Consider the following 50081-nt stretch of genomic DNA (forward strand, 5'->3'; position numbering starts at 1 on the left):
AACTTTCTAGCTCCCTGCGGCGTCCGGTCCTCTCGGATCTCGAAGTCCATCGCACCCCTTGAGCTGGGGTGTTGCAACGACTCCTAGAACCCAAGCAGGCGGGGCGGCCCGTCAGCCGGAGCAGGGTGACGGTGACCGCCCACGCCACGACCAGCGCGACCCCGGCCAGCGGCAGTCCGCGCAGGGCGAGCATCCCGCCGCCCGCCACGAACCAGGCGGCCTGGAACGCGTGCTTGCCGGCCGACGGCAGCGGCACGCGGGCCTTCGGCGAGCCGAGGACACCCCAGAGCGCGGCGAGCAGCAGCGGCACGGCGACGGCGGCGGCCAACCGGACGGGCGGCGCCGCGTCCAGGGTCCAGCCCCACCAGGCGCCGACGGCCAGCACGGCCAACTCCAGCAGGAAGAGCAGCAGCAGGCCCAGGGCCTTCACGGGCGTTCCCCCCGGGGCCAGGACCGGAACGCGCCGTCCAGCGCGGCGACCAGGCTGTCGAAGGAGGCGTCGACGGCGCGGGGCAGGCCGAACCCGCCGGCCGCCTCCAGCGAGACGAACCCGTGCAGGGTGCTGCGCAGCATCCGGGTCGCGTCGAGGGCGTCGTCGCCGTCGAGCCCGTAGCCCCGCAGGGTGGCCCGGATCGCCCCGACGGCCCGTTCCCCGGCGGCGACGTGCTCCGGGTCGGTTGGGTCGGGCACCCGCTGGCTGGCCGGGTAGCGGCCGGGGTGCCGGTGGGCGTACGCCCGGTAGGCGGCGGCGACGGCCCGCAGCGCCTCCCCGTCGGCCCGGCCCGCGACGGCGGCGGTCAGCTCGTCGGCGAGCTCGGCGGTGGCCAGCGCGGAGAGCTTCTGGGCGAGCGCGTCGGCCCCCCGGACGTGCTTGTAGAGGCTGGGCAGCGCGACGCCGAGCCGGCCGGCCAGCGCGGCGAGGGTGAGCCGGTCGGCGCCGACCTCGTCGGCGAGCCGGGCCGCCTCGCGCACCACGCTCCGCTGGTTGAGCCCGATCCTAGGCACCGGTGACCGCCAGGAACTCGGTGAGCTGGGCGGCGGTGCGGGCCGGCTGGTCGGCGTGGGGGTAGTGGCCGGAGTCGTCGATCATCCGCGCCTCGGCGGTGGCGAAGAGCCGGCGGGCCGCCCGCGCCCCGGCGCCCGGGTCGGGGAAGTCCGGGTCCTTCGTGCCCATCAGCACCAGCACCGGCTGCCGGACCTCGCGGGCGCGGGCGGTCCAGTGCGGCTCGGCCGGCGCGAGCACGCCGCGCATCGCCGCCATCCGGCCGGGCTCGCGCAGGTTGGCGACCATCGCCCTGCGGTACGCCGCGTCGTCGGCCGGCCGGTCGCACGGGAAGAGCGTGCGGTGGAACAGCCCGAAGATCCGAGGGCTGCGCAGCACGGCGGTCTGGACCACCCGCGTGACCGGGTTGAGCTTCGGCTCCTCGACGAACGGGGCGACCTGGACGATGCCGTTGACCAGGGCGGGGGCGTCGGCGGCGGCGAAGACCACGGCCGCCGCGCTGGACGAGCTGCCGACCAGGGTGGCCGGCCCGCCGCCCAGGTCGCGGACCACCGCGAGCAGGTCGGCGCCGACCTCCGCCGGGGTGTACGACGGCCAGCCGGCGCTGGACGCGCCGTGCCCCCGGACGTCCACCGACGCCACCCGGTGCCCGGCCGCGACGAGCAGCGGGACCAGGTGGCGGAAGGAGCCACGGTTCTCCCCCACACCGTGCGAGAGGACGACGAGCGGCCCCCGCCCGTGCGCCTCGTAGGCGATCCGTCCGCCGTCCCGCTCCACGTAGCTAACAGTCATAACCGTAAAGCTAAGAGAATTAGCTAACGCCGTCAAGGGCTTGACCTCACGCCGGCTTCAGGTCGCACGGTCCACTCATGCCGCTCGCCCCCGCCGCCGCCCCGCACCTGCGCATCGCCCGACCGAGCCGCGACCTGGCAGCCGCCGAACGCTTCTGGGTCGACGGGCTCGGCCTCGACCTGCTCCGGCGCTCCGCCGCCGAGGCGCCGGGCGAGCACGACCTTGCTCATGGTCGGCCGGCCGGGCGACCACTGGCACCTGGAACTCGTCGGCGGGGAGCAGCCCGCCGTGGGGCCGACCCCGACTCCTGCGGACCTGCTGGTGCTCTACCTCGACGGCCCGGTCGACGACCAGCTGGTCCGGGAACTGGAACGGGCCGGCGGGACGAGGGTCTCCGCCGGCCCGTACTGGGACCGCTGGGGGGTGACGGTGGCCGATCCGGACGGCTACCGCCTGGTGCTGAGCACCTGCGGCTGGTCGAACGGCTGACTCACTTCCTCGACATCACGGCCCGGCCGAGGAACACCAGGTTGGCGGGGCGCTCGGCGAGCCGGCGCATCAGGTAGCCGTACCAGTCCTCGCCGTAGGGCAGGTAGGTCCGCACGGTGTAGCCCTCGCCGGCCAGCCGGGCCTGCTCCTCCGGGCGGATGCCGTAGAGCATCTGGAACTCGAACCGCTCGGGGCCGCGGTCGAACCAGCGGGCCCGGTCCTCCCCGATCGCGATCAGGCGGGGATCGTGGGTGGCCAGCATCGGGTAGCCGTCACCGGACATCAGGATGTTCATGCAGCGTACGTAGGACTTGTCGACCTCGCGCGCGGACTGGTAGGCCACCGACTCCGGCTCCTTGTACGCGCCCTTGCACAGCCGCACCCGGGAACCGGCCGTGGCCAGCTCGCGGCAGTCCGACTCCGTCCGCCGCAGGTACGCCTGGAGCACGGCGCCGGTCGACGGGTGGTCCTTGCGCAGCTTGGCGAGGATGTCCAGGGTCGAGTCGGTGGTGGTGTGGTCCTCCATGTCCAGGGTGACCGTGGTGCCCGCCTCCTCGGCGGCGGCGCAGATCGCCCGCGCGTTGTCGTGGGCGAGCTGCTCGTCGAACATCTGGCCGAGCGCCGACAGCTTGACGCTCACCTCGGCGGCCGGGGTGAGCCCCGCGCCGGAGAGCAGCTTCAGCAGCCCGACGTACTCGTCGCGGGTGGCGGTGGCCTGCTCGGGGGTGACGGTGTCCTCGCCGAGGTTGTCGATGGTGACCGCAAGACCGTCGTCGACGAGTTCGCGGGTCGCGCGCAACGCGTCGTCGGTCTTGGCGCCGGCGACGAACCGGCGGACGAGGTCCCGGGTGAACGGGGCCGTCGCGACGAGCCGCTCGACCTGGGATGACCGGGACGCGGCGAGGATGACGGTACGGAGCATGGATCGAGCCTAACGCCCGCCGGTGGCCCCGCGCGGGGCAGCGGCGCAGCCTCGGTCGTCAGGTCCCAACCGCATCACAGGCACCACCCGCGGGCGGACGGCGGTGGCCCCCATCGGTTACAACCATGACGTGGAACAACGCCCCCGCCGCCGACTCCGGTCGGCCTCCGTGCAGCTCGGCGCGCTCACCGTCCTCGCGCTCACCCTCTCCGGCTGCAACATGTCCTCGGACGACGACGATGACGACTGCGCCCTCGGCCCGGTGGGCGGCGGCGAGACGGTGGCCCTGGCGCTACGCGCGCCCACGGTGACCGCCGGGCGCAGCGCGCCGGAGCCCGCCGCCACGGCGGTGCCCGACCGGGGCGGCTTCGGCACCCACCTCGCCTCCTGCGGCGGCTGAGGTGCGCCGGGAGTCGGTCACCCCCCGCCCGGACTGGGACGCCACCATCCGCTCCCAGGGCCTGGTGTACGTCGACACCGAACTGCCCGACGGCGGCATCATGTCGTACTGGGACGAGACCGCCGCGTACGCGTTCGAGCTGGACGAGGTGCTGCGGCTGGAGGAGGCGACCGAGGAGCTGCACCGGATGTCGGTCGCCGCCGCCGAACACGTCGTCGCGCGCCACCGCTACGCCGAGTTCGGCATCCCGGCCTGGGCGGCCGAGGCAGTGGCCCGGTCGCTGCGCGAGGCGCCGCCCACCCTCTACGGGCGCTTCGACCTCGCCTACGACGGCAGTTGGCCGCCGAAGCTGCTGGAGTACAACGCCGACACCCCGACCGCGCTGGTCGAGGCGAGCATCATCCAGTGGTACTGGCTGGAGCACACCCGGCCGGAGCTGGACCAGTGGAACAGCCTGCACGAGCGCCTGGTCGGCGCGTGGGCGAAGATCGGCGCGGGGCTGCACGACCGCCGGGTGCACGTGGTCTGGTCGAACGAGGAGGAGTCGGGCGAGGACCACATGACCGCCGGCTACCTCGCCGAGACCGCCCGCCAGGCCGGGCTGGAGGTCACGCTCCAGCCGATCCAGGAACTCGGCTGGGACGGCCGGCGCTTCGTCGACGCGGCCGACCAGCCGGTCACCACCTGCTTCAAGCTCTACCCCTGGGAGTGGATGCTCGCCGAGCCGTACGGGCCGCTGGCGCTGGAGCCGGGCACCCCGACGACCTGGATCGAACCGGCGTGGAAGCTGCTGCTGTCGAACAAGGCGCTGCTCGCCGTGCTCTGGGAGCTCCATCCCGGGCACGAACTGCTGCTGCCGGCGTACCTCGACTCGCCGCGCGGCATGACGGAGTACGTGGCCAAGCCGCTGCTCGGCCGGGAGGGCGGCTCGGTGCGGATCGTCACCGGCGACACCGAGATCACCAATCCGGGGATCTACGGCGACGAGGGCTGGTGCTACCAGGAGTTCCGGGCGCTGCCGGAGTTCGCCGGCAACCGGCTGGTGCTGGGCAGCTGGATCGTCGACGGTGAGTCGGCCGGGGTGGGGCTGCGGGAGAGCGCGAGCCTCATCACCGACGGCTACGCGCGGTTCCTGCCGCACTACATCGACGCGCCACGGGCCCCCTGAGTCGTCTACGGTTGTGGGCGTGAACTTCGACGCGTACGCCCGGACCGGCGTTGATCTCGTCAACGCCCGCCTGGACGACCTCGACGACCTGCGGGCCCTCTTCCCCGACGACAACGCGTGGATGCGCGACGAGGTGGCGGAACGGGACCTCGCGACCTTCCGGCGGGCGCAGAAGCGGCTGCGCGACGTCTTCGAGTACGGCACCTCCGGGCGGGACGCCCAGGCGGTGACCGAGCTCAACGCGCTGCTGGAGGCGTTCCCGGTGCAGCCCCGCATCTCCGGGCACGACTCCAGCGACTGGCACATGCACGTAACCAGCCGGGGCGCCTCGGTGAGCGCCGAATATCTGGCCGGCGCGGTCTGGGGGCTGTCGGTCTGGCTCTGCGAGTACGGCAGCGCCCGGTTCGGGGTGTGTGCCGACGAGCGCTGCGGCAACGTCTACCTGGACACCTCGTCCAACTGCTGCCGGCGGTTCTGCTCGGAGCGCTGCGCCACCCGCTCGCACGTGGCCGCCCACCGCGCCCGCAAGCGCGCGGCCATCGGCGAGCAGGCCGGCGTGAACACCAAGGAATCGCTCACCACGGTCGTCTGACGCCCGGCCCGGTCGACGCTCAGGCGTAGACCGGGGACGGCGCGGCGTCCAGGGCGTCGGCCGGGGACGGCGCGGCGCTCAGGCGTCGACCGGGGACGGGGTGCCGAGGTGCTGGCGGGCGAACTCCAACGCCTCCCGCAGGTCGGCCTCCCGCACGGCGCGGCTCTTCGCGCCGCGGGTGGTGACCTCCACGGCGACCGAGCCGGTGAACCCGCGCCCCGCCAGCGAGGAGAGCAGCTCGGCGCAGGGCTGGGTGCCGCGCCCCGGCACCAGGTGCTCGTCGCGGCCCTCGCCGGTGCCGTCGCCGAGGTGCACGTGGGCCAGGTTGGCGCCCATCCGGTCGGCCATCGCCATCGAGTCGGTGTGCGAGGCGGCGCAGTGCGACAGGTCGAGCGTGTAGGAGGCGTAGCCCGTCTCGGTCGGGTCCCAGCCCGGGACGTACGGCACGAACTGCCGCCCCGCCATCCGGACCGGATACATGTTCTCCACCGGGAAGCGCAGGTCCGGGTACTCGGCGGCGATCGCGGCGAGCCCGTCGGCGAAGTTGCGCGCGTAGTCGCGCTGCCAGGTGAACGGCGGGTGCACCACCACGATGGGCGCCCCGAGCGTCGCCGCCAGCTCGGCGGAGCGGCGCAGCCGCTCCCACGGGTCGGGGCTCCACACCCGCTGCGTGACCAGCAGGCAGGGCGCGTGGACCGAGAGCACCGGAACGCCGTAGTGCTCGGCGAGCCCGCGCAGCGCGCCGGCGTCCTGGCTGACGGCGTCGGTCCAGACCATCACCTCGACGCCGTCGTAGCCGAGCGCGGCGGCGAGCTGGAACGCCGCCGCGGTCCGCTCAGGGAAGACCGAGGACGTGGACAGGAGCACGGGGACGCGGGAAGTCACACCATCGAGGGTAGCCGGGGTCGATCGACAGCTCGTGACGAGAGACCGCAAACCGCGCGAATCACACGGGGCCGCCTCTTGTTCGCGACCGCGGGGCTCGCAAGCTCACTCCGCACGCTCACACCGGCCCGAGCTGGTCCAGCCGCCGCAGGATCACGCCCTCGCGCAGCGCCCAGGGGCAGATGTCCAGCGCCTCGACGTCCAGCCGGCGCAGCACGGCCTCGGCGACCACCGCCCCGGCGAGCAGCTGGTGGGCCCGGCCGGCGCTGACCCCCTCCAGCTCGACGAGCTGGGCCGGCGGGATGTGCCGGATGAACGCGAGCACCTGCCGCAGCCCGGCGCGGGTGAGCCGGCGGGGCGCCCACAGGCCCGCGCCGGAGGGCGCCGCACCGGCCAGCCGGGCCAGGGTCCGGAACGTCTTCGAGGTGGCCACCGGCCGTTCCCAGCCCACCGCGGTCATCTGCGCGACGACCGGTTCCAGCAGCCCGTCGACGTACGCCCGCAGCTCGTCGACCGCCTCGGCCGGCGGCGCCACCGCGCTGTCGGGGTCCACCCGGAGCCGGTCGCGGGTGAGCCGGCCGGCGCCGAGCGGCAGGGAGACCGCGACGGCCGGGTCCTCGTCGATGCCGGCCGCGATCTCCAGCGAGCCGCCACCGATGTCCAGCACCAGCAGCCGGCCCGCCGACCAGCCGAACCAGCGCCGCACCGCGAGGAAGGTCAGCCGCGCCTCGTCCGCACCCGGCAGCACCTCCAGGCGTACGTCGGTCTCGTCGCGCACCCGGGCCAGCACCTCGGCGGCGTTGGTGGCGTCGCGCACGGCGGAGGTGGCGAACGCGATCAGGTCCTCGGCGCCCAGCCCGACGGCTGCCGCCTTGGCCATGCCGACCGCCTTGACCAGGCCGTCCGCGCCGGCCTCGGTGAGCGCGCCGTCCGGGCCGATCTGCTCGGCCAGCCGCAGCACGACCTTCTCCGAGTGCGCCGGCCAGGGGTGCGCCCCGTGATGGGCGTCGACCACCAGCAGGTGCACCGTGTTGGAACCGACGTCGAGGACACCCAGTCGCATGCTGAAGACACTAGGGCCAACCGGTTTGCGCGGCTCGGCGGACCGGTGGGGGCACCGGGCGTACGCTGGGCCGGGTGACAGGCCAGATCGAACTCCGCGTGCTGGTGGACGACCCGGACGACCCGCGCAGCCGTGAGGTGCCCCTGGACTTTCCCCGGGAGTGGATCGAGTTCGCCGACCCGGCGGACGACAACCACCTCATCCGGGCCGACCTGACGTGGCTGCTCTCCCGTTGGACGTGCATCTTCGGCCGGGGCTGCCACGGCATCGTCGCCGGCCGGGCCGCCGACGGCTGCTGCTCGCACGGCGCGTTCTTCACCGACGCCGAGGACGAGCAGCGGGTCCGGGCCGCGGTGAAGCGGCTGACCCCGTCGACGTGGCAGCACTTCCGGCGCGGGTTCAAGAACTGGACCGAGAACGACACCATCGACGGCAAGAATTCCGCCCGCCGCACCGCCACCCAGGGCGCGGACGGGCCGTGCGTCTTCCTCAACGACGCCGACTTCCCGGCCGGCGCCGGCTGCGCCCTGCACGCCCAGGCGCTGCGCGACGGGGTGCACCCGCTGGAATACAAGCCGGACGTCTGCTGGCAGCTGCCGATCCGCCGCGACCAGGAGTGGGTCAAGCGGCCGGACAACACGAAGGTGCTGGTCTCCACGCTCGCCGAGTTCGACCGGCGCGGCTGGGGCGCGGGCGGGCACGACCTGGACTGGTGGTGCACCTCCTCCACCGACGCGCACGTCGGCACCGAGCCGATGTACGTCTCCTACGGCCCGGAGCTGACCGCGCTCATCGGCGCCCCCGCGTACGCGAAGTTGGCCGAGGTCTGCGGGGCGCGCGGGCGGCAGGGCCTGGTCGCCCCGCACCCCGCCAACGGCGCCTGACCGACCGACGACGACGGGGCCCACGCGCGGCGCGGGCCCCGTCGTGCGTACGCCGATCAGGGCTCGAACTTGTAGCCCAGACCCCGCACGGTGACGATGAAGCGCGGCGCGGACGGCTCCGGCTCGACCTTGGAGCGCAGCCGCTTGACGTGCACGTCGAGGGTCTTGGTGTCGCCGACGTAGTCGGCCCCCCAGACCCGGTCGATGAGCTGACCCCGGGTGAGCACCCGGCCGGCGTTGCGCAGCAGCAGCTCCAGCAGCTCGAACTCCTTGAGCGGAAGCTGGACGGGGGCGCCGTCGACGGTCACCACGTGCCGCTCGATGTCCATCCGGACCGGGCCGGCGGCCAGCGTCGGCCCGCCCGACTCGGCGGCCTCGGCGCTCTGCCGCCGCAGCACCGCCCGGATCCGGGCGACCAGCTCCCGGGGCGAGTACGGCTTGGTGACGTAGTCGTCGGCGCCGATCTCCAGGCCGACCACCTTGTCGATCTCACTGTCCCGGGCGGTGACCATGATGATCGGCACGTGCGAGCGCTGCCGCAGCTGCCGGCACACCTCGGTGCCGGACATCTCGGGCAGCATCAGGTCGAGCAGCACGATGTCGGCGCCGGTCCGGTCGAACTCGGTGAGGGCGGAGGTCCCCGTCGCGGCGACGGAAACCTCGAAACCCTCCTTGCGGAGCATGTACGACAAGGCGTCGGAGAACGACTCCTCGTCCTCGACCACCAGAACGCGGCTCAACGGAACTTCCTTTCCATGTGCTGTCAGACCTGCCGGAGCTCGGCCGGACCGGCCTCGATCCCAGCGGAGGGCGGTGTCGCCAGGACCTCGTCCGGGGGACGGGTGGGCAGCCGGAGGGTGAACGTCGACCCACCACCAAGAGTGCTCGACACCTCCACCCTTCCGCCATGGTTGCCGGCGATGTGTTTCACGATGGCCAGCCCCAGGCCGGTGCCGCCGGTCGATCGGGACCGGGCCTGGTCGGCCCGGTAGAACCGCTCGAAGATCCGGTCGACGTCGGTCGGGGCGATTCCGATGCCCTGGTCGGCGACGGACACCTCCACGTGTTCGTCGGTGGCGCGGGCGGTGATCCGGACGGTGGTGTCCTCGCCCGAGTAGTTGACGGCGTTCTCCACCAGGTTCGACACGGCCGTGGCGAGCTGGGTGTCGCTGCCGTGGACGGTCAGGCCCCGCTCGGCGTCGACGGTCACCTCGATCCGCCGGGCGGCGGCGGAGGTGCGGGTCCGGTCGATCACCTCGGCGATCACCCAGTCGATCGCGACCGGCTCCGGGGGCGGCTGCGGCTCGGCGCCCTGCAGCCGGGTCAGCTCCAGCAGTTCCTGCACCAGGCGGCCCAGCCGGGTCGACTCGTGCTGGATGCGCTCGGCGAACCGGCGGGCGGCGACCAGGTCCTCGGAGAGGTCGGGCGCGCCCGCCCCGGCCGGCTCGGTGGCGTCCAGCAACGCCTCGGCGAGGAGCTGGAGGGCCCCGATGGGGGTCTTGAGCTCATGGCTGACGTTGGCCACGAAGTCCCGGCGGACGCGGGCCAGCCGGTGCGACTCGGTCACGTCCGACGCCTCGACGGCGATGAAGCCCGCCCCGATCCCCATCGCCCTCAGGTGCACCCCGAGCGGGTTCACCCCGGCGTTGTCGCGGCCCCGCGGCAGGTCCAGCTCGATCTCGCGCCGCACGCCGGTGCGGCGCACCTGCCCGGCGAGCGTACGGATCAGCGGGTGGGCGGCGATCGAGCCCTGGGTGGGGCCGGTGCGGAGCAGCCCCATCGCGCGGGCGGCGGGGTTGACCAGGACGGGCAGGTCGTCCGGGTCGAGCACGACCACGCCGGCCCGCAGCGAGTCGATGGTCCGGCGGCCGATCCCGGACTGCGGATCCTCGGCGATCGGGAGCCTCCCCCTGTTGAAGGGGAAGCCGGACCGGCTCCCCGTCCGCGTGGCGCGCTCGCCCAGCGCCGGGACGAGCCGGGGCAGCAGCAACCCGGCGATCAGCCCGACCGCCAGTGCCACGGCCACCGCGACCGTCACCGCCCATTCCACCCGGCGATCGTAGGGTCATTGTTAACCTGGGAACCCCCGCAAATGGGATGAATCACCTTCACTTCCGGGAAAGTTCACTCCCGCGTCCGGCGTCGTTCACCGAGGTTCACCTCGGGTCCGCCCGTCCGACCTACCGTGGGCGGCGCACCTGCTCCCCGCCGACCTCCGGGCCGGCGACCACCGACCACAGGACGTGACAATGCGCGACGAGTTCCGGGCTGACCTGCAGATCGTCAGCCAGCTGCTGGTGGACATGGCGGAGGGGGTCCGGGCCGCGATGCGGCAGGCCACCCGCGCCCTGCTCACCGCGGACCGCCGGGCGGCCGAGACGGTGATCGAGCGGGACGCCGAGATCGACGAGCTCTACCGGCACGTCGAGGAGCGGGTCTGCGACCTGCTCGCCCGGCAGGCCCCGGTCGCCTCCGACCTGCGCGCGATGATCACCGCGCTGCACGTCGCGGCCGACCTGGAGCGGATGGGCGACCTGGCCGACCACGTCGCCAAGACCGCCCTGCGCCGGCACCCCTCGCCGGCCGTGCCGGCGGAACTGCGGCCGACCTTCACCGACATGGCCGCCATCGCCGACCGGATGGCCATCAAGATCGGCTCGGTGCTCGCCAAGCCCGACGCGGACCTCGCCGCCGAGCTGGACGGTGACGACGACGCCATGGACGACCTGCACCGGAGCCTGTTCGGGCTGCTGCTCGGCGAGGACTGGCCGTACGGGGTGGAGACCGCCATCGACGCCACCCTGCTCGGCCGCTTCTACGAGCGCTTCGCCGACCACGCCGTCAACGCCGGCGAACACGTGGTCTACCTGATCACCGGGCAGACCGCCCCCACCCCGAACTGAGGTACGGCCGAGGGCCCCTTCCCCACTCGTCGCGTGGGGAAGGGGCCCTCGTCGTGGCTACGTCAGCGGCCCTGGTTGGCCACCGCGGCGGCAGCCGCCTTGGCGGCGGCCGGGTCCAGGTACGTGCCGCCCAGGGTGAGCGGGCGCAGCTGCGGGTCCAGGTCGTAGCGCAGCGGGATGCCGGTGGGGATGTTGAGCTTGGCGATCGCGGAGTCGGAGATCTGGTCCAGGTGCTTGACCAGGGCGCGCAACGAGTTGCCGTGCGCGGCCACCAGCACCGTCCGGCCGGCCAGGATGTCCGGCACGATCGAGTCGTACCAGTACGGCAGCATCCGCTCGACGACGTCCTTGAGACACTCGGTGCGCGGCATCAGCTCGCTCGGCAGCAGCGCGTAACGCGGGTCGCCGACCTGTGAGAACTCGTCGTCGTCGGCGATCGGCGGCGGCGGGGTGTCGTACGAGCGGCGCCAGAGCATGAACTGCTCCTCGCCGTACTCCTCCAGGGTCTGCTTCTTGTTCTTGCCCTGGAGGGCGCCGTAGTGCCGCTCGTTGAGCCGCCACGACCGGCGCACGGCGATCCAGTGCCGGTCGGCGGCGTTGAGCGCCAGCTCGGCGGTGCGGATCGCGCGGCGCATCACGCTGGTGTGCACCACGTCAGGCAGCAGGTCGTGCTCGCGCAGCAGCTCGCCGCCGCGGCGCGCCTCGTTCTCGCCCTTCTCGGTCAGGTCGACGTCGACCCAGCCGGTGAAGAGGTTCTTGGCGTTCCAGTCGCTCTCGCCGTGCCGCAGCAGGACCAGCGTCCCGACGGTGGGCCCCTCGCTAGCAGTCATGCCGATCATCCTGCCGCACGGCGTCGGACGACGCGCGGGCGGTGGTCGTGACGACCACCACGTGGAAAAGGCGCTGCCCGGCCATCCGGCCTGGCACTAGGTTGTAAGGCGCAATAATCAGGGCGGTCATTACGGGGCGGGGGCACCGACGTGCGGACGATGCGGGGTTGGTTCCGGGACACCACCGGCGGCCTGCCGGTCACCTTCTGGTACCTGTGGGCCGGCACGCTGATCAACCGGCTCGGCTCGTTCGTCCTGGTCTTCCTCGCCATCTACCTGACGCAGGAGCGCGGTTTCTCCCCGTCGCAGGCGGGGCTGGTGCTCGGCCTGTGGGGTGTCGGCGGCGCGCTCGGCACCACCGCCGGCGGCACGCTGAGCGACCGCTGGGGCCGCCGGCCCACCCTGCTCACCGCGCACCTCGGCGCGGCCGCCATGATGCTCGCGCTCGGCTTCGCCCGGGAACTGTGGGCCGTGGCGCTCGGCGCCCTGCTGCTCGGCATGTTCGCCGAGGCGGCCCGGCCCGCGTTCGGCGCGATGGTGATCGACGTGGTGCCGGAGAAGGACCGGCTGCGTGCCTTCTCGCTGAACTACTGGGCGATCAACCTCGGCTTCGCCAGCGCGGCGATCCTCGCCGGCCTCGCGGCCGAGGCCGGCTACCTGCTGCTCTTCGTGGTCGACGCGACCACCACCGTGATCACCGCACTGATCATCTTCGCCAAGGTGGGCGAGACCCGGCGGGCCCCCACCGGCGCGGTCGCCCACAAGGGCGGCGGCGCGCCGATCGGGGCGCTGCGCACCATCCTGCGCGACCGGGTCTTCCTCGGCTTCGTGACGCTCAACCTCTTCGCCGCGCTGGTCTTCCTCCAGCACATCTCGATGCTGCCGATCGCGATGGGCGACTCCGGCCTCAGCCCCGCCACCTACGGCTCGGTGATCGCGCTCAACGGGGTGCTGATCGTCATCGGCCAGCTCTTCGTGCCCCGGCTGATCAGGGGCCGGAGCCGGTCGCACGTGCTCGCCCTGGCGTCCGTGGTGATGGGCGTCGGGTTCGGGCTCACCGCCTTCGCCGACACCGCCTGGTTCTACGGCCTGACCGTGCTGGTCTGGACGGTCGGCGAGATGCTCAACTCGCCGTCCAACGCCACCCTGATCGCCGAGCTCTCCCCCGCCGAGCTGCGCGGCCGCTACCAGGGCGTCTTCTCCCTCTCCTGGCAGGGAGCGGCCGCGGTCGCGCCGGTCCTCGGCGGCCTGGTCCGGGAGCAGGCCGGCAACGCCCAGCTCTGGCTCGGCTGCGCCGTCATCGGCGGGCTGATGGCGCTCGCGCACCTGATCTCCGGCCCGACCCGGGAGCGCCGGGCCGCGACCCTGCGGACGGCCACCGGTCCCGTCGTGCCGGTGGTGGCGATCCAGCCGCCCGCCCCGGAGGCGGCCGAGGCGGCGGCGACGGCCCCCGCCGAGCCGGTGGATCCGGCGCGGGACGACGGCCTGCCGGACAGGGGCCCGGGGCGGGCGGCGGAGCCGACCGGAGCCCGGTGACCAGCGACACGCTGGCGCGGCAGCCCTCGGCTTCCTACCGTCGAGGACGCTTCGGTTAGGTAACAAAACTGTCGGGAGGACGGGTGCGGGCCCTGCGCCGCTGGCTGGACGACACCGCGGGCGGGCTTCCCGCCACCTTCTGGTACCTCTGGGCCGGCCTGCTGATCAACCGGGCCGGCGCCTTCGCGATGCTCTTCCTGTCGCTCTACCTGACCGAGGCGCGGGGCGCGAGCGAGGCGCTCACCGGCACGGTCGTCGGGGCGTACGGGCTGGGCGGGGCGGCCGGCGTGCTGCTCGGCGGGGTGCTGGCCGACCGGTGGGGGCGGCGGTCCACCCTGCTCGCCGCCCACCTGGTCACCGCCGGGCTGATGGTCGGGCTGGCCTTCAGCCGGCACCTGGCGATGATCGCGGCGCTCGCCGCCCTGGTCGGGGTGACGCACTCGATGCCCAGCCCCGCCTTCGTGGCGGCGATCGTCGACGTGGTGCCCGAACGGCGTCGCTCCCGGGCCTTCAACCTCCAGTTCTGGGCGTTCAACCTGGGCATGGCCGTGGCCTCGCTGCTGGCCGGCCTGCTCGCCGAGGCGAGCTTCGTCGCGCTCTTCCTGGTCGACGCCGCCGCCACCCTGCTCGCGGCGGGCGTCATCGCCTGGAAGGTCCCGGAGACGCTCCCCCGTCGCCAGGCCGGCCCCGCGCCGATCACGGACACCCTCCGTTCGGACCGGCCGGACGGTGTCCGAGGTCCTCGGTCGGGACCGGTCGGCGGCAGAGCGGTGACGTCGCGGCGGGCGGGGCGGTCTCGGCAGCCGGGGCTGCACACCGCGCTGACCGACCGCACCTTCCTCACCTTCGTGGGCCTGACCTTCGTGCTGGCCGTGCTGACCATGCAGACGTCGACGATCATGCCTTTGGCGATGCGGTCGGACGGCCTGCGCCCGTCGGCGTACGGGGCGGTGGTGGCCCTCGGCGGGGTGCTGATCGTGCTCGGGCAGCTCTTCGTGCCGCGGCTGATCGAGCGGCACCGCAGGGACCGCGTCCTGGCCGTCTCCACCGCGCTGCTGGCGTTCGGCTTCGCCGCCCTCGCGTTCGCCGACGACGTGGCGGTCTACCTGGCCGCGGCGGTGGTCTGGACGGTCGGCCAGATGCTCGCCGCGCCGCCCAACGCGCAGATCAACGCCGACCTCGCCCCACTGGAGCTGCGGGCCCGCTACCAGTCCGTGTTCTACCTGGCGTTCCCGGCGGCGTCGTTCGTGGCGCCCACCCTCGGCGGGGTGAGCCTGCAGTACCTCGGGGACCGGCACTGGCTCATCGTCGGCGGGCTGGGACTGCTGGCCGCCGGCTGCCACCTGCTGGCCGGCCCACCCCGCGAACGCCGCGTCGCCGCACTCCGCCAACTCTCCACCCCGACCCCGACCCCGACCCCGACCCCGACCCCCACCCCCGCCTCCGCCTCCGTGCGTTGATCATGAGGTTGGCGGCGGTCCAGGAGATCCAGACCGCCGCCAACCTCATGATCGACGCGGTTGGGAGCCGGCGGGAGCCGGGCGGGGCCGGACAGCAGAACGCCCATCGCGACTCGTGATCGCGATGGGCGTTCGCACCGTATGACCGGCGGCGGCGGGCGAAGCCCACCCCCGTAGGCGTCGCCCGCTCGCGCCGCCGGTCCAAACAGGTGGCCACCGTCCCCCAACGGTGTTGTTCCACCCGTCCCCTGCGCCTCGCTCGGTGCACGGATCTGATCGATCCACCGCTCCCCCGAACGGTTCCAAGCGTGGCGCGGTGCAATAAAGTTAGTTCGCCCGGGATTACGAAGACAACCTGGATGGGCTGTCTCGCCGGTCACAGCTCCGTCGTCGAACCGGAGTGCCCCCGCCTCGGGCCTCGGTCATGGCCAACAGGGCTTACCCGTCGACCATTCCCCCAAACACGTCAGGCGTCCTCACGATCTGGCGATTCCGTACGGAAGAAGTTGCTCGGCCGGCCGTCCCGGAGCTGCTCCTGGTAGATCAGGTTCAGCTTCCGCTCGTCGAAGGTGCGGAACCACTCGTCCCAGCTGATCTCGCGTACCCGGCTGCTCTCCCGGTAACCCGGCATGTTGAAGGTGAGCACGCCGGCCCGCCCCTCCCGCTCGGTGCCCGCGATCGTCGCCGGCCTGGCGCCGCGCTCGCCCGCCCAGCGCCGGATCACGTCGTGGTTGGTGGTGACCAGGCTGCGGCCGGGGCGCTCCGGCCGGTCGGCGGTGGACGAGATGAGCTGCGAGGAACGCACCGACCGCGAGGTACTCCGCCCGGTCCGGACCCCGGTCGCCGTACCGCCGCGCGTCGTCCCCGCCCGCGACGGCGCCGCCGCGGACGTGCGGGCCGACGTGGACTTCCGGGCCGCCGACGTGGACTTCTTCGCCGGAGCCGCCTTCGCGGCGGCCTTCCTGGCCGGTGGCTTCTTCTCGGCCGCTCTCTTCTCGGCCGCCTTCTTCGCCGCCGCCTTCTTCGCCGGGGCGCTCTTGTTCGCCGCCTGCGCCCGGCCCGGGGCGGCCTTGCCCGCCGCCCGGCCCGACGCCGCCTTCTTCGTGGCGGCTGCCCGCCCGGCCGACGCCCGCGTCCCCGTCGCCCGGCCGGCGGGCCCGGTGCTGCGACGCGCGGCACCACCCGAGGGACGCTCCGCCCGCAGGGTCTTCGCCAGCGTCTTCACCAGTTCCGGCTTGCGCAGGGCGGAGATGCCGGAGACCCCGCGCTTGCGGAGCTGTCCCCGGATCTCGTCCACCTTCATCCGGGAGATCTCGGACTCGGAGATCGTCGGGGTGTTCGGGGTCTGGTTGCCCGCCTGCCGTTTCGTCCTGGTCGCAGTCCCGCCGCGACCTGAGCTGTTCCGCTGAGCCATGGGACGCTCACGCTCCTCGACAGTTGGTCCTCGGCGCGCGGCCGGTCCCAGTGCCGCACCGCGCGGTGCGGCATACCCGTCAGGACCGGTCCGAACCTCCGACCGGGGCACCTGTGCCCGCCTCCTTGGCGGCGGCACCCCGACTGCCCGGTCCCGGCGGCACCGGACCGCCCGGCGGGCCAGCGGTGCCTACTGCCCGGCGATCGCCGTGGTGCCCTGCTGCCCGGGCCCGCCACCGCCCGGGGACGGCTCGAAGAGGTGCGCGAACGCCGCGAGGTTGGCGGTGGACTCGCCCCGCTTGACCCGCCACTCCCACTCCCGCCGGATCGAGCTGCCGAAGCCGATCTCCAGCATGGTGTCGAAGGACTCGTCGGCGTACGTCAGCACCGCGCCCAGCAGCCGGTCCAGCTCGTCGGCGTCGATCCCGGCGGGGTTGACGCGACCGGTCAGGTAGACGTCGCCGACCGCGTCGACGGAGAACGAGACGCCGTACATGCGGGCGTTGCGCTGCAACAGCCAGGCCCACAGCTCCTCGCGCCGTTCGTCCGGCTGGCGCATCACGAACGCCTCGATCCGCAGCGCGTGCTCCCCGACGATCAGGTTGCAGACCGTCTTCAGCTTGTGGGTGCCCGGCAGCGTGACCGCGTACGAGCCCGGGCCGGTCGACTCCCAGGCCAGCTCCCGCTCGTCGCAGACCGACTCGATCAGCGCCGCAAGATCGCTCTTCCCGCTCATCGGATCCACTCTACGGCCGCCACCGCCCCGGCACCCGGTGGCGACGGCCGGCGCGACCGGTCACCAGGAGCAGGACATCGCCGGGCCGCCGGCCAGCTCGGAGGCGAGTCGGGCCCGGTGCGCGGCGATCGCGTCGCCGTAGACGGCGAGCAGTCCGGAGGCGGTGCGGTGCCAGGAGAAGTTACGGGCGTGCCGCGCGGCGCCCCGGGCCAGTTCGGCGCGGTGGCGCCGGTCCGGCAGCAGGCGTCCGAGCGTACGGGCCCAGTCGGCCGGGTCGTGGCCGTCGATCAGCACGCCGCTGACCTCGTCCCGCACGGCGGTCACCAGGCCGCCGACGGCGGCGGCCACCACCGGCGTACCGCAGGCCTGTGCCTCCAGCGCGACCAGGCCGAAGGACTCGTTGTACGACGGCACCGCGACCAGGTCCGCCGCCCGGTACAGGGCGGGCAGGTCGTCACCGGTCTGCGGGGGCAGGAAACGCACCCGGTCGGCGACGCCGAGCGTGGCGGCCAGCTCCATCAGGGCGGTCGGCCGGTCCAGCCCGCTGCCGCTGGGGCCCCCGCAGATCACCACGGTCACCTCGTCGGCGAGCACCGGGTCGTGCTCGCGCAGCGCGGCCACCGCGCGGATGAGCACGTCCGGGGCCTTCAGCGGCTGGATGCGGCCGACGAAGGCCACCACGTAACCGGTGGCGGGCAGCCCGAGCCGGCGACGGGCGGCCGCCGCGACGCGATCGCGGTTCCCCGGCGCCGGGCGGAACCTCTCCAGGTCCACGCCGGGCTCGACCACCGCGACCCGGGCCGGATCGGCGTCGTACCGGTCGATCAGGTCACGGGCCTCGACCGTCGTGTTCGCGATCAGCCGGTCGGCCTCGGCGACCACCTGCTCCTCGCCGATGACGCGGGCCTTCGGCTCGGGCCGGTCCCCGGCGGCGAGCTGGGCGTTCTTGACCTTCGCGAGCGTGTGCGCGGTGTGCACCAGCGGCACCCCCCAGCGCTCCTTGGCCAGCCAGCCGACCTGCCCGGAGAGCCAGTAGTGGGAGTGGATCAGGTCGTAGTGGCCGGGCGGCCGGGAGGCCTCGGCGCGGAGCACGCCGGCGGTGAAGGCGCAGAGCTGCCCCGGGAGCTCCTCCTTGGTGAGCCCGCCCAGGGGGCCGGAGGTGACGTGCCGGACGTGCACGCCCGGCGCCGTCTCGACGATCGGGGGGAGGTCGCGGGAGGTGGCCCGGGTGAAGATCTCCACCTCGACGTCCGCCTCGGCCAACCGCCGGGCGACCTCCAGGATGTAGACGTTCATCCCGCCGGCGTCGCCGGTGCCCGGCTGGTGCAGGGGTGAGGTGTGCACCGAGAGCGTCGCGATCCGCCGGGGGCGGGGCCACGGGCGCGCACCGCGCTGACGACCCACACCGGTGTGCAACTCCGCCACGTCCGCTCCCCTTTGTCACGGTTGATGCCGTCCGCACGCCCGGCGCCCCTTCGGACAACGTCCCCGGCGAATGTCATCTTCCCCATCGGGCACTCGTAATGCGCCGGGACGGCGCCCGGGCGTGACGGACCTCATCACCGCGCCGCCGGCAGCCACCCCGGCCGCCCGGGGGAGAATGACCGGATGACCCCTGTCGCCGTTGTCACCGGAGCGTCCAGCGGGATCGGGGCGGCCACCGCCCGCCGGCTCGCCGCCGAGGGATTCCACGTCCTCGCCGCCGCGCGGCGTACCGACCGGTTGGCCGCCCTGGTGGCCGAGATCGAGTCCGCGGGGGGCGCGGCCACCGCCGTGGCCTGCGACGTCACCTCCGACGAGTCGGTGGCCGGCCTGGCCGGGGCGGCGGCGGCCCTGGGCCCGGTCACCCTCCTGGTCAACAACGCCGGCGGCGCGCGCGGCCTGGACCCGGTCGAGTCCGGTTCGGTCGGCGACTGGCAGTGGATGTACGACGTCAACGTGCTCGGCACGCTGCGCGTCACCCAGGCGCTACTGCCCGCGCTGGAGGCGTCCGGGGCCGGCACCATCGTGGTCGTCTCCTCGACCGCCGGCTTCACCGTTTACGAGGGCGGGGGCGGCTACGCCGCCGCGAAGCACGCGCAGACGGCGATCGCCGGCACGCTGCGGCTGGAACTCTGCGGTCGACCGGTGCGCGTGATCGAGATCGACCCCGGCATGGTCAGGACCGACGAGTTCGGGCTGGTCCGCTTCGCGGGGGACACCGAGCGGGCGGCGGCGGTCTACGCCGGGGTCGCCGAGCCGCTGGTCGCCGAGGACGTCGCCGACTGCATCGCCTGGTGCGCGACACGCCCGCAGCACGTCAACGTGGACCGCCTCGTCGTACGCCCGCTGGCCCAGGCCGCCCAGCACAAGGTGCACCGGGTCGGCTGAGCCGGCCCGGACGGTCGCGGACGATGGCGGGCACGGCGCGGCACCGGCCGCTCGGCGTGGTGACCCGGGGGACGACGAACCCCAACCGGCTCCGCCGGGTGGACAACTGGATCGTCGAGACCTGCGGGGAGGCGCTGCGCGAGGCGGCCGACCCGCTGGTGGTGGACCTCGGCTACGGCGCCAGCCCCGTGACCGCCGTCGAACTGCGCGCCCGGCTGGCCACCGCGGTCCGCCCCGACGTGCGGGTCGTCGGGCTGGAGATCGATCCGGTACGCGTCGCCGCCGCCCAGCCGTCCGCCGACCCGCCCCGGCTCACCTTCGCCCGGGGTGGGTTCGAGCTGGCCGGGCTGCGGCCCGCCCTGGTCCGCGCGTTCAACGTCCTGCGCCAGTACGACGAGCGCGAGGTCGCCGACGCCTGGCGCACCGTGACCGCCGGGCTGGCCCCGGGCGGGCTGCTGGTCGAGGGCACCTGCGACGAGTTGGGGCGGCTCGGCGGCTGGCTGCTGATCGACGCCGACGGCCCCCGTACGCTCACCCTGGCCGCGAAGCTCACCACCCTGGGCACCCCGGCGGAGCTGGCCGAACGGCTGCCCAAGGCGCTGATCCACCACAACGTCCCCGGCGAGCGGATCCACGACCTGATCCGCGCGCTCGACGACGCCTGGCGGGCCGCCGCCGGCTACGCCCCGTACGGCCCCCGCCAACGCTGGCTGCGCGCGGTGCCCGCCGTACGCGAGGCGGGCTGGCCGGTCCTCGACGGCCCCCGCCGCTGGCGCCACGGCGAACTCACCGTCCCCTGGCCCGCCATCTCCCCCACCTGACCCACCTGCCCCACTGCGGCGATCGTGCAGTCGTGGTGGGCGTTTCGGGGCATCACGCGGCTTTCGCACCCCACCAGAAGTGCATGATCGACGCGTGCCCCGGGGGTGGCGGGTCAGATGGTGCAGTTGATGAGGATGGGTTCGGGGTGCAGGGTGACGCCGAAGCGGTGGTGGACGCCGTCGCGGATCTCCCGGGCCAGCTCGACCAGGGACGCGGTGCTGGCGGTGCCGCTGCGGTTGGTCAGGGCGAGGGTGTGCTTGCTGGAGATGGCGACGCCCTCCGGCCCCGGGTGGCCCTTGCCGAAGCCGGCCTTGTCGATCAGCCAGGCCGCGCTGACCTTCACCACGTCACCCGCGCCGGGCCAGGCGGGCGGCTCGCCGACGTCGGCGGCGCGCTCCCGCAGCAGCTCGTACGCGGCGACGTCGAGCACCGGGTTGGTGAAGAACGAGCCGACCGACCGGGTGTCCGGGTCGGTCGCGTCGAGCACCATGCCCTTGCCGGCGCGCAGCCGCAGGACCGTGGCCCGGGCGTCGGCCAGCGGCACCCGGTCCCCCACCTGCACGCCGAGCGCCCGGGCCAGTTCCGCGTAGCGCACGGGGCCGGACAGCGGCGAGCGGGCGAGCCGGAAGTCGACGGAGAGCACCACCCAGCGGTCGCTGTACTTGAAGATGCTGGACCGGTACGCGAAGCCGCAGTCGGCGGCGGCGATCCGCCCGACGGTCCCCTCGACCCGGTCGTGGACCTCGACGCCGGTGATGGTCTCCGCGACCTCCTGCCCGTACGCGCCGACGTTCTGGATGGGGGTGGCGCCGGTCGAGCCGGGGATGCCGGAGAGACACTCCAGGCCGGACCACCCGTTGGCCACGGTGGTGGCGACCAGGTCGTCCCAGGGCTCGCCGGCCTCGACGCGCACGGTGACGGTGTCGGCGTCCTCGGCGACCACCCGCAGGCCCCGGGAGCGCACCAGGACCACGGTGCCGGGGAAGCCGGCGTCCCCGATCACGACGTTGCTGCCCCCGGCGAGGAGCAGGACCTGCTCGCCCCGTTCGGCGGCCTCCCGCACCGCCCGTACGATGCCGTCGGCGTCGGTGCCGGCGACGACGCGTCCGGCCGGGCCGCCCAGGCGCAACGTGGTGTATCGCGCCAGGTCGCACCTCGTGGGGTGTTCGGTTCCGGTTGTCGGCTGGGCGTAGACGTCTGACACGCCTTTCACCCTAGGCTGAGGGGTAGCCGCGGCGCCCACTGGTGGCCCGGTCACCCCCGGGAGGATTGGCGATGAGCAGACTGCATGGCACGAAGGACTTCTGGTTGGGAGCGCTCCGGGCGGAGGGCCCGGCGTTCGCCGCAGCCGTGGCCGAGGCCCCGCCGGAGACACCGGTGCTCTCCTGTCCCGGCTGGACGGTCGCCGACCTGACGCTGCACCTCACCTCCATCTACCGCTGGGTGCACTCGTTCGCCGGATCGGGCGCGGCCACCCCGCCGCCGGGGAGGTCGAAGCCGATCGAGCCGGAGCCGGGCGTCGCCCCGCTCCAGCTCTGGCAGCAGGCGTACGACCAGCTGATGACCCTCTTCGACGGCCTCGACCCGGAGGCCCCGGCGTGGAACTGGGCGCCGCAGCCGAAGAAGGCGGGCTTCTGGCCGCGCCGGATGGCGCACGAGACCGCGGTGCACCGCTGGGACGCCCAGCTCGCCATCGCGGCGGGCGAGCCGGTCGAGGCGAAGCTCGCCGCCGACGGGGTGAGCGAGATCCTGGACACCTGGCTGCCGGCCGGCCGGCGCCGCACCGCCGGCCAGTGGCACGGGGTGGTGCAGCTCTCCGCCGTCGACGCCGGCCAGGAGTGGTTCCTGCGGCTGCGCGGCGAGGGCGTGGCCCTGCTCGACACCGCCACCATCTTCGACCACGACGACCACCACGCCCGGGCGCAGGTCAGCGGCACCGCGAGCGACCTGCTGCTGGCGCTCTGGGGCCGGGTCGGCCTCGACACGCTGGACGTGGCGGGCGACCGCGCCCTGCTGGAGGGCCTGCGCGTCGGCTGACCCATCGCCGCGCGGAGCCGGGCCCCGAGGGCTTCGCGCAGTCCCACCGCACGTTCCAGGAGAGTGGCCGCCCGGCACGGGGCGGCCACTCTCCTCGCGTCCGGCCCCTCGGCAACCATCGGAGAGCGCTCTCTTGACACCGGCGGAAGCAACCACCACCCTGACGTGAGAGCGCTCTCTCAGCTCTGCTCCACCACCTGCCTCACCACCTGCCTCACCACCTCAGACGACCTGAGAGGGGTCCGACCGAAATGGGTGTCTTTCCGCGCCGCCGCCTGGCGGCGGTGGCCCTCGTCGCCGCCACCGCGCTTTTCGCCACCGCCGGCTGCGCCGGCGACGAACCCGCCGACGACGGCAAGATCACGTTGACCGTGGACGTGTTCAGCCAGTTCGGCTACGAAGAGCTCTACAAGGAGTACATGGCCAGCCACCCGAACGTGAAGATCGTCGAGCGTGGCACGGGCACCAACCTCGACGACTACTCGCCGAAGCTGACCCAGTGGCTCGCCGCCGGCAAGGGCGCGGGCGACGTCGTCGCCATCGAAGAGGGGTTGATGGTCGAGTACAAGGCCAACCCCGACAACTTCGTCAACCTGCTCGACCACGGCGGGGCCGAGCTCCAGGGCAACTTCCTGGAGTGGAAGTGGAAGGGCGGGATGACCCAGGACGGCAAGCTGATCGGCCTGGGCACCGACGTCGGCGGCATGGCGATGTGCTACCGCAAGGACCTCTTCGCCAAGGCCGGCCTGCCCACCGACCGCGAGGCGGTCTCGAAGCTCTGGCCGACCTGGCAGGAGTACATCAAGGTCGGCGAGCAGTTCAAGGCGAAGAACACCGGCGCCGCGTTCCTGGACGCCGCGACCAACATCTTCAACACGATCGTGCTCCAGACGGCCGGCAACGCGCAGGGCTACCACTACTACGACACCAGCGGCAACCTGGTGGTGGATAGCAACCCGGCCGTCCGGCAGGCCTGGGACACCACCATGGACATCGTCGACTCCGGCCTCTCCGGCAAGTACGGCTCCTGGTCCGAGGAGTGGGTGTCGGCCTTCAAGCAGGCCAAGTTCGCCACCATCGCCTGCCCGGCCTGGATGACCGGCGTCATCGAGGGCAACGCCGGCGCCGAGGCCAAGGGCAAGTGGGACATCGCCCGGGTGCCCGGCAACGGCGGCAACTGGGGCGGGTCGTGGCTCGCCGTGCCGGCCCAGAGCAAGCACCGCGCCGAGGCGATCGAGCTGGCCAAGTTCCTGACCAGCGCCAAGGGCCAGATCGGGGCGTTCAAGGCCAAGGGCCCGCTGCCCTCCTCGCCGCAGGCGCTGGCCGACCCGGCGATCGTCGACGCCAAGAACGCGTACTTCTCCGACGCCCCCGTCGGGCAGATCTTCGGCGAGGGCGCCAAGACCCTGAAGCCCGTCTACATGGGGCCGAAGAACCAGGCCGTCCGCACCGAGGTCGAGAACGCCGTCCGGACGGTGGAGCTGGGCCAGCGCAACCCCGAACAGGGCTGGACGGACGCGGTCAACAACGCGAAGAAGGCCGCCGCCAAGTAGCCCGAGCCGGAGTGCGGGTGGGAGGGCGCCGGGGGCGCCGGTCCCGCCCGCACCCGGGAAAGGAGTCCTCCGGGCATGACAGTCCAGCTCGACGCGCGCCCGCCGGTCGCACCGGCGCCCCGCACCGGCCGGCGTACACCGGCGATGCGGTTCAGCCGCCTCGACACGAAGTACTCGCCCTACCTGTTCATCGCCCCGTTCTTCGTGCTCTTCGGGGTGTTCGGGGCGTACCCGCTGATCTACACCTTCTGGGTCTCCCTGCACGACTGGGACCTGCTCGGCAGCAACCACCCGTTCGTCGGGCTGCAGAACTACAGCCAACTGCTGGCGGACGCCGACTTCTGGCACGCCGTCGTCAACACCCTCGGCATCTTCGTCATCTCCACCGTCCCGCAGCTGTTGGCCGCGCTCTGGCTGGCCAACCTGCTCAACCGGCAACTGCGGGCCCGGACCACGTTCCGGATGGCGGTGCTGATCCCGAACATCACCTCGACCGCCGCCGTCGCGATCGTCTTCGGGGTGCTCTTCGGCCGCGAGTTCGGCATGGTCAACTGGCTGCTCGACCTGGTCGGGATCGACGCGATCGAGTGGAAGTCGAACCGGTTCGCGTCCTGGGTGGCCATCTCCGCCATGGTCGACTGGCGGTGGACCGGCTACAACGCGCTGATCTTCCTGGCCGCGATGCAGGCCATCCCGCGCGACCTCTACGAGTCGGCCGCCATCGACGGGGCCGGCCGGGCCCGGCAGTTCTGGTCGATCACCGTGCCGCTGCTCAAGCCGACGATCATCTTCACCGTCATCATCTCCACCATCGGCGGGCTCCAGCTCTTCACCGAGCCCCGGCTGTTCCACTCCGGGACCAACCCGATCCGGGGCGGAACGCTGCGGGAGTCGCAGACCGTGACCATGTACATGTTCGAGAACGCCTTCGCGCCCCACTACAACTTCGGGTACGGCTCGGCCGTGGCGTGGCTGCTCTTCGCGCTGATCGCGGTCGTCGCGGCGATCAACGTGCTGCTCCTGCGCCGGCTCGGCGGCGCGAAGCCCCCGAAGGAGGACGCGAAGTCGAAGGAGGGAGCGCGATGACCCGCCTCTGGGCCGCCAGCCGGCTCACCTACGCCGCGCTGATCGCCGCCGGGATCCTGTCGATCTTCCCGATCTACTGGATGTTCGTGGTGGCGAGCCGCTCCAACGACGCGATGGGCCAGCTGCCGCCCCCGGTCACCCCCGGCGGCAACTTCGGCGCGAACGTGTCCCGGCTGCTGAGCAACACCGACGCGTACTTCGTCGCCGGCCTGGTCAACTCGGCGATCGTGGCGACCACGGTCACCGTCTCGGTGGTCTTCTTCTCCACGCTGGCCGGGTTCGCCTTCGCCAAGTTGCGGTTCCGGGGGCGCAACGCCCTGCTCATGGTGATCATCGCGACGATGATGGTGCCCACCCAGCTCGGCGTCATCCCGCTCTACCTGCTGATGACGAAGCTGAACTGGAACGACCGGCTGCCGGCGGTGATCGTGCCGGCCCTGGTCACCGGCTTCGGGGTGTTCATGATGCGGCAGTACGCGGGCCAGGCGGTCAGCAACGAGCTGATCGAGGCGGCCCGGGTCGACGGGTGCAACACCGCGCGGATCTACTGGAACGTCGTACTGCCGGCGCTGCGCCCGGCCGCCGCCGTGCTGGGGCTGCTCACGTTCATGACCACCTGGAACGACTTCCTCTGGCCGTACGCTGTCCTCAACGATCCGGAGAACCCGACCGTGCAGCTGGCCCTGCGCACCCTGTCCGACGGGTACTACACGGACATGTCCCAGGTGTTCACGGGAACGGCCATCGCCACCCTCCCGCTGTTGCTGGTCTTCGTCCTGTTCGGCCGCCAGATCATCGGCGGCATCATGGAAGGTGCGGTCAAGGCGTGAGCACTCTGCGATTCCCCGACAACTTCGTCTGGGGTGCGGCCACCGCCGCGTACCAGATCGAGGGCGCGGCCACCGACGACGGTCGCGGCCCGTCGATCTGGGACACCTTCAGCCGTACGCCGGGCAAGGTCCACCACGGCCACACCGGCGACGTGGCCTGCGACCACTACCACCGGTACGCCGACGACGTGGCGCTGATGGCGGAGCTGGGGCTGCGGGCGTACCGCTTCTCGGTGGCCTGGCCCCGGATCCAGCCGGACGGCACCGGCCCGGTCAACCCGCGCGGCCTGGACTTCTACGACCGGCTGACCGACGCGCTGCTGGCCCGGGGCATCGACCCGATCGTCACGCTCTACCACTGGGACCTGCCGCAGGCCCTCCAGGACCGGGGCGGCTGGACCAACCGGGAGACCGCGGAGCACTTCGCCACGTACGCCACGGCGGTGCACACCCGCCTCGGCGACCGGATCCGCACCTGGACCACCCTCAACGAGCCGTGGTGCTCGGCCTACCTCGGCTACGGCAACGGGGTGCACGCCCCCGGCGAGCAGGACCCGGGTGCGGCCTTCGCCGCCGTACACCACCTGCTGCTCGCACACGGCCTGGCGGCCCGCGCGCTGCGCGCGGCCGGCGCGCAGACCGTCGGGATCACGGTCAACCCGGCCGACGTGCGCGCGGCCGACCCGGAAAGCGCGGCCGACGCGGCGGCGGTCCGCCTGGTCGACGGCCTGCACAACCGGATCTTCCTCGACCCCCTGCTGCGGGCGGCCTACCCCGACGACGTGCTGGAGCACGTGGCCCGCATCGTCGAGCCGACGTTCGTCCGGGACGGCGACGAGAAGCTGATCGCCGCCCCGATCGACCTGCTCGGCGTCAACTACTACGCCCCCACCTACGTCGCCGGCCGACCGGACGGCGCGGGCGGCGGCGCCTACCCGGGCACCGACGGCGCGGTGGAGTTCCTCCCGCCGACCGGGCCGCTGACGGACATGGGCTGGATGATCGAGCCGGCCGGGCTGACCCGGCTGCTGGAACGGATCGCCACGGACTACCCCGGCGTGCCGCTGATGGTCACCGAGAACGGCGCGGCGTTCCCCGACAAGGCCGACGCCGACGGCGCCGGGCAGGTGGTGGACGCGGACCGCATCGCCTACCTCGACGGGCACCTGCGCGCCGCGCACGAGGCGATCGCCCGGGGAGTGGACCTGCGGGGCTATCTCGTATGGTCGTTGTTGGACAACTTCGAGTGGGCCGAGGGCTACCGTCGACGGTTCGGGATCATCCACGTCGACTACCTGACGCAGCGACGCACACCGAAGTCCAGCGCCCGGTGGTACCAGGAGGTGATCTCCCGGAACGGGCTGTGACGAGGGTGGTAACGGGGATGACGACGGCGCAGCGGCCGACACTGGAGGCGGTGGCCCGGCGGGCGGGTGTCTCGCGGGCAACCGTGTCGCGGGTGGTGAACGGCTCCAAGACGGTCGCCGAGCCGATCCAGGAGGCGGTCCGCCGGGCGGTTGCCGAGCTGGGGTACGTGCCGAACCTGGCCGCCCGCAGCCTGGTCACCCAGCGGACCGACTCGATCGCCCTCGTGCTTCCGGAGGCCGCCACCCGCGTCTTCTCCGACGACCAGGTCTTCCCCGGGATCATCCGGGGCGCGGCGCAGGAGCTGGAGGCGGCCGACAAGCAGCTCGTGCTGATGCTGGCCGGCTCGCCCGCCGGGCACGACCGGGTCGAGCGCTACACGACCGGGCGGCACGTCGACGGGGTCCTCTTCGCCTCGCTGCACGGCGAGGACCCGCTGCCCGGCCGGCTCGCCCGGCTGGGCATCCCGGTCGTGTGCAGCGGTCGCCCGCTCGACGGCGCCGACGTGCCCTACGTCGACGTCGACCACGTCGGCGGGGTGACCACGGCGGTGCGGCACCTGGTGGCCACCGGTCGCCGCCGGATCGCCACCATCGCCGGCCCGCAGGACATGGTGGCCGGCATCGAGCGGCTCGCCGGCTACCGGAACACGGTCGCCGAGGCCGGCCTGCCGGAGCTGGTGGCGACCGGCGACTTCACCCGCGAGTCCGGGGCGACGGCGATGCGGCAGCTCCTCGCCGAGCACCCCGACCTGGACGCGGTCTTCGCCGCCTCCGACCTGATGGCGCACGCCGCCCTGCGGGCGCTGCGCGAGGCGGGGCGACGGGTGCCGGACGACGTGGCGGTGATCGGCTTCGACGACATCGAGACGGCGGCCTACACCGAGCCGCCGCTGACCACCGTCCGCCAGCCCATCGTGCAGCTGGGCCGGCAGATGACCCGGCTGCTGCTGCGGCTGGCCGCCGGCGAGGCGATCGAGCCGGCCGTGGTGCTCCCCACCGAACTGGTGATCCGCGAGTCGGCCTGACCGGTCGGCGAATATCCGGTCGAGTCGCCCGGGGCCCGGCGGTAGCGTCGCCGCCGTGACCCCACCAACCCAGCTGGTCCGCGTACCCGCCCTCTCCGACGTCGCCGAGTACGCGTACGCGGCCACGGTCGAGCCGCCGGCCCGGCTCATCCACACCGCCGGCGCCTGCCCGCTCGACGCCGAGGGACGGACCGTCGCGCCCGGCGACCCGGTGGGCCAGGCCCGGCAGGTGATGGCCAACCTGGAGACCGCCCTCGCGGCGGCCGGGGCCCGACTCACCGACGTCGTCAAGACCACCGTGTACGTGGCGTCGTCCCGCCAGGCCGACCTCGTGGCGGTGTGGGAGGTGGTCCGGGACGCGTTCGGCGACCACGAGCCGCCCAGCACCCTGCTCGGGGTGGCCGTGCTCGGCTACGACGACCAACTCGTCGAGGTCGAGGCCGTCGCCGCCGTACGCGAGGAGGACTGACGTGCGGATCCGGACCGCCCGCCCCGACGACGCGCCCGCCGTGGTGGCGATGCGCGCGATCGTGCACCCCTACCTGGTACGCGGCGTCGAGTCGACCCGGCAGATGATCGCCCAGCCCCCGCCCGGGGAGGACTGGACCGCGTACGTCGCCGAGGTCGACGACACCGTGGTCGGCTGGGTGTCGGCGTACCGCAACGACCGGACCTCGGAGCCCGACGTCGGCGAGATCTCCACGCTGCACGTCCACCCGGAGCACCGGGGCCGGGGCGCCGGCACCGCGCTGCTGGCCGCCGCGCTGGGGCACCTGCGCGAGATCGGGGCGCGCCGGGTGCGCACCTGGGCGCTGCCGGAGTCGCTGCCGTTCGCCCGCCGGCACGGGTTCACGCCGAGCCGGGAGCTGCGCTACTCGGCCCTCGACCTGCGGCCGGCCCCGCCGATGCCGGAGCCGCCGCCGGGCGTACGGCTGCTTCCGCTGACCGACGTCGACCCACGTCGGGTCTACCTCGCCGAGGTGGCGGCGGCGGCCGACGAGCCGGAGGACGTGCCCGGCGACTCGATCAGCTACGAGAGCTGGCGCTACGAGGTCTGGGACAACCTGGGCCTGGACCGCGCGGCCAGCACTGCGGCGGAGGCCGGCGGCGAGGTGGTGGCCTTCAGCCTCGTCAAGCGGGACGGCGACCGGATGTGGTCGGACTACACCGGCACGGTGCCGGCGCACCGGGGGCGTGGGCTCGCGCGCCTGGTCAAGGCGGCGGCGCTGCACCGCGCCGCCGCCAACGGCGTACGCGTCGCCTACACCTCGAACGACGAGGCGAACGCGCCGATGCTGGCGGTCAACGTCCGGCTCGGCTACCGCCCGGTCGGATCGAGCTGGTCCTGCCTGCGCGAGCTGTCCTGACGACGGTCCCGGTCGGCGGACCACGCGGCGGCGCGGCGTCAGCCGGCGTCGTACACCCGTTGCGCGACCGCCCGGGTGTCGGCGCCGAAGAGCACCAGCCGGGCCTCGGTGACGTGCGCCGGGGTGGCCGACCGGAGCACCGACAGGGCCTGCCGGACGGCATCCTCGACCGGCCAGCCGTAGACGCCGGCCGAGACCAGCGGGAAAGCCACGGTGGCCGCGCTCAGCTCGTCGGCGATCCGCAGGCTGTTCGCGTAGCAGTCGCGCAGCAGCGCCGAGCGGTCCTCGGCGGCCGACCAGACCGGCCCGACCGTGTGCACCACCCAGCGCGCCGGCAGGTTCCCCGCGGTGGTCGCCACCGCCTGACCGGTCGGCAGGCCGCGGCCGTACCGGGAGGCGCGCAGCGCCCGGCACTCGTCGAGGATGGCCGGACCGCCCCGCCGGTGGATGGCGCCGTCCACTCCCCCGCCGCCGAGCAGCGACGAGTTGGCGGCGTTGACGATGACGTCCACCCGCTGGGTCGTAATGTCCCCCTCGACCAGGGTGATCTCCACGTCAGCCCTCCACCGTGGACTGGCCGAGCGACCGGCGGGCCAGCAGGGTCGCCCCGGCGACGGCGGCCGGCATGACGAGCACCGCGCCGAGCGGGATCAGGAAGCAGACGAAGACCGCCACCCCGAAGCCGAGCGTGGTCGGCCGGTCCGCCTTGAGGTGTGCCCGCCGGTCCGGCAGCCGCATCCCGCGCCGGTAGAAGGGGGCCCCCACCAGCTCCACGGCGAGCAGCCAGCCGCCGACCGCCGCCCCGATCACCGGTACCACGGTCTGACCGACCACCGGGATGAAGCCGGCGGCGAAGAGCGGGATGCCGAAGAGGATCGACAGGCCCACCAGCCGCAGCGAGTCGGCGACGCTGCGCCGCAGCGACGACCAGAACGGCACGTCGACCGCGCCGGGCGTACCGCCGAGGCGCTCCTCGACCCGTTCCGAGATCTTCTCGTAGAACGGGTCGCCGATGACCAGGGTGACGGCGGTGAAGCTGACCACCGCGAGCAGGCCCCCGAGGCCGAGGAAGGCCAGCCCGGCGACCACCCGGACGAGGCTGCGCGAGGTGGTCGACCAGTCGTCGGCGAACGGGGTGACCAGCGCGGCCAGGTCCTCGACGAAGTACGCCAGGGTGGCGAACGCGGTCACGAAGATCGCGCCCGAGATCAACGCCGGAATGACGCCGAGCAGCATCAGCCCGGGGCTGCGGACGTAGAGACCGAGGCCGCGCAGGAGCAGGCCCACGCCGGTGAAGAACCGGCCGGCGGCGCCGGTCACGGGCGCGGCGATGCGGGGTGCGTTCACGACCGCAGAGCCTAGTGGGCACGGCCGGCCTGCGCCGGCGAGCGGGCGCCGGGCAGGATGGACGGGTGCGGGCGGCCCGGTTGATCTCGTTGGTTCTGCTGCTCCAGGCGCGGGAGACGATGACCGCGGCGGAGCTGGCGCGGGAGCTGGAGGTCTCCGAGCGGACCGTCTACCGGGACGTGCTGGCGCTCTCCGCCGCCGGGGTGCCGGTCTACGCCGACCGGGGTCGCGCCGGCGGCTACCGGCTGCTCGGCGGCTACCGGACCCGGCTGACCGGGCTGACCCGGGACGAGGCGGAGGCGCTCTTCCTGGCCGGGCTGCCCGGACCGGCGGGCGACATGGGGCTCGCCGACGCGGTGGCCTCGGCCGAGCTGAAGGTGCTGGCCGCGCTGCCGCCCACGCTCCGGGACGCCCCGGCCCGCACCGGACAGCGGTTCCACCTGGACGTGCCGGGCTGGTTCCGGGAGGTGGGGCCGCCGCCGTGGCTGACCGAACTGGCCGGCGCGGTCTGGCGCGACCGGGTGGTCGAGCTGCGCTACCGGCGCGGCGACCGCGAGGTGACGCGCACCGTGCGGCCGTACGGGCTGGTGCTCAAGAACGGCGTCTGGTACCTGGTGGGCCGGGTCGGCGACAACGTGCGCACCTACCGGGTGGACCGGGTCACGGGCGTCCAGCTGGGCCCGGAGACCTTCGACCGGGACGAGGACTTCGACCTGGCCGGGCACTGGCGGGAGCAGGCCGAGGCGTTCCACCGGGGCGTGCTGCGGGAGCGGGCCACCGTCCGGCTCAGCCCCGCCGGCCTGCGCCAGCTCCGGCACCTGGCGGACGCCCCCTTCGCGTACGACGAGGCGGTCGCCGCCGCCGACGGCCCCGACGGGCAGGGCTGGTTTTTGACCCGGCTGCCCGTCGAGTCCGTCGACGTCGCGTACCACCAGTTGCTCGGGCTGGGCCCGGAGGTGGAGGTGCTCGACCCGCCGGAGCTGCGGGCACGGCTGGCCGAGGCGGCCGAGCGGATGGCCCGCCGCTACGCCGGGCCGCAGCCCGGGCGCGAGCGCGAGCGCGAGCCGCAGCCCCAGCCCGCGCCCGCGCCGGGCCCCGGGTCGGGTCAGCGGTAGCCGGTGTCGTCGGCCGGCAGGCCTGGCTCCACCACCTCCGTGTTGTAGCGCGCCCAGTGCGGCCGGGTGCCGTCCAGGTCCGTGAAGCCGTACACCTGGGCCAGCCCGCCGCTGTCGAGCGACTCGCCGTTCCAGCGGGCCCGGTCCGGGTCGGCGGCCAGGGCGGCCACCGCGCGCCCCACGAAGGCCGGCGTCTCCGACATGACGAAGTGCGGTTCCTTGGCCGCGCCGTCGCGCCAGTTCTCCTCGGTGACGCCGTAGTGCTCCAGCATCGCCTCGGACCGCAGCCAGCCCGGGGTGAGCGCGACGGCGGTGCAGCCGTGCGGCTTCAGCTCGTGCGCCCAGCAGAAGGCGAGCCGGTTCACGGAGACCTTGGCCAGGTCGTAGAAGACCGAGAGGCGGTAGTTGGCGTCGTTGTGCTCCCGCGTGCCGTCGCCGATCTCCACCACCAGACCGCCGGGTCGGCGGATCAGCAACGGCAGCGCGAAGTGGCTGGTGACGATGTGCGTGTCGATCGCCAGGCGCAGGCTGCGGAAGCCGGCCTCAAGCGGCTGCTCCCAGACCGGCTTCTCCCAGGTGGTCAGGGGGTCGCCGCCCCAGATGTCGTTGACCAGCACGTCGAGGCGGCCCTGCTCGGCGTCGATCCGGGCGACCAGGTCGCGGACCTGCTCGGGAACGAGGTGGTCGACCCGTGCCGCGATGCCGGTGCCGCCGGCGGCGGTGACCAGCTCGGCGGTCTCCTCGATGGTCTCCGGGCGGTCCATCTCCGAGCGGCCGGCCCGGCTGCTGCGGCCGGTGGCGTAGACCGTGGCGCCGGCGGCGCCGAGCTGGACCGCGATCTGCCGGCCGGCACCCCGTGTCGCCCCGGCGACGAGCGCGATCTTCCCTGTCAGCGGTTTCGTCATGCGGCGAGCCTGTCAGCGAAACCTGACAGCCGAAGTCCGGTTTCGCGAAGCCGTGTCGTCCGTCATGCTCGCCGGCATGCACCTGCTGCTCTCCGGGATCGTCGGCTCGGTCGCGTATGGGCTGGCCGGGCCGGGCTCCGACGTCGACCGGATCGGCGTCTTCGCCGCGCCCACCGTCGCGTTCCACGGCCTGCGCCCGCCCCGCGAGTCGGTGGTGACCACCGACCCCGACATCACCCTGCACGAGGCGGCGAAGTGGTGCCGCCTGGCGTTGAGCGGCAACCCGACCGCCACCGAGCTGGCCTGGTTGCCGGAGGACTGCTACGAGACCCGGACGGAGTTCGGCGACCGCCTGGTCGCCATCCGCTCGGCGTTCCTCAGCGCGCCCCGCGTCCGCGACGCCTACCTGGGCTACGCCGGCCAGCAGTTCCGCAAGCTGGAGTCCCGGGGCGACGGCACGTTCTCCGCCGACACCCGGCGGCGCACGGCCAAGCACGCCCGGCACCTGGCCCGGCTGGTGCACCAGGGCCGGCTGCTCTACGCCACCGGCGTGCTGGAGATCCGGCTCGCCGACCCGGAGTGGTTCCGCGGCTTCGGCGAGCGGGTGGCCGACGGCGCGTTGGACGAGGCACGGGCGCTGATCGCCGAGGCGGAACGGGACTTCGACCGCGTCCGTACCCCGCTGCCGCAGCGCCCCGACGAACCGACCGTGGAACGCTGGCTGCTCGACGTGCGCGCCGCCCACCTGCCGCCGCGGTCGGCCACCCGCTGAGCCGCGGCCGTCGGGATGGCGGACGGCGGCGGGGGTCCACCCGGCGCCGACGGTCCGGCGGGCCCGCCGCCCGGCGCGTCACCCGTTGAGGAAGGCGGATATCCGGCTTCGCAGGTCGGCGCGTTCCGTCCAGAGGACGCCGGGCCGGTCGTACACGTGCAGGGTGGCCCGGGGCAGCGCGGCCGCGAGCTGCTCGGCGACCTCGGCCGGGTGCAGGTCGTCGCCAGCGCAACCGATCACCAGGGCCGGCGCGGTGACCGCGGCCAGCGAAGCGGCGTCGTGCAGCGGCGCCTGCTCGGGCAGGCCCGCCAGCCCGGGGGCGAGCCCGTCGCGCAGGAGCTGGTCGAGGCGCTGGCGCAGGTAGGCCCAGCCAGCCGGGGTGTTGCGTACGGCCGGCGGCAGCTCGGCCTGGACCACGTCGGCCACGGCGGAGGCGTCGCCGCTCTCCACGGCCTCGAACAGCGCGGTCAGCCAGGCCCGGGCGGCCTCGCCGCGCGGCCGGTCGAGCGCTGCGGGCAGGAAGATGACCAGCCGCTCGAAGCGTTCCGGGCTCTCGGCGAGCAGCCGGCAGAGCGCGCCGGCGCCGAGGCTGGCGCCGAAGGCCCGGGTGGCGCCGCCGAGGTCGGCGACCGCGCGCAGGTCGCGGGCGAGGTCGAGATAGCTCCAGGGGCCGGGCGGCGCGTCGGAGCGGCCGTGCCCGCGGAACTGGAAGAACAGCTTGCGGCCCGTCACCCCGCTGCCGAACGGGCGCGTGGTGGCGATGCCGTTGCCCAGCCCGTGGGCGAAGACCGTGACCGGGTCACCCGTGCCGGTGACGAGCTGCTCCAGGCATACGCCGTGCGGCGTGGCGACCAGTTCGGTGTCCGGCTCCGGCAGGGCCGGTCGGCCGGTACGCGGGGCGCCCGGGCCGGGACCCCAGGTGCGGGGCCCGCCGTCCGGCGGCGGCGGCCAGCGAAAACTTCTCACCAGAACCCTTTGCCGTCGCTCAGGTCGCGCAGCCCCACCCGCACGTCGAGCAGGTAGATCAGGCCGGCGGCGATGCCGACGAGCCCGAAGAGACTGATCGGGCCGAAGCCGAGCAGGGTCAGCGCCAGGCAGACGGCGAGGATGGCGATCCAGCCGCCCTTGGGCAGGGTGCCGATGGCGGAGAAGGCGTCGGAACGCTGGGTGATGGCGTGCACCAGGGCGATGCCCTGCACGATCAACGCGAAGACGAGCAGGATCAGCTCGATCACGTAGCGAACATCGAAGGCGAAGAGCGGCGCGGCGTAGGCCATGTCGGCAAGCTTATGCCGGTGACCCCGGATACGTCCGACAGGACGCATCCGGGGTCACGGCGGAACGAACTACTCGGCGGCCGGGCGGGTCCGCTTGGTGGCCCGGGGCAGCTTCGCCGACGGGGTGGCAGCCGGCTTGGCGGCCCGGGTGGCCCGCGTCGCCTTCTTCGCGGCGGCCGGCTTGGCCTCCAGCACCTCGGCCACGTCGGCCGGGGTCGGCACCTCGCCGGTCACGGCCGGGGTCGGCACCTCGCCGGTCACGGCCGGGGTCGGCACGCTGGCCGGCTTCGCGACGGCCTCGGCCGGCTCGGTCTCGGCCTCGGTCGCCTCGATGTCGGCGTTCACGGTCTCGGCGGCCTCCAGCACGCCGGCCCCGACGACCCGCTCACCCCGGGCGACCAGGGCGACGTACGCGGCCTGCGCCCGCTCCTGTGCGGCCTGGGCGCCGGCGACCACCACGGCGGCGTTGCGGGTCGCCATCGCACGGAGCCGGTCCAGGTCCGCCACCTCGCGCAGCTTGTCCAGGTCGGCGGCCTCGCGCAGCTTGTTCAGGTCGGCGGCCTCGCGGAGGCGCTTCAGGTCCAGCTCGGTCGGGACGGCCTTCTCGCGCAGGCTGCCGGCGGTCAGGTTCGCCGTGCGCAGCGTGTCGTTGGCCTTCTGGCGCAGCTCGACGCCGGTGACGACGGCCTTGCCACCCAGGTCGGCGACGACCTTGGTGCCGAGGTCGGTCACCACGGCGGGGAGCTTGCGCAGCTGCTGAAGGGCGAGCTCGCCAGCGCCGGCGGCGGCGTAGATCGGGGCCGGGATGCGGCTGGTCTTCGGCTGGGACATCACTTCTCCTCTTCGGCCGCGTCGGCGGCCTTCCGGACCGCGTCGCGGGCGGCCTTCTTCTCGGGGGTGTCGGTCGGAGCGGGGGCGGAGCCGGCCTCGGTGACGGCGACCGACTCCAGAACGGCCTCGGTCGGGGTGCCCTCCGGCGTGGTGGGGCCCGTGGCGGCGAGGTTGGCCAGGTCGGGCGCCGCCGCGACGGGATCCGGCGTACCCACGCCGGGGGTGACGTCGGAGCCGGCGGCGGGCGTCGCGCCGGTGGCCGTCGCGGTCGCCTCGGCGAGCCGCGCGTTCTCCCGGCGGAACGTCTCGTAGATCTGGGTGAGCGACTGCTTCTGCGCCATCGTCAGGTCGGGGTCGACGGAGATGGCCGCGAGCACGCCCTGGCCCTCCTTGTCGTCGAGCAGCCCGGCCCGCAGGTACATCGCCGGGGTGGAGACCCGCAGCGCGCTGGCGAGCTGCTGGAGCACCTCCGCGCTCGGCTTGCGCAGGCCGCGCTCGATCTGACTGAGGTACGGGTTGCTGACCCCCGCCTGCTCGGCGAGCTGCCGGAGCGAGATCTTCGCGTTGCGGCGCAGATCGCGGATGAACCCGCCGACGTCGGGAAGGTCCTTACCAGTGGCCATGACCCGTACGCTAACGCGCCCCGCTAGCTCCTGCAAGCAAAGTGCTAACCAGAGTTAGCGAAGTCTCATCCGCGTCCACCCCGGGATCAGGAGTTCGTGCGTCCGAGCCCGTCACGCGTGGCCCGGCGGCACCGGTCTGGACGGCGAGCAGGAGACCTCAGCCGCAGCCTCATCAGCCGGTCGCGGGCCGCCTGAGGGCTGGACCGCGCACCCCGCACCTGGTCCGACAAACACCGCCCGGCGGCGCCGCGGATCGCGCACCGCCACTTCGAGGCCCGGCGAGGCCGCCGCCGGGAGGGCGCTTCGCATCTCCGCCGGGTGGTTGCATCCCGCGTCGCCTGTGCGTACCTTTCCGCAGTGACCAAGATCAAGGTGAACGGCGCCCTGCTCGCGTACGACGACACCGGCAGCGGCACGCCCGTCGTCCTGCTGCACGCGGGCATCGCGGACCGCCGGATGTGGCGGGAGCAGGTCGGCCCGCTGGCCGCCCGGCACCGGGTGATCGCCCTCGACCTGCGCGGCTACGGGGACTCCGAGCTGCCGCCGGCCCCGTTCGCCCACCACGACGACGTGGCCGGGCTGCTCGACGCGCTCGACATCCCCCGGGCCGCCCTGGTCGGCTGCTCGTTCGGCGGCGCCGTCGCCATCGACACCGCGCTGGCCCACCCGGAGCGGGTGACCGCGCTCGCCCTCCTCGGCACCGCCGCCTCCGGCCACGAATGGTCGGAGGAGGCGAACGACCTCTGGGACAGCCTGGTCGGCGAGGTCGACCCGGAGGACTTCGCCGCCAGCGCCGCCGGTGAGGTGCGGTTCTGGGTGGTCGGCCCGGGCCGCGAGCCCGGCGACGTCGACCCGGAACTGCTCGCCTTCGCCCGCGAGCTGGACCAGCGGGCGCTTGCCGCCGAGTTGGCGCTCAGCGCGGTCGACGTCGCCGAACTCGACCCGCCGGCGATCGGACGCCTCGGCGAGCTGCGGATGCCCGTCCTGGTCGGTGCCGGCGGCGCGGACGTGCCCGACATCAGCCGGCTCGCCGACCGGATCGCGGCCGAGGCGCCCCACGCGATCCGCCTGCCCGACGTGCCGGACGCCGGCCACCTGCTGCCGCTGGAGCGGCCCGCCCCGGTCAACGCCGCCCTGCTCGACTTCCTCCCCTGACGTCCCGCCGCCCGACGCCCGGCCGACCGGACACCACCGGATCCTCGGGCGTCGGGCGGCCGGGCGGGGCGGCTACCAGAGGGAGCGGACGGCGCCGACCGGCAGGCCCCCGCCGAAGAGCGGCAGCTCGGCGTACTCGGCCAGCACCGGGGCCGCCACCCCGAGCCGGCGCAGGGCGGAGACCAGCACCGGCATCCGGGCGCGGCCCGCGCCGTCGTCGATCTTGAGGGCGACCGCCCCCACCCCGGGCACCGCCACGGCGAGGACCCCCTCGGCGCCCACCTTGGCGAGCAGCCCGGGGACGCCGCGCATGAGGCGGGTGTCCTCGGCCCGGGTGCCACCGACGATCTCCGGGTGCGCGCGCATCGCGTCGGCCACCGTCCGCGGCACGGAGCCCAGCTCCGCCGAGACCAGCCGGAGGTACGCCCCGGCCAGCCCGGTCAGCGACACCGCGAGCACCGGGGCGCCGCAGCCGTCCACCCCGACCGCCGCGGCCGGCTCGCCGGTGAACTCCTCCACCGCGTCCCGCAGCCGCTGCTGCAACGGGTGCTCCGGACGCCAGTAGCCGTCGAGCGGCCAGCCGGCGGCCAGGCAGGTCAGCAGCATCCCGCTGTGCTTGCCGGAGCAGTTCATCTGCGTCCGGGTGGGGCCGCCGCCGGCCCGCAGCACGGCCGCCCGCGCCTCGTCGCCCACGGGCAGGTCCGGCGGGCAGTGCAGGGCCGACTCGTCCAGCCCGGCGCGGGCCAGCAGCGCGCCGACCCGGGCCAGGTGGAAGTCCTCTCCGGCGTGGCTGGCCGAGACCAGCGCGACGTCGGCGGGGTCGGCCAGCGCCAGCCCGGCACGGAGCATCCCGACCGCCTGCATCGGCTTGTTGGACGAGCGCGGGAAGACCGGGGAGGTCACGTCCCCGGCGCCGGCCACCGTCGCGCCGGCGGCGTCGAGCACCACCACCGAACCCCGGTGCACGCCCTCGACGAACCCCGACCGGACCACCTCGGCGAGCGGCGCGCCGCCCTCGTACGTCTTTCCCACAGGGTGGACGGTACCGGCACCACCGGCCGCGCCCGGCGGGCGGGTGAGCAGGCCGTCGACGATCCCGTGTACAGCAGCGCCGCCCCGGCCGCCGCTTACCGTCCGAGGGCCGGCACGCCGAGCAGCGCGCGCGCCTCGGCGGTGGTCAGCGGCGGCCGCTGGGCGAGCTGGGCGAAGCCGACCGCGCGGGCGACGAGCTGCATGTTGGACTCCACCGGACGCCCCTTGGCGTAGGTGACCGTGTCCTCCATGCCGACCCGCAGGTGCCCGCCGGCCGAGAGCGAGGCCAGCATGACCGGGATGGTGCTGCGGCCGATACCGGTGGCCGAGAAGGTGGTGCCCTCGGGCAGGTCACGCAGCGCCTGGTGGGCGGCGACCAGCGCCGGGGTGGTGCCCGGCATGCCGCCCGGCACGCCCATCACGAAGTCGACGTGCACGTGCCCGCCGGCCGGCAGGCCGTACTTGCCGAGCAGCCGTTGCAGGGCGGTCAGGTGGCCGAGGTCGAAGATCTCGTACTCGGGCACGATGCCGCGCTCCTGCATCCGGGTGTGCAGGTCGACGATGAACTCCCAGCGGTTGAGGAAGACGTCGTCCCCGAAGTTGAGCGTGCCCATGGTGCAGGAGGCCATGTCCGGCCCGGCGTCGAGCACCGCGAGCCGGTCGGCCTCCGGGTCGGTCACCGCACCGCCCGAGGAGAGCTGCACGATCAGGTCGGTGCTCTCCCGCAGCGCCACCACGGTCTCCCGCAGCCGCCCCTGGTCCAGGGTGGGCTTCGCCTCGTCGTCGCGGATGTGGACGTGGATCACGGCGGCGCCGAGCGCCTCGCACTCCTTGGCGGTGAGCAGCAGCTCGTCGAGCGTCACCGGCAGGGCCGGCACCTCGGCCTTGGCCGACTCCGCGCCGGTGGGGGCAACCGTGATCAACGTCCCTGTCGTCATGCCCGGATCCTAGACCGAGGTCAGCGAGCCAGTCGACCGGAACTTTTCCGGCCTCGGGGCCGCGAAGCAGAGATTCTTTCGCTGGCGGACGGTCAGGCCGGATCGATCGCGGCGGCGGTCTCCCCCACCATGAGGCGGGCGTCGTCGGCGACGTTGCGCTTGACCACGGCCAGGGCGACCTGACCCAGCTCGTGGTGGTGCACGGCCGTGCCGACGAAGCCGACCGCCCGGCCGTCGAGGGTCACCGGCGTGCCGGCGACCGGCGGCTGGTCGGTGGTCACCCCGTCCAGGTGCAGGAGTACGAGCCGACGCGGCGGGCGGCCCATGTTGTGCACCCGGGCGACGGTCTCCTGGCCCCGGTAGCAGCCCTTGTCCAGGTGGACGGCCGGGGCGACCAGGTCCACCTCGGCCGGGATGGTCCGGTGGTCGGTGTCCACCCCGACCCGGGCCCGCCGGGCGGCCACCCGCACCGCCTCGTACGCCCACAGCCCGGCGACCGGCACCCCGTTGCCCCGCAGCTGGGTGACCACCTGCTCCATCGCGGCCCGGGGCACCAGCAGGTCCACGCCCAGCGGGCCCCGACGGGCCCAGCCGCCCACGGGCAGCGGGCGCACGTCGTACAGCGCGGTCGGCCGGGGCGGCTGCTCGCCGGAGCGGAACTTCGGACCCGGCACCGCGACCACGTCGGGCGCGGCCAGCCCCGTCACGCCGAGCGTCTCCACCGCGGCGGGGGCCTCCGGCCCGACCAGGGAGAGCAGCGCACGCTCGGCGGTCACGTCGCGCGGCTCGACCTTGCTGAAGAACCGCATCCGCTCCAGGTACGACAGCAGCCCCGCGGTGGCGCCCGGCTCGGTGTCGAGCCAGGTGGTGATGCCGTCCTCGGCGACCATGGCGTGCTGCTCGACGTGCCCGTGCGGGGAGAGCACCAGCAGCTCGGTGCCCTGGCCCGCGCCGAGCTGCGCCAGGTGCTGGCTGGTGAGGGTGTGCAGCCAGGCGATCCGTTCCTCGCCCGGCACCGCGACGACCCCCCGGTGCGACCGGTCGACCAGGCCGACCGCCGTGTCGAGGGTGCGCTGCTCGCGCATCGGGTCGCCGTAGTGCGCCGCCACACCCCGCACGCCGGCCGCCGCGTGCGCCGGCTCGGGCTGGTCCCGGCTGGCCTCGTCGATGCTCTCGACGCTCACCGCGCTCGCGATGTCGATCATTTCCGGTCCCCGTTCTCGCAGCGGACGCAGACACCGAAGAACGAGACGTGGCCGATGTCCACCCGGAACCCGCGCTGGCTCGCCAACTCGTCGGCCAACGGGCGCAGCAGCTCCGGATCGATCTCGTCGATCGCGCCGCAGTCCCGGCAGACAAGGTGGACGTGCTGGTCCTCGCCGGCCGCGTGATAGGTCGGCGAGCCGTGCGAGAGGTGGGTGTGGGTGACCAGGCCGAGCCGTTCCAGCAGCTCCAGCGTGCGGTAGATGGTGGTGATGTTGACCCCTGCGGCGACCTCCCGGACGGCTGTGTGCACCTGCTCCGGGGTGGCGTGCCCCAGGTCCAGCACAGCCTGGAGGATCAACTGCCGTTGCGCCGTCAGCCGTAGCCCACGGGCGCGGAGCATTTCCGCAAGGGAGGATTCGGACACCGTCCGATCATAGTTCGCTCCGCCGCGCCCGCCGCCGGTGTCGACCCGTCCGCCGCTAGGCTCGGCGGTCGTGGTGGCGTCGAGGATCGCCGTACCGGGGCGCGGGCTGGTGCCGCCCGGGGAACCGGTGCTGCGCGGCGACGACCGGGGCGTGCTGCACGGCGACGGGCTCTTCGAGACGATGCACCTGCGCGACGGGCGGCCGTGGCTGCGCGACGCGCACCTGGCCCGGCTGGCCCGGGCGGCGGCGGCCGTCGACCTGGCGCTGCCCGCCGCCGAGGTGCTGGTCGAGCTGCTGGACGCCGTCCGCGCCGGCTGGCCCGCCGGGGTGGAGGGGGCGCTGCGGCTGGTCTGCACCCGGGGCCCGGAGGGCGGCGGCCCGCCCACCGCCTACGCCACGCTGGCCGAGGTGCCGGCGGCCACCCGGGCGGCCCGCCGGGACGGTGTCACCGTGGCCACCCTGCCGCTCGGCGTCGCGGCGCGGACCCGCGCCGGGCTCGACTGGCTGCCGGCCGGGATCAAGTCCACCTCGTACGCGGTGAGCACCGCCGCCCGCCGCTGGGCCGCCCGTGCCGGCGTGGACGACGCGCTCTGGGTCTCCTCCGACGGGTACGCGCTGGAGGGGCCCACGGCCAACCTGGTGTGGCTGACCGGTGACACCCTCTGCACGGTGCCCGCCGCCGAGACCGGCATCCTGCCCGGGGTGACCGCCGCCTGGCTCCTCGCGCACGCCCACGAGCTGGGCCTGCGCGCCGAGGAGCGCCTGGTCACCCCGGCCGGGCTGCGTACCGCCGACGGCGTCTGGCTCAGCTCGTCCGTCCGCGGCCTCGCGGAGATCCGGGCCCTGGACGGCGTCCCGCTGCGGCGCTGCGCGCGCTCGCCCGCCCTCCAGGCGCTCCTGGCCTTCCCTCTCCCCTGACCCCGGGAGGGAGCCTCAGCCGGCCACCCGGGTGAGGCGCGCGGAGAGGTGCGGGGAGAGCGGGTGGCCGAGGGCCGCCATCTCCTGGGCGTAGAGCAGGGCGCCCTCGACGATGCCGAAGAGGCGGTGACCGGCGGTGACCTCCTTGGCGGTCGACGTGCGGACCACCGCGTCGGTGACGAACTCGATCTGGGTGCCCTTGCGCTTGCCGATGTGCAGCTCCATCACCCCGGTGGGCACGGTCATCAGCGCTTCCAGCTCGTCGGTGGCCCGGTCGCCGTCCATCACCGGCCGCCACCAGCCGACCTCGCGACCCGCCGGGCGGACCGGGCGGCTCTGCTCGTCGAGGAGCCAGGCGCGCGACTCGTAGAACAGGAACGGCCGGCCGTCGTGGCTGATCCGGATCTCCTGCGCGAAGTCGAAGTCCTCGATGGTGGGGAAGCCGCCCCGCCCCCGGCCGCGCCACACCCCCACGTACGGCAGCAGGCCGTCCAGCGTGGGGTGCAGCTTCGGGCCGACGCGCAGGTCGTGGCTCTCCTCGTACGGGTACGGGTCGACCGGCGGCGCGTTCAGCCACGGCGGCGGCTGCAGGGGGTTCTCGTCGCTCACCGGTTCACTCCGCCTCTCCCCGCTGGCGGCCACGACAGCTCACCAAGCCACCTTCGTTCGCGACTGCGGGGCTCGCAGACCCGGCTCACTCCTCGCGCTCACCAGCGTCCTCTCGATATGCGTACGGCCAGGTAGACCAGGCCACCGGCGAGCGCGCCCAGGCCGGCGACCAGCAGGCTGACGAACCCGATCTCGGTAACCATCGCGACCATCCTATGCTGGGCCCCATGGACCGCTCTCTCGTCGTCAAGGCCACCGCCGGCGCGGACGCCCCGGAGCGGTGCGCCCAGGCCTTCACCGTCGCCGCCACCGCGGCCGCCGCCGGGGTGCACGTGTCGCTCTGGCTGACCGGGGAGTCCACCTGGTTCGCGCTGCCCGGCCGGGCGCAGGAGTTCGAGCTGCCGCACTCGGCCCCGCTGGCCGAACTGCTGCACGTGATCCTCACCACCGGCACGGTGACCGCCTGCACCCAGTGCGCCGCCCGGCGGGAGATCGGCCCGGACGACGTGCTGCCAGGCGTCCGCATCGCCGGCGCCGCGGTCTTCGTCGAGGAGGCGATGGCCGAGGGGGCCCAGGCCCTGGTCTACTGACGGCCGCCCGCCGATACCGACCCGGCAGGTCGGGCAGATGCCTACGATTCGGGTGTGACCGAGGCGACGGAGCGGTTCTTCGAATCACTGCCGGCGCGCGCCCCGCATGTGCTGCTCAGTCCGGTCAGCGGGACCATGCAGATCGACCTCTCGCGCGGCACCCGGACGGTGCACTGGCTGGTCCACCTTCGACCGGGCGCGATCGAGGTGAGCCGCAACCGGGGGCCCGCCGACGCGATCTGGTACACCAGCGAGGAGCTGTTCGACAGGCTCGTCACCGGCCGGGCCCAGGCGATCTCGTCGGTGCTGCGCAACGAGAGCAGCTTCAGCGGTGACGTCGTGCTCTTCCTGCTGTTCCGCCGGTTCTTCCCCGACCCGCCCGGCACCCGGGACCCCCGCCAGGTCGCGCGCGAACAGGTCGGGCGGCTGCGGTGAAGCAACTGGTCAGCATCCTGGACGGCAACACCTTCCTGGTCAGCGACAACCGCGGCGACATCGAGCCGTCCCTCGACTTTCCGACCGGGCTCTTCTCGTTCGACACCCGTCACCTCTCCACCTGGCTGCTGACCCTCGACGGCGAGCGGCTGCACGCCCTCTCGGTGGACACCGCGGAGTCCTTCCGCACCCGGTTCTTCCTCGTCCCCGGCGAGCCGACGCACTACCTGGACGCGAAGGTCTCGCTGATCCGCAGCCGGGCGATCGGCGGCAGCTTCGTGGAGGAGCTGACCCTGCTGAACCATTCCGGAGAGGAGATGGAGTTCGTCGTCCACCTCGACATGGCCGCCGACTTCGCGGACCTGTTCGAGATCAAGCACGTCCGGCACAAGCAGGGCCACACCAGCGCCACCGTCGGCGACGACGAACTGCGTCTGGCCTACCGCCGGGAGGGGTTCCACCGCGAGACGGTCATCAGCACCAGCGCGCCCGCCCACGTCGAGGTCTCCGGCATGACCTACCGGATCCGGGTCGGCCCGCGCGGCGAGTGGACGACCCGACTGCACGTGTCGACCGTCGTCTACGGTGCGCGCGGCGAGGACATCCGGGCCAACCTCCCGCGGTACGGGGGCAGTCGCAACCCGGACGCGATCCGGGCCGAGCACGCCGAACTGGTCGCCCGGGCACCGAAGCTCGGCTGCGACTGCCAGCCGCTGGCCGGGGCGTACCGGCAGAGCCTGCACGACCTGGCGGCGCTGCGCTACGAGTCGATCACCCTCGGCGTACGCCTGGTGGCCGCCGGCCTGCCGTGGTTCATGACCCTGTTCGGCCGGGACAGCATCATCACCTCGCTCCAGGCGGTGCCCTTCCTGCCGGAGCTGATCCCGCCGACCCTCATGATGCTGGCCGGCCTGCAGGGGCACCGGACCGACGACTTCCGCGACGAGGAGCCGGGCAAGATCCTGCACGAGCTGCGCTACGGCGAGACGGCGGGCTTCGAGGAGCAGCCCCACTCGCCGTACTACGGCTCGGCAGACTCGACGCCGCTGTTCGTCATCCTGCTCGACGAGTACGAGCGGTGGACCGGCAACGACAAGCTGGTGCGGGGACTGGAGGCCCCGGCCCGGGCCGCCCTGGCCTGGATCGACACGTACGGGGACCTGCTCGGCACCGGCTACCTCTGGTACCAGACCCGCAACCCGGACACCGGGTTGGCGAACCAGTGCTGGAAGGACTCCTGGGACGCGATCTCGTACCGCGACGGCCGGTTCCCCGGCTTCCCCCGCGCCACCTGCGAACTCCAGGGCTACGCGTACGACGCGAAGGTCCGCGGCGCCCGGCTGGCCCGGGAGTTCTGGGGCGACCCCGCGTACGCCGACCGGCTGGAGCGGGAGGCGGCCGAGCTGAAGATGCGGTTCAACCGAGACTTCTGGATTCCGGAGCAGGAGTACTACGCGCTCGCCCTGGACGCCGACGGCCGGCAGGTGGACGCCCTCACCTCCAACATCGGGCACCTGCTGTGGAGCGGCATCGTGGACGAGACGCGGGCCGGTCGGGTCGCCGAGCACCTGCTGGGGCCGCGACTCTTCAGCGGTTGGGGCGTCCGCACGCTCGCCAACGACCAGGGGCGCTACAACCCCGTCGGCTACCACGTCGGCACGGTGTGGCCGTTCGACAACTCGATCATCGCCTGGGGACTGTGGCGGTACGGCTTCCGCCGGGAGGCCGGGCAGATCTGCGACGCGATGCTGGCCGCGTCCCGCTTCTTCGGCGGACGGCTGCCGGAGGCCTTCGCCGGCTACGAGCGGACCCTCACCGACTACCCGGTGGAGTACCCCACCGCGTGCAGCCCGCAGGCCTGGTCGGCGGGCACGCCGCTGCTGCTGCTGCGGGTGATCCTGGGGCTGGAGCCACAGGGCGACCACCTGATCATCGACCCCGCCGTGCCCGAGGGCATGGGACGGATCGAGCTGCTCGACATCCCCGGCCGCTGGGGCCACGTCGACGCCCTCGGCCGCAGTCGCAGCCCGCACGACCACCCGCGCGGTCACTGACCGTCGGGTCAGGCCGGGCAGCCGGTGTTGACCGTGACGACGACCTGGTCGCCCGAGAGATCGGCGACGACCATCGCGGCGCCGTGCCGGTAGGCGTACGCCTGCGCGGTGTTCAGCATCGGAAGACGGGCGACGGGGGCGAGCGCGTCGGCCGGGGACGGCGGGGCCGGGACGCCGGCGGAGCGGGCGGTGCGGGCGGTGCCGCGGGTGGGGCAGGGGGCGACGACCAGCTCGGGGGTCGACCCGGGCGGGCCGCCGAGCGCCCGCAGCGCCGCGGCCAGGGCCTGGGTCTCCTCGTCGTCGGCGCCGACCGCCGGTGCGGCGTAGCCGTCGCCGACCGGCCGGCACCCCGTGTCGACGGTCAGCCGGACGAGGCCGTCCGCCTCGACCTCGCCGGAGACGGTGACGAACTCGCCCGCGTCGGCGCGCAGCCGGGGGCCGTCCTCCGACGTCACCCGGACGCCGGCCCGCCAGCTCTCGGGAAGCCGGTCGGCGACCCGCTGCAGCAGCGACCGCTCCAGGCCCACGGGGACGAACACGTCCACCCCGCGGGTCAGGGTGGCACCGTCGGCGAACGGGGTGACCCGGCAGCCCCGCTCGATCTCGGGCGGGGTCAGCACGGCCGTGTCGCCGGCCGCCACGACCAGTGCGCCGGCCGCGCGGTCGACGACGGGGCCGGCCTCGGTAAGGCTGCGCTGCTCGCGGACGGTCGGCGGGTCGTCCCGCACCGAGACCCAGGTCAGCGCCGCCAGCAGCACCGCCCACGCCACCGTGGCGGCGAGCAGCCAACGCCACCACCGCCGGGAGGGCGTCGGCTGGCCGGGTCCGGTGGGCGGGGCCTGCCCCGCCGCTTGCACGCCGTTCACGGGGCCATGGTGTCACGCCGGTCAGCCACGCCCGGAGACGGTCGTGGCCCGCCACCTGCGAAGGGGACGGGCCACGGGCCGATCAGAGCGTGGGGGGTCAGGAGGCGACCGTGACGGTGACCTCGTTGATGCCCCGGGCGGCGGTCACGGCGGTGTCGCCGTTGCCGTGCCGGGAGAGCGCCCGCAGGGTCCAGGCACCCGGCGCGGCGAAGAACCGGAACTGGCCGGCCGGCGAGGTCACCACCTCGGCGGTGAACTCACCGGTCGAGTCGAGCAGCCGGACGTACGCACCCGGGACGGCCTCGCCCGCGTCGGACCGGACGACGCCGGTGATCACGGTCTCCTTCTCCAGGTCCAGGCTCGCGGGCAGCGGGGCGGCCTGGTCGGGAGCGGCGCAACTGGCAGCGGTGGTTGCGGTCATGACTCAGGCCTCCCCGGGCTCGTCGCCGAGCGCGACCGGCACGCCGACCAGCGAGCCGTACTCGGTCCAGGATCCGTCGTAGTTCTTCACGTTGCGGTGACCGAGCAGCTCCTGGAGCACGAACCAGGAGTGCGAGGAGCGCTCGCCGATCCGGCAGTACGCGATGGTCTCGCGGCTGTCGTCCAGCCCGGCGTCGGCGTAGATCTTGCGCAGCTCGTCGTCGGACTTGAAGGTGCCGTCCTCGTTGGCCGCCTTGGACCACGGCACGCTGATCGCCGTGGGGATGTGCCCGGCCCGCTGCGCCTGCTCCTGCGGCAGGTGGGCGGGGGCGAGCAGCCGGCCGGCGAACTCGTCGGGGCTGCGCACGTCCACCAGGTTCTTGGTGCCGATGGCGGCCACGACCTCGTCGCGGAAGGCGCGGATCGAGGTGTCCGGCTCCTGCGCCACGTACTGCGTCGCGGGGCGGGTCACCGCGTCGGTGACCAGCGGACGGGCGTCGAGCTCCCACTTCTTGCGACCGCCGTCGAGCAGCTTCACGTCGCGGTGGCCGTAGAGCTTGAAGTACCAGTACGCGTACGCGGCGAACCAGTTGTTGTTGCCGCCGTAGAGGATCACGGTGTCGTCGTTGCTGATGCCCCGCTCGGAGAGCAGCGCCTCGAACTGGCTCTTGTTGACGAAGTCCCGGCGCACCTGGTCCTGGAGGTCGGTCTTCCAGTCCAGCTTGATCGCGCCGGCGATGTGGCCGGTGTCGTAGGCCGAGGTGTCCTCGTCGACCTCGACGAAGACGACGCCCGGGGCGTCGAGGTTCTTCTCGGCCCATTCGGCCGAGACGAGTGCGGTGTCGCGACTCATCAGATCACTCCCTGGTGAGGATGAATGGTGAACCAGCACGAGGGCATCGAAAGTCGTGACGATCGCACCACGCGCAGGATCCACCGTATGGACGGATCACGGGTTCGTGCGACGGCGCCGCTGCCGGGCGTTGAAAGGGAGCACGGGGGAAGAAAGAGCCCCTGCGTGCCGATGGCCGCTAGGCGGCCGAGGACAGCCCCGCCGTCAGATGACGGGGCGACACAGGCAGGTGGCCACGCGGCACAGGTCGACCGCGCGCCGTTTGGTGAGGAGCGTCCCCATGAGCAGGGAGCCTACCAGCCGGGCGCTGGGACACCACCGGGCCGACCAGCATCCGGGACGCCCGGGCCGGCGGATCAGCCGGCGGCGGAGTTGATCGGCACGTTCCTGGCGTCGGCGGTGACGGCCAGCCCCTCGGGCAGCGGCCGGACCTCCCGGACGGCGAGCTGGAACGGCAGCTCGGGCAGGGGCACGTCGATGGAGATGCTGCGGGCGTAGTTGCTCAACAGCGTCCGGGCCAGCGGCAGGTTCGGCAGGCCGTCGGCGTTCAGGTCGTTGAAGCGCAGCGACACCTGCCCCTCCTTGCCGACCGCGATGTCGGCGGTGCCGGTCACGGTGAGCCGCTGGCCGAGGATGTCGACCGGGGCGGTGACGGCCAGCCGGCCGTTCTGCTCGCCGAGGGTCAGCCCCGGCCGGTCGAGCAGCTTGGCGAGGCTGTCGTAGCTGATGGTGCCCGTTCCGTCGACCGTCTCGGCGACCACGTCACCCTGCCCCGAACGGATGGTGTCGAGCGAGGCGCGCACGTTCCGGGCGTCCACGTCGAGCTTCGGCAGCGCGACCGCGTCGCCCCGGACCGAGCCCTGCACGTCGCGCAGCGCGATGGAGATGCGCTCGTAGCGGCCGTCGAGCACCTGGGTGAGGAACGGGACCCCGCCGACCTCCACCTCCGGCGGCGAGGACTGCGCCCCCTGCTTGGCGATCTCCTGCCGGACCTGGTCGGCGATGGCCCGCTCGGCCACCCCGACCGCGACCCGGTCGGCCACCACGATCAGGCCGCCCAGGACCAGCAGCAGCACGACGAGGGTGATGAGCACCTTGCGCCCGCGTCGCCGGGGCCGCTCCTCGTACGTGTCGTCGTGGGCCACGCCGCCTCCTGTCGTCAGTGCCGAGGGTGCCGCGAAGCGGCCCACCGGTGGTACCCGAACTCCGAAAACCTCAATCGCCCCGTCAGAGCACGAGCTTGCACATGGCGTACGCGGCCGGCGCGGCCAGGGCGAAGCCGCCGAGCGGCCCCTGCATGTGCCGGGCCACCCACATGGTCGGCGGCTCCCCCGCCATCAGCCGGCCCGCCTCGGCGTAGCCGACGGCGAGGTCGGCCAGCACGGCGGCGACCGCCGCGACCAGCCCGATGACCGCGGCCCGGGTCGGGGTGAAGGGCGTCACCAGGTAGCTGCCGAGGACGGCGCTGACCAGCGTGCCGGCCATCGCGCCGACGACCACGCCGGCCGCGCCCCGGGGCACTTGGGGGGCCAGTCGCGGCCACGGCGCCACCGCGTCGGTCAGCCGGGCGACGGTGAGCGCGACCGCGCTCGCGGTCAGGCACACCGTGATGGCCTGGGTGCCCGCCGGGATCCGGCTGAGCACGATCAGGGTGGCGAAGGCGACGACGCCGACCACGATCAGCAGAGTGCTGCCGAGCGAGTCGGTCACCCGCACCCGGTCGACCCGCCGGACGAGCTGGCCGAGCACCCCGAGGGCGAAACCACCCGCCGCGACGTAGCCCAGCGGCGCCAGGCCGGCGACGTCCGTCTGCACGGCCGCGGTGTCGGCCGCCGCCGCGGCGCCCACGCTGACCAGGGCGACCAGCAGCACCGCGGGCGGCCGCATGGCCATCGTCCAGGCCAGCACGAAGAGCAGCTGCACGCCGAAGATGATGAACGCGAAGGGCAGCCGGTGGCCCGGGCCGGAGGTCTGCGCCCCGAGCACCAGGCCCACCCCGAGCAGGACGGCGAACCCGGCGACGGTCAGCGCGAGCGGGCGGCGCACCTCGACCGGCTCGATCGGCTCCTCGTCCGGCTCGTCGTCCGGCTCGTCGTCGGGCCGGCGGGCCGGCTCACCGGGCCGCCGGGCGCGGCGCGGCCCGCTGCGCTCCCGGCGCTCGCCGTCGTCGTCGGGGG

The 50081-nt window shown here is 73.7% G+C and carries 55 protein-coding genes and 2 pseudogenes; 25 read left to right on the forward strand and 32 right to left on the reverse strand.

Going from position 1 to position 50081, the window contains the following annotated elements; genetic code table 11:
• The 3 genes from AB0G13_RS16535 to AB0G13_RS16545 form a co-directional block, all read right to left on the reverse strand.
• Positions 1-430 (reverse strand): YrdB family protein (locus AB0G13_RS16535; RefSeq protein WP_357874843.1); only part of this gene is annotated, 430 nt, incomplete at its 3' end.
• Complete coding sequence (locus AB0G13_RS16540; protein WP_357874845.1) at positions 427-1005, reverse strand: WHG domain-containing protein; 579 nt, start codon at positions 1003-1005, stop codon at positions 427-429. The genes AB0G13_RS16535 and AB0G13_RS16540, both read right to left, overlap by 4 nt.
• A complete protein-coding gene (locus AB0G13_RS16545; protein WP_357874848.1) occupies positions 998-1795 on the reverse strand; it encodes an alpha/beta hydrolase in 798 nt (265 codons plus the stop codon). Before AB0G13_RS16545 ends, AB0G13_RS16540 begins: the two co-directional genes overlap by 8 nt.
• A gap of 77 nt (positions 1796-1872) precedes the next feature.
• Here AB0G13_RS16545 and AB0G13_RS16550 point away from each other — a divergent pair.
• Positions 1873-2284 (forward strand): annotated as a pseudogene (locus AB0G13_RS16550) (VOC family protein).
• Between the two features lies 1 nt (position 2285).
• On the opposite strand, the gene AB0G13_RS16555 reads toward AB0G13_RS16550, so the two are convergent.
• Positions 2286-3206 (reverse strand): proline dehydrogenase family protein, encoded by a 921-nt coding sequence (locus AB0G13_RS16555; protein ID WP_357874851.1) that lies wholly within the window; start codon positions 3204-3206, stop codon positions 2286-2288.
• A 130-nt stretch (positions 3207-3336) separates the two neighbouring features.
• Here AB0G13_RS16555 and AB0G13_RS16560 point away from each other — a divergent pair, with 130 nt between their 5' ends.
• From AB0G13_RS16560 to AB0G13_RS16570, 3 genes are read left to right on the forward strand one after another with little or no spacing between them, the layout of a single operon-like run.
• The gene (locus AB0G13_RS16560) at positions 3337-3606 is read left to right on the forward strand and encodes a hypothetical protein (RefSeq protein WP_357874854.1); all 270 of its coding nucleotides are present in this window, start codon (positions 3337-3339) and stop codon (positions 3604-3606) included.
• Between the two features lies 1 nt (position 3607).
• Entirely contained in the window at positions 3608-4774 is a 1167-nt protein-coding gene (locus AB0G13_RS16565; protein WP_357874857.1) for a glutathionylspermidine synthase family protein, read from the forward strand.
• Between the two features lie 19 nt (positions 4775-4793).
• Complete coding sequence (locus AB0G13_RS16570) at positions 4794-5366, forward strand: CGNR zinc finger domain-containing protein (protein ID WP_357874860.1); 573 nt, start codon at positions 4794-4796, stop codon at positions 5364-5366.
• 78 nt (positions 5367-5444) lie between these two features.
• On the opposite strand, the gene AB0G13_RS16575 is transcribed toward AB0G13_RS16570, so the two are convergent.
• Together AB0G13_RS16575 and AB0G13_RS16580 are read right to left on the reverse strand one after the other, a co-directional pair.
• A complete protein-coding gene (locus AB0G13_RS16575; RefSeq protein ID WP_357874863.1) occupies positions 5445-6251 on the reverse strand; it encodes a sugar phosphate isomerase/epimerase in 807 nt (268 codons plus the stop codon).
• A 118-nt stretch (positions 6252-6369) separates the two neighbouring features.
• The gene (locus tag AB0G13_RS16580; protein ID WP_357874866.1) at positions 6370-7314 is read right to left on the reverse strand and encodes a Ppx/GppA phosphatase family protein; all 945 of its coding nucleotides are present in this window, start codon (positions 7312-7314) and stop codon (positions 6370-6372) included.
• A 74-nt stretch (positions 7315-7388) separates the two neighbouring features.
• Here AB0G13_RS16580 and AB0G13_RS16585 point away from each other — a divergent pair, with 74 nt between their 5' ends.
• On the forward strand, positions 7389-8198 hold the full coding sequence (locus tag AB0G13_RS16585; protein ID WP_357874869.1) for a hypothetical protein: 810 nt from the start codon (positions 7389-7391) through the stop codon (positions 8196-8198).
• A gap of 56 nt (positions 8199-8254) precedes the next feature.
• On the opposite strand, the gene AB0G13_RS16590 is transcribed toward AB0G13_RS16585, so the two are convergent.
• On the reverse strand, positions 8255-8938 hold the full coding sequence (locus AB0G13_RS16590; protein ID WP_088998216.1) for a response regulator transcription factor: 684 nt from the start codon (positions 8936-8938) through the stop codon (positions 8255-8257).
• 23 nt (positions 8939-8961) lie between these two features.
• Entirely contained in the window at positions 8962-10248 is a 1287-nt protein-coding gene (locus AB0G13_RS16595; protein WP_357874873.1) for an ATP-binding protein, read from the reverse strand.
• Positions 10249-10447: 199 nt separating this feature from the next.
• Here AB0G13_RS16595 and phoU point away from each other — a divergent pair, with 199 nt between their 5' ends.
• The gene (phoU, locus tag AB0G13_RS16600; RefSeq protein ID WP_357874876.1) at positions 10448-11101 is read left to right on the forward strand and encodes a phosphate signaling complex protein PhoU; all 654 of its coding nucleotides are present in this window, start codon (positions 10448-10450) and stop codon (positions 11099-11101) included.
• 62 nt (positions 11102-11163) lie between these two features.
• Here the strand turns inward: phoU and AB0G13_RS16605 are convergent, their stop codons facing one another.
• Positions 11164-11931 (reverse strand): phosphoglyceromutase, encoded by a 768-nt coding sequence (locus AB0G13_RS16605; protein ID WP_357874879.1) that lies wholly within the window; start codon positions 11929-11931, stop codon positions 11164-11166.
• A 150-nt stretch (positions 11932-12081) separates the two neighbouring features.
• On the opposite strand from AB0G13_RS16605, the gene AB0G13_RS16610 reads away from it, so the two are divergent.
• Both AB0G13_RS16610 and AB0G13_RS16615 read left to right on the forward strand, forming a co-directional pair.
• Complete coding sequence (locus tag AB0G13_RS16610; RefSeq protein WP_357874881.1) at positions 12082-13467, forward strand: MFS transporter; 1386 nt, start codon at positions 12082-12084, stop codon at positions 13465-13467.
• 83 nt (positions 13468-13550) lie between these two features.
• A complete protein-coding gene (locus AB0G13_RS16615; RefSeq protein ID WP_357874883.1) occupies positions 13551-14927 on the forward strand; it encodes an MFS transporter in 1377 nt (458 codons plus the stop codon).
• 466 nt (positions 14928-15393) lie between these two features.
• Here AB0G13_RS16615 and AB0G13_RS16620 read toward each other — a convergent pair whose 3' ends face one another.
• From AB0G13_RS16620 to mshA, 3 genes are all read right to left on the reverse strand, one after another.
• Positions 15394-16341 carry a hypothetical protein gene (locus tag AB0G13_RS16620; RefSeq protein WP_357874885.1) on the reverse strand — a complete coding sequence of 316 codons (948 nt, stop codon included), beginning with the start codon at positions 16339-16341 and terminating at the stop codon, positions 15394-15396.
• 189 nt (positions 16342-16530) lie between these two features.
• The gene (locus tag AB0G13_RS16625) at positions 16531-17076 is read right to left on the reverse strand and encodes a YbjN domain-containing protein (RefSeq protein WP_357874887.1); all 546 of its coding nucleotides are present in this window, start codon (positions 17074-17076) and stop codon (positions 16531-16533) included.
• Between the two features lie 60 nt (positions 17077-17136).
• Entirely contained in the window at positions 17137-18501 is a 1365-nt protein-coding gene (mshA, locus tag AB0G13_RS16630; RefSeq protein WP_357874890.1) for a D-inositol-3-phosphate glycosyltransferase, read from the reverse strand.
• Between the two features lie 183 nt (positions 18502-18684).
• Here mshA and AB0G13_RS16635 point away from each other — a divergent pair, with 183 nt between their 5' ends.
• The gene (locus tag AB0G13_RS16635) at positions 18685-19446 is read left to right on the forward strand and encodes an SDR family NAD(P)-dependent oxidoreductase (protein WP_357874892.1); all 762 of its coding nucleotides are present in this window, start codon (positions 18685-18687) and stop codon (positions 19444-19446) included.
• A gap of 23 nt (positions 19447-19469) precedes the next feature.
• On the forward strand, positions 19470-20267 hold the full coding sequence (locus AB0G13_RS16640; RefSeq protein ID WP_357874895.1) for a class I SAM-dependent methyltransferase: 798 nt from the start codon (positions 19470-19472) through the stop codon (positions 20265-20267).
• 113 nt (positions 20268-20380) lie between these two features.
• Here AB0G13_RS16640 and AB0G13_RS16645 read toward each other — a convergent pair whose 3' ends face one another.
• Entirely contained in the window at positions 20381-21472 is a 1092-nt protein-coding gene (locus tag AB0G13_RS16645) for a UDP-N-acetylmuramate dehydrogenase (protein ID WP_357874898.1), read from the reverse strand.
• 71 nt (positions 21473-21543) lie between these two features.
• On the opposite strand from AB0G13_RS16645, the gene AB0G13_RS16650 reads away from it, so the two are divergent.
• From AB0G13_RS16650 to AB0G13_RS16685, 8 genes are all read left to right on the forward strand, one after another.
• Positions 21544-22305: a maleylpyruvate isomerase family mycothiol-dependent enzyme gene (locus tag AB0G13_RS16650; RefSeq protein ID WP_357874901.1), complete on the forward strand. Its 762-nt coding sequence runs from the start codon at positions 21544-21546 to the stop codon at positions 22303-22305.
• 251 nt (positions 22306-22556) lie between these two features.
• Positions 22557-23858 (forward strand): extracellular solute-binding protein, encoded by a 1302-nt coding sequence (locus tag AB0G13_RS16655; RefSeq protein WP_357874903.1) that lies wholly within the window; start codon positions 22557-22559, stop codon positions 23856-23858.
• Between the two features lie 75 nt (positions 23859-23933).
• Positions 23934-24944, forward strand: a complete 1011-nt coding sequence (locus AB0G13_RS16660) for a sugar ABC transporter permease (RefSeq protein ID WP_357874906.1) — start codon at positions 23934-23936, stop codon at positions 24942-24944.
• Positions 24941-25774 carry a carbohydrate ABC transporter permease gene (locus AB0G13_RS16665; protein ID WP_357874909.1) on the forward strand — a complete coding sequence of 278 codons (834 nt, stop codon included), beginning with the start codon at positions 24941-24943 and terminating at the stop codon, positions 25772-25774. The genes AB0G13_RS16660 and AB0G13_RS16665 overlap by 4 nt, the downstream gene beginning before the upstream one ends.
• Positions 25771-27141: a GH1 family beta-glucosidase gene (locus AB0G13_RS16670; protein WP_357874912.1), complete on the forward strand. Its 1371-nt coding sequence runs from the start codon at positions 25771-25773 to the stop codon at positions 27139-27141. The genes AB0G13_RS16665 and AB0G13_RS16670 overlap by 4 nt, the downstream gene beginning before the upstream one ends.
• Before the next feature lie 17 nt (positions 27142-27158).
• Positions 27159-28166 carry a LacI family DNA-binding transcriptional regulator gene (locus AB0G13_RS16675; RefSeq protein ID WP_357874915.1) on the forward strand — a complete coding sequence of 336 codons (1008 nt, stop codon included), beginning with the start codon at positions 27159-27161 and terminating at the stop codon, positions 28164-28166.
• A 55-nt stretch (positions 28167-28221) separates the two neighbouring features.
• Positions 28222-28635, forward strand: coding sequence for a RidA family protein (locus AB0G13_RS16680; RefSeq protein WP_357874918.1), 414 nt, complete (start codon positions 28222-28224; stop codon positions 28633-28635).
• A 1-nt stretch (position 28636) separates the two neighbouring features.
• Positions 28637-29533, forward strand: coding sequence for a GNAT family N-acetyltransferase (locus tag AB0G13_RS16685; RefSeq protein WP_357874921.1), 897 nt, complete (start codon positions 28637-28639; stop codon positions 29531-29533).
• Between the two features lie 38 nt (positions 29534-29571).
• Here AB0G13_RS16685 and AB0G13_RS16690 read toward each other — a convergent pair whose 3' ends face one another.
• The gene (locus AB0G13_RS16690; RefSeq protein WP_357874924.1) at positions 29572-30087 is read right to left on the reverse strand and encodes an O-acetyl-ADP-ribose deacetylase; all 516 of its coding nucleotides are present in this window, start codon (positions 30085-30087) and stop codon (positions 29572-29574) included.
• A 1-nt stretch (position 30088) separates the two neighbouring features.
• Complete coding sequence (locus tag AB0G13_RS16695; RefSeq protein ID WP_357874927.1) at positions 30089-30880, reverse strand: EI24 domain-containing protein; 792 nt, start codon at positions 30878-30880, stop codon at positions 30089-30091.
• A gap of 65 nt (positions 30881-30945) precedes the next feature.
• Here AB0G13_RS16695 and AB0G13_RS16700 point away from each other — a divergent pair, with 65 nt between their 5' ends.
• A complete protein-coding gene (locus tag AB0G13_RS16700) occupies positions 30946-31995 on the forward strand; it encodes a YafY family protein (protein WP_357874930.1) in 1050 nt (349 codons plus the stop codon).
• Here AB0G13_RS16700 and AB0G13_RS16705 read toward each other — a convergent pair.
• Complete coding sequence (locus AB0G13_RS16705; protein WP_357874933.1) at positions 31986-32900, reverse strand: SDR family oxidoreductase; 915 nt, start codon at positions 32898-32900, stop codon at positions 31986-31988. The two genes, AB0G13_RS16700 and AB0G13_RS16705, sit on opposite strands and share 10 nt — an antisense overlap.
• 76 nt (positions 32901-32976) lie before the next feature.
• Between AB0G13_RS16705 and AB0G13_RS16710 the strand changes: the two genes are divergently transcribed.
• Positions 32977-33672 (forward strand): nucleotidyltransferase domain-containing protein, encoded by a 696-nt coding sequence (locus AB0G13_RS16710; protein ID WP_357874990.1) that lies wholly within the window; start codon positions 32977-32979, stop codon positions 33670-33672.
• 78 nt (positions 33673-33750) lie between these two features.
• On the opposite strand, the gene AB0G13_RS16715 is transcribed toward AB0G13_RS16710, so the two are convergent.
• From AB0G13_RS16715 to AB0G13_RS16730, 4 genes and pseudogenes are all read right to left on the reverse strand, one after another.
• Positions 33751-34638, reverse strand: a complete 888-nt coding sequence (locus AB0G13_RS16715; protein ID WP_357874936.1) for an alpha/beta hydrolase — start codon at positions 34636-34638, stop codon at positions 33751-33753.
• Positions 34635-34949: a DUF2516 family protein gene (locus AB0G13_RS16720; RefSeq protein ID WP_357874939.1), complete on the reverse strand. Its 315-nt coding sequence runs from the start codon at positions 34947-34949 to the stop codon at positions 34635-34637. Before AB0G13_RS16720 ends, AB0G13_RS16715 begins: the two co-directional genes overlap by 4 nt.
• A 69-nt stretch (positions 34950-35018) precedes the next feature.
• Positions 35019-35783 carry a hypothetical protein gene (locus AB0G13_RS16725; RefSeq protein WP_357874942.1) on the reverse strand — a complete coding sequence of 255 codons (765 nt, stop codon included), beginning with the start codon at positions 35781-35783 and terminating at the stop codon, positions 35019-35021.
• A gap of 125 nt (positions 35784-35908) precedes the next feature.
• Positions 35909-36403 (reverse strand): annotated as a pseudogene (locus AB0G13_RS16730) (helix-turn-helix transcriptional regulator); the annotation flags it as partial.
• 357 nt (positions 36404-36760) lie between these two features.
• On the opposite strand from AB0G13_RS16730, the gene AB0G13_RS16735 reads away from it, so the two are divergent.
• Entirely contained in the window at positions 36761-37558 is a 798-nt protein-coding gene (locus tag AB0G13_RS16735) for an alpha/beta hydrolase (protein WP_357874945.1), read from the forward strand.
• Positions 37559-37630: 72 nt separating this feature from the next.
• Here the strand turns inward: AB0G13_RS16735 and AB0G13_RS16740 are convergent, their stop codons facing one another.
• From AB0G13_RS16740 to AB0G13_RS16755, 4 genes are all read right to left on the reverse strand, one after another.
• Positions 37631-38590, reverse strand: a complete 960-nt coding sequence (locus tag AB0G13_RS16740) for an asparaginase (RefSeq protein ID WP_357874948.1) — start codon at positions 38588-38590, stop codon at positions 37631-37633.
• 95 nt (positions 38591-38685) lie between these two features.
• Positions 38686-39528 (reverse strand): 3-keto-5-aminohexanoate cleavage protein, encoded by an 843-nt coding sequence (locus AB0G13_RS16745; protein WP_357874951.1) that lies wholly within the window; start codon positions 39526-39528, stop codon positions 38686-38688.
• Positions 39529-39620: 92 nt separating this feature from the next.
• On the reverse strand, positions 39621-40733 hold the full coding sequence (locus AB0G13_RS16750; RefSeq protein WP_357874954.1) for a folate-binding protein: 1113 nt from the start codon (positions 40731-40733) through the stop codon (positions 39621-39623).
• On the reverse strand, positions 40730-41158 hold the full coding sequence (locus AB0G13_RS16755) for a Fur family transcriptional regulator (RefSeq protein WP_357874957.1): 429 nt from the start codon (positions 41156-41158) through the stop codon (positions 40730-40732). Before AB0G13_RS16755 ends, AB0G13_RS16750 begins: the two co-directional genes overlap by 4 nt.
• Before the next feature lie 70 nt (positions 41159-41228).
• On the opposite strand from AB0G13_RS16755, the gene AB0G13_RS16760 reads away from it, so the two are divergent.
• Positions 41229-42077, forward strand: coding sequence for an aminotransferase class IV (locus AB0G13_RS16760; protein WP_357874960.1), 849 nt, complete (start codon positions 41229-41231; stop codon positions 42075-42077).
• Between the two features lie 15 nt (positions 42078-42092).
• Here AB0G13_RS16760 and AB0G13_RS16765 read toward each other — a convergent pair whose 3' ends face one another.
• Both AB0G13_RS16765 and mtfM read right to left on the reverse strand, forming a co-directional pair.
• Positions 42093-42686: an FABP family protein gene (locus tag AB0G13_RS16765; protein WP_357874963.1), complete on the reverse strand. Its 594-nt coding sequence runs from the start codon at positions 42684-42686 to the stop codon at positions 42093-42095.
• A 98-nt stretch (positions 42687-42784) separates the two neighbouring features.
• Positions 42785-42889, reverse strand: coding sequence for a small membrane protein MtfM (gene mtfM, locus AB0G13_RS16770; protein WP_267897534.1), 105 nt, complete (start codon positions 42887-42889; stop codon positions 42785-42787).
• A 12-nt stretch (positions 42890-42901) separates the two neighbouring features.
• Between mtfM and AB0G13_RS16775 the strand changes: the two genes are divergently transcribed.
• From AB0G13_RS16775 to AB0G13_RS16785, 3 genes are read left to right on the forward strand one after another with little or no spacing between them, the layout of a single operon-like run.
• Positions 42902-43276, forward strand: a complete 375-nt coding sequence (locus tag AB0G13_RS16775; RefSeq protein ID WP_357874966.1) for a DsrE family protein — start codon at positions 42902-42904, stop codon at positions 43274-43276.
• Between the two features lie 54 nt (positions 43277-43330).
• The gene (locus tag AB0G13_RS16780; RefSeq protein WP_357874969.1) at positions 43331-43711 is read left to right on the forward strand and encodes an SCP2 sterol-binding domain-containing protein; all 381 of its coding nucleotides are present in this window, start codon (positions 43331-43333) and stop codon (positions 43709-43711) included.
• On the forward strand, positions 43708-45765 hold the full coding sequence (locus AB0G13_RS16785) for a glycogen debranching N-terminal domain-containing protein (RefSeq protein WP_357874973.1): 2058 nt from the start codon (positions 43708-43710) through the stop codon (positions 45763-45765). The genes AB0G13_RS16780 and AB0G13_RS16785 overlap by 4 nt, the downstream gene beginning before the upstream one ends.
• A gap of 8 nt (positions 45766-45773) precedes the next feature.
• On the opposite strand, the gene AB0G13_RS16790 is transcribed toward AB0G13_RS16785, so the two are convergent.
• From AB0G13_RS16790 to AB0G13_RS16815, 6 genes are all read right to left on the reverse strand, one after another.
• Positions 45774-46631, reverse strand: coding sequence for a hypothetical protein (locus tag AB0G13_RS16790; protein ID WP_357874976.1), 858 nt, complete (start codon positions 46629-46631; stop codon positions 45774-45776).
• 97 nt (positions 46632-46728) lie between these two features.
• Positions 46729-47052: a DUF1416 domain-containing protein gene (locus AB0G13_RS16795; protein ID WP_357874979.1), complete on the reverse strand. Its 324-nt coding sequence runs from the start codon at positions 47050-47052 to the stop codon at positions 46729-46731.
• Positions 47053-47055: 3 nt separating this feature from the next.
• Positions 47056-47904, reverse strand: a complete 849-nt coding sequence (locus tag AB0G13_RS16800; RefSeq protein ID WP_357874982.1) for a sulfurtransferase — start codon at positions 47902-47904, stop codon at positions 47056-47058.
• A gap of 204 nt (positions 47905-48108) precedes the next feature.
• Positions 48109-48186, reverse strand: coding sequence for an Ms5788A family Cys-rich leader peptide (locus tag AB0G13_RS16805; protein WP_311202345.1), 78 nt, complete (start codon positions 48184-48186; stop codon positions 48109-48111).
• Between the two features lie 74 nt (positions 48187-48260).
• Positions 48261-49049: a DUF2993 domain-containing protein gene (locus tag AB0G13_RS16810; RefSeq protein ID WP_357874985.1), complete on the reverse strand. Its 789-nt coding sequence runs from the start codon at positions 49047-49049 to the stop codon at positions 48261-48263.
• 82 nt (positions 49050-49131) lie between these two features.
• A partial coding sequence (locus tag AB0G13_RS16815) for a hypothetical protein (RefSeq protein WP_357874988.1) occupies positions 49132-50081 on the reverse strand: 950 nt, incomplete at its 5' end.

The sequence above is a fragment of the Micromonospora sp. NPDC023633 genome (genome assembly GCF_040640035.1).
Lineage (GTDB): Bacteria > Actinomycetota > Actinomycetes > Mycobacteriales > Micromonosporaceae > Micromonospora.

Coding starts and splice junctions, on each gene's coding strand:
- AB0G13_RS16545 (WP_357874848.1), bottom strand. CDS start 1,795: ATGACTGTTAGCTACGTGGAGCGGGACGGCGGACGGATCGCCTACGAG.
- AB0G13_RS16555 (WP_357874851.1), bottom strand. CDS start 3,206: ATGCTCCGTACCGTCATCCTCGCCGCGTCCCGGTCATCCCAGGTCGAG.
- AB0G13_RS16580 (WP_357874866.1), bottom strand. CDS start 7,314: ATGCGACTGGGTGTCCTCGACGTCGGTTCCAACACGGTGCACCTGCTG.
- phoU (WP_357874876.1), top strand. CDS start 10,448: ATGCGCGACGAGTTCCGGGCTGACCTGCAGATCGTCAGCCAGCTGCTG.
- AB0G13_RS16605 (WP_357874879.1), bottom strand. CDS start 11,931: ATGACTGCTAGCGAGGGGCCCACCGTCGGGACGCTGGTCCTGCTGCGG.
- AB0G13_RS16620 (WP_357874885.1), bottom strand. CDS start 16,341: ATGGCTCAGCGGAACAGCTCAGGTCGCGGCGGGACTGCGACCAGGACG.
- AB0G13_RS16625 (WP_357874887.1), bottom strand. CDS start 17,076: ATGAGCGGGAAGAGCGATCTTGCGGCGCTGATCGAGTCGGTCTGCGAC.
- AB0G13_RS16635 (WP_357874892.1), top strand. CDS start 18,685: ATGACCCCTGTCGCCGTTGTCACCGGAGCGTCCAGCGGGATCGGGGCG.
- AB0G13_RS16640 (WP_357874895.1), top strand. CDS start 19,470: ATGGCGGGCACGGCGCGGCACCGGCCGCTCGGCGTGGTGACCCGGGGG.
- AB0G13_RS16650 (WP_357874901.1), top strand. CDS start 21,544: ATGAGCAGACTGCATGGCACGAAGGACTTCTGGTTGGGAGCGCTCCGG.
- AB0G13_RS16655 (WP_357874903.1), top strand. CDS start 22,557: ATGGGTGTCTTTCCGCGCCGCCGCCTGGCGGCGGTGGCCCTCGTCGCC.
- AB0G13_RS16660 (WP_357874906.1), top strand. CDS start 23,934: ATGACAGTCCAGCTCGACGCGCGCCCGCCGGTCGCACCGGCGCCCCGC.
- AB0G13_RS16665 (WP_357874909.1), top strand. CDS start 24,941: ATGACCCGCCTCTGGGCCGCCAGCCGGCTCACCTACGCCGCGCTGATC.
- AB0G13_RS16675 (WP_357874915.1), top strand. CDS start 27,159: ATGACGACGGCGCAGCGGCCGACACTGGAGGCGGTGGCCCGGCGGGCG.
- AB0G13_RS16705 (WP_357874933.1), bottom strand. CDS start 32,900: ATGACGAAACCGCTGACAGGGAAGATCGCGCTCGTCGCCGGGGCGACA.
- AB0G13_RS16710 (WP_357874990.1), top strand. CDS start 32,977: ATGCACCTGCTGCTCTCCGGGATCGTCGGCTCGGTCGCGTATGGGCTG.
- AB0G13_RS16720 (WP_357874939.1), bottom strand. CDS start 34,949: ATGGCCTACGCCGCGCCGCTCTTCGCCTTCGATGTTCGCTACGTGATC.
- AB0G13_RS16745 (WP_357874951.1), bottom strand. CDS start 39,528: ATGACGACAGGGACGTTGATCACGGTTGCCCCCACCGGCGCGGAGTCG.
- AB0G13_RS16750 (WP_357874954.1), bottom strand. CDS start 40,733: ATGATCGACATCGCGAGCGCGGTGAGCGTCGAGAGCATCGACGAGGCC.
- mtfM (WP_267897534.1), bottom strand. CDS start 42,889: ATGGTTACCGAGATCGGGTTCGTCAGCCTGCTGGTCGCCGGCCTGGGC.
- AB0G13_RS16775 (WP_357874966.1), top strand. CDS start 42,902: ATGCTGGGCCCCATGGACCGCTCTCTCGTCGTCAAGGCCACCGCCGGC.
- AB0G13_RS16795 (WP_357874979.1), bottom strand. CDS start 47,052: ATGACCGCAACCACCGCTGCCAGTTGCGCCGCTCCCGACCAGGCCGCC.
- AB0G13_RS16800 (WP_357874982.1), bottom strand. CDS start 47,904: ATGAGTCGCGACACCGCACTCGTCTCGGCCGAATGGGCCGAGAAGAAC.
- AB0G13_RS16805 (WP_311202345.1), bottom strand. CDS start 48,186: ATGGGGACGCTCCTCACCAAACGGCGCGCGGTCGACCTGTGCCGCGTG.